The 54179-nt window shown below is 66.1% G+C and carries 59 protein-coding genes and 1 riboswitch (2 of these 60 cut by a window edge); of the genes, 26 read left to right on the top strand and 33 right to left on the bottom strand.

Annotated elements, in window-relative coordinates; all coding sequences use genetic code 11:
• From QX070_RS01110 to QX070_RS01090, 5 genes are all read right to left on the bottom strand, one after another.
• On the bottom strand, positions 1-409 hold the 5' portion of the coding sequence (locus QX070_RS01110) for a cupredoxin family protein (RefSeq protein WP_315734030.1). 50 nt of this gene lie to the left of the window's left edge; the window shows 409 of its 459 coding nt (coding positions 1-409); its start codon is at positions 407-409; its stop codon lies beyond the left edge, outside the window.
• 47 nt (positions 410-456) lie between these two features.
• Positions 457-1791, bottom strand: a complete 1335-nt coding sequence (locus QX070_RS01105; RefSeq protein ID WP_315734028.1) for a copper oxidase — start codon at positions 1789-1791, stop codon at positions 457-459.
• A gap of 13 nt (positions 1792-1804) precedes the next feature.
• On the bottom strand, positions 1805-3217 hold the full coding sequence (locus tag QX070_RS01100; protein ID WP_315734025.1) for a TolC family protein: 1413 nt from the start codon (positions 3215-3217) through the stop codon (positions 1805-1807).
• A gap of 10 nt (positions 3218-3227) precedes the next feature.
• Positions 3228-3518: a hypothetical protein gene (locus QX070_RS01095; protein ID WP_315734023.1), complete on the bottom strand. Its 291-nt coding sequence runs from the start codon at positions 3516-3518 to the stop codon at positions 3228-3230.
• Between the two features lie 72 nt (positions 3519-3590).
• Positions 3591-4034: a hypothetical protein gene (locus tag QX070_RS01090; protein ID WP_315734021.1), complete on the bottom strand. Its 444-nt coding sequence runs from the start codon at positions 4032-4034 to the stop codon at positions 3591-3593.
• A 195-nt stretch (positions 4035-4229) separates the two neighbouring features.
• Between QX070_RS01090 and QX070_RS01085 the strand changes: the two genes are divergently transcribed.
• Positions 4230-5468, top strand: a complete 1239-nt coding sequence (locus QX070_RS01085; protein WP_315734018.1) for an MFS transporter — start codon at positions 4230-4232, stop codon at positions 5466-5468.
• A 310-nt stretch (positions 5469-5778) separates the two neighbouring features.
• Positions 5779-7101: a TAXI family TRAP transporter solute-binding subunit gene (locus QX070_RS01080; RefSeq protein WP_315734016.1), complete on the top strand. Its 1323-nt coding sequence runs from the start codon at positions 5779-5781 to the stop codon at positions 7099-7101.
• A 19-nt stretch (positions 7102-7120) separates the two neighbouring features.
• Here the strand turns inward: QX070_RS01080 and proC are convergent, their stop codons facing one another.
• Positions 7121-7948, bottom strand: a complete 828-nt coding sequence (proC, locus tag QX070_RS01075) for a pyrroline-5-carboxylate reductase (protein WP_315734014.1) — start codon at positions 7946-7948, stop codon at positions 7121-7123.
• Between the two features lie 163 nt (positions 7949-8111).
• Entirely contained in the window at positions 8112-8612 is a 501-nt protein-coding gene (locus QX070_RS01070; RefSeq protein ID WP_315734012.1) for a YbjN domain-containing protein, read from the bottom strand.
• 393 nt (positions 8613-9005) lie between these two features.
• Positions 9006-9202, top strand: a riboswitch (FMN riboswitch).
• 77 nt (positions 9203-9279) lie between these two features.
• Between QX070_RS01070 and QX070_RS01065 the strand changes: the two genes are divergently transcribed.
• The 8 genes from QX070_RS01065 (at position 9280) to QX070_RS01030 (ending at position 19184) form a co-directional block, all read left to right on the top strand.
• The gene (locus QX070_RS01065) at positions 9280-9885 is read left to right on the top strand and encodes a 6,7-dimethyl-8-ribityllumazine synthase (RefSeq protein WP_315734010.1); all 606 of its coding nucleotides are present in this window, start codon (positions 9280-9282) and stop codon (positions 9883-9885) included.
• A gap of 482 nt (positions 9886-10367) precedes the next feature.
• Positions 10368-11576 carry an MHYT domain-containing protein gene (locus QX070_RS01060; RefSeq protein ID WP_315734008.1) on the top strand — a complete coding sequence of 403 codons (1209 nt, stop codon included), beginning with the start codon at positions 10368-10370 and terminating at the stop codon, positions 11574-11576.
• A 328-nt stretch (positions 11577-11904) separates the two neighbouring features.
• Positions 11905-12768: a xanthine dehydrogenase family protein subunit M gene (locus QX070_RS01055; protein WP_315734006.1), complete on the top strand. Its 864-nt coding sequence runs from the start codon at positions 11905-11907 to the stop codon at positions 12766-12768.
• A 222-nt stretch (positions 12769-12990) separates the two neighbouring features.
• Complete coding sequence (locus QX070_RS01050) at positions 12991-13491, top strand: (2Fe-2S)-binding protein (protein ID WP_315734004.1); 501 nt, start codon at positions 12991-12993, stop codon at positions 13489-13491.
• A complete protein-coding gene (locus QX070_RS01045; RefSeq protein ID WP_315734002.1) occupies positions 13488-15911 on the top strand; it encodes an aerobic carbon-monoxide dehydrogenase large subunit in 2424 nt (807 codons plus the stop codon). The genes QX070_RS01050 and QX070_RS01045 overlap by 4 nt, the downstream gene beginning before the upstream one ends.
• A 169-nt stretch (positions 15912-16080) precedes the next feature.
• Positions 16081-16950, top strand: coding sequence for a MoxR family ATPase (locus QX070_RS01040; RefSeq protein WP_315734000.1), 870 nt, complete (start codon positions 16081-16083; stop codon positions 16948-16950).
• Complete coding sequence (locus tag QX070_RS01035) at positions 16947-18152, top strand: VWA domain-containing protein (RefSeq protein WP_315733998.1); 1206 nt, start codon at positions 16947-16949, stop codon at positions 18150-18152. The genes QX070_RS01040 and QX070_RS01035 overlap by 4 nt, the downstream gene beginning before the upstream one ends.
• A gap of 216 nt (positions 18153-18368) precedes the next feature.
• Positions 18369-19184, top strand: a complete 816-nt coding sequence (locus tag QX070_RS01030) for an XdhC/CoxI family protein (RefSeq protein ID WP_315733995.1) — start codon at positions 18369-18371, stop codon at positions 19182-19184.
• A 6-nt stretch (positions 19185-19190) separates the two neighbouring features.
• On the opposite strand, the gene QX070_RS01025 is transcribed toward QX070_RS01030, so the two are convergent.
• The 10 genes from QX070_RS01025 to lgt form a co-directional block, all read right to left on the bottom strand.
• Positions 19191-20285 (bottom strand): HWE histidine kinase domain-containing protein, encoded by a 1095-nt coding sequence (locus QX070_RS01025; RefSeq protein ID WP_315733993.1) that lies wholly within the window; start codon positions 20283-20285, stop codon positions 19191-19193.
• Positions 20286-20558: 273 nt separating this feature from the next.
• A complete protein-coding gene (locus tag QX070_RS01020) occupies positions 20559-21383 on the bottom strand; it encodes a carbohydrate ABC transporter permease (RefSeq protein WP_315733991.1) in 825 nt (274 codons plus the stop codon).
• Complete coding sequence (locus QX070_RS01015; RefSeq protein ID WP_315733989.1) at positions 21380-22315, bottom strand: sugar ABC transporter permease; 936 nt, start codon at positions 22313-22315, stop codon at positions 21380-21382. Before QX070_RS01015 ends, QX070_RS01020 begins: the two co-directional genes overlap by 4 nt.
• Positions 22312-23631 carry a sugar ABC transporter substrate-binding protein gene (locus QX070_RS01010; RefSeq protein WP_315733987.1) on the bottom strand — a complete coding sequence of 440 codons (1320 nt, stop codon included), beginning with the start codon at positions 23629-23631 and terminating at the stop codon, positions 22312-22314. The genes QX070_RS01015 and QX070_RS01010 overlap by 4 nt, the downstream gene beginning before the upstream one ends.
• 124 nt (positions 23632-23755) lie before the next feature.
• Positions 23756-24988, bottom strand: a complete 1233-nt coding sequence (locus tag QX070_RS01005) for a benzoate/H(+) symporter BenE family transporter (protein WP_315733985.1) — start codon at positions 24986-24988, stop codon at positions 23756-23758.
• A 1048-nt stretch (positions 24989-26036) separates the two neighbouring features.
• Entirely contained in the window at positions 26037-26990 is a 954-nt protein-coding gene (locus tag QX070_RS01000; protein ID WP_315735662.1) for a ribose-phosphate pyrophosphokinase, read from the bottom strand.
• 186 nt (positions 26991-27176) lie between these two features.
• Positions 27177-27740 carry a hypothetical protein gene (locus tag QX070_RS00995; protein WP_315733982.1) on the bottom strand — a complete coding sequence of 188 codons (564 nt, stop codon included), beginning with the start codon at positions 27738-27740 and terminating at the stop codon, positions 27177-27179.
• 198 nt (positions 27741-27938) lie between these two features.
• Entirely contained in the window at positions 27939-28685 is a 747-nt protein-coding gene (pgeF, locus tag QX070_RS00990) for a peptidoglycan editing factor PgeF (RefSeq protein WP_409998862.1), read from the bottom strand.
• 20 nt (positions 28686-28705) lie between these two features.
• Complete coding sequence (locus QX070_RS00985) at positions 28706-29833, bottom strand: class I SAM-dependent methyltransferase (RefSeq protein ID WP_315733979.1); 1128 nt, start codon at positions 29831-29833, stop codon at positions 28706-28708.
• Positions 29830-30687, bottom strand: a complete 858-nt coding sequence (gene lgt / locus QX070_RS00980) for a prolipoprotein diacylglyceryl transferase (protein WP_315733978.1) — start codon at positions 30685-30687, stop codon at positions 29830-29832. The genes QX070_RS00985 and lgt overlap by 4 nt, the downstream gene beginning before the upstream one ends.
• Before the next feature lie 257 nt (positions 30688-30944).
• Here lgt and QX070_RS00975 point away from each other — a divergent pair, with 257 nt between their 5' ends.
• From QX070_RS00975 to ychF, 4 genes are all read left to right on the top strand, one after another.
• Positions 30945-31235, top strand: coding sequence for an accessory factor UbiK family protein (locus QX070_RS00975; RefSeq protein ID WP_315714079.1), 291 nt, complete (start codon positions 30945-30947; stop codon positions 31233-31235).
• A gap of 185 nt (positions 31236-31420) precedes the next feature.
• Positions 31421-32110 (top strand): 50S ribosomal protein L25/general stress protein Ctc, encoded by a 690-nt coding sequence (locus QX070_RS00970; RefSeq protein ID WP_315733977.1) that lies wholly within the window; start codon positions 31421-31423, stop codon positions 32108-32110.
• A 72-nt stretch (positions 32111-32182) separates the two neighbouring features.
• Positions 32183-32788: an aminoacyl-tRNA hydrolase gene (pth, locus tag QX070_RS00965; RefSeq protein WP_315733976.1), complete on the top strand. Its 606-nt coding sequence runs from the start codon at positions 32183-32185 to the stop codon at positions 32786-32788.
• A gap of 40 nt (positions 32789-32828) precedes the next feature.
• On the top strand, positions 32829-33926 hold the full coding sequence (ychF, locus tag QX070_RS00960) for a redox-regulated ATPase YchF (protein ID WP_315733974.1): 1098 nt from the start codon (positions 32829-32831) through the stop codon (positions 33924-33926).
• 15 nt (positions 33927-33941) lie between these two features.
• Here ychF and QX070_RS00955 read toward each other — a convergent pair whose 3' ends face one another.
• Positions 33942-34232: a DUF4282 domain-containing protein gene (locus QX070_RS00955; protein ID WP_315714083.1), complete on the bottom strand. Its 291-nt coding sequence runs from the start codon at positions 34230-34232 to the stop codon at positions 33942-33944.
• A gap of 220 nt (positions 34233-34452) precedes the next feature.
• Here QX070_RS00955 and QX070_RS00950 point away from each other — a divergent pair, with 220 nt between their 5' ends.
• The 3 genes from QX070_RS00950 (at position 34453) to QX070_RS00940 (ending at position 35652) form a co-directional block, all read left to right on the top strand.
• Complete coding sequence (locus tag QX070_RS00950; protein WP_315733972.1) at positions 34453-34914, top strand: MaoC family dehydratase; 462 nt, start codon at positions 34453-34455, stop codon at positions 34912-34914.
• Positions 34914-35393: a MaoC family dehydratase gene (locus QX070_RS00945; protein WP_315733971.1), complete on the top strand. Its 480-nt coding sequence runs from the start codon at positions 34914-34916 to the stop codon at positions 35391-35393. The genes QX070_RS00950 and QX070_RS00945 overlap by 1 nt, the downstream gene beginning before the upstream one ends.
• Positions 35394-35502: 109 nt before the next feature.
• Positions 35503-35652, top strand: coding sequence for a hypothetical protein (locus tag QX070_RS00940; protein WP_315714401.1), 150 nt, complete (start codon positions 35503-35505; stop codon positions 35650-35652).
• 59 nt (positions 35653-35711) lie between these two features.
• On the opposite strand, the gene QX070_RS00935 is transcribed toward QX070_RS00940, so the two are convergent.
• From QX070_RS00935 to QX070_RS00910, 6 genes are all read right to left on the bottom strand, one after another.
• On the bottom strand, positions 35712-35849 hold the full coding sequence (locus QX070_RS00935; RefSeq protein ID WP_315733970.1) for a hypothetical protein: 138 nt from the start codon (positions 35847-35849) through the stop codon (positions 35712-35714).
• 157 nt (positions 35850-36006) lie between these two features.
• Positions 36007-36420: a hypothetical protein gene (locus QX070_RS00930; protein WP_315714086.1), complete on the bottom strand. Its 414-nt coding sequence runs from the start codon at positions 36418-36420 to the stop codon at positions 36007-36009.
• A 151-nt stretch (positions 36421-36571) separates the two neighbouring features.
• Complete coding sequence (locus tag QX070_RS00925) at positions 36572-37501, bottom strand: hypothetical protein (RefSeq protein ID WP_315733969.1); 930 nt, start codon at positions 37499-37501, stop codon at positions 36572-36574.
• Positions 37502-37636: 135 nt separating this feature from the next.
• Entirely contained in the window at positions 37637-38077 is a 441-nt protein-coding gene (locus QX070_RS00920; protein ID WP_315733968.1) for a nuclear transport factor 2 family protein, read from the bottom strand.
• A gap of 191 nt (positions 38078-38268) precedes the next feature.
• Positions 38269-38535: a hypothetical protein gene (locus QX070_RS00915; protein ID WP_315714089.1), complete on the bottom strand. Its 267-nt coding sequence runs from the start codon at positions 38533-38535 to the stop codon at positions 38269-38271.
• Between the two features lie 136 nt (positions 38536-38671).
• Positions 38672-39118, bottom strand: a complete 447-nt coding sequence (locus tag QX070_RS00910; protein ID WP_315733967.1) for a nuclear transport factor 2 family protein — start codon at positions 39116-39118, stop codon at positions 38672-38674.
• 304 nt (positions 39119-39422) lie between these two features.
• Here QX070_RS00910 and QX070_RS00905 point away from each other — a divergent pair, with 304 nt between their 5' ends.
• The 4 genes from QX070_RS00905 (at position 39423) to QX070_RS00890 (ending at position 42354) form a co-directional block, all read left to right on the top strand.
• Positions 39423-39647 (top strand): hypothetical protein, encoded by a 225-nt coding sequence (locus QX070_RS00905; protein WP_315735660.1) that lies wholly within the window; start codon positions 39423-39425, stop codon positions 39645-39647.
• A gap of 826 nt (positions 39648-40473) precedes the next feature.
• Entirely contained in the window at positions 40474-40617 is a 144-nt protein-coding gene (locus tag QX070_RS00900) for a hypothetical protein (RefSeq protein ID WP_315733966.1), read from the top strand.
• 58 nt (positions 40618-40675) lie between these two features.
• Positions 40676-41428: a hypothetical protein gene (locus QX070_RS00895; protein WP_315733965.1), complete on the top strand. Its 753-nt coding sequence runs from the start codon at positions 40676-40678 to the stop codon at positions 41426-41428.
• A gap of 14 nt (positions 41429-41442) precedes the next feature.
• Positions 41443-42354, top strand: a complete 912-nt coding sequence (locus tag QX070_RS00890) for an AIPR family protein (protein ID WP_315733964.1) — start codon at positions 41443-41445, stop codon at positions 42352-42354.
• Between the two features lie 37 nt (positions 42355-42391).
• Here QX070_RS00890 and uvrB read toward each other — a convergent pair whose 3' ends face one another.
• The 4 genes from uvrB to QX070_RS00870 all read right to left on the bottom strand — a co-directional run bounded on the left by uvrB (position 42392) and on the right by QX070_RS00870 (position 47534).
• Entirely contained in the window at positions 42392-45757 is a 3366-nt protein-coding gene (gene uvrB, locus QX070_RS00885; protein WP_315733963.1) for an excinuclease ABC subunit UvrB, read from the bottom strand.
• Positions 45758-45945: 188 nt separating this feature from the next.
• Positions 45946-46128 carry a hypothetical protein gene (locus QX070_RS00880; RefSeq protein WP_315733962.1) on the bottom strand — a complete coding sequence of 61 codons (183 nt, stop codon included), beginning with the start codon at positions 46126-46128 and terminating at the stop codon, positions 45946-45948.
• Positions 46129-46331: 203 nt separating this feature from the next.
• On the bottom strand, positions 46332-46544 hold the full coding sequence (locus QX070_RS00875) for a hypothetical protein (RefSeq protein WP_315733961.1): 213 nt from the start codon (positions 46542-46544) through the stop codon (positions 46332-46334).
• A gap of 66 nt (positions 46545-46610) precedes the next feature.
• Positions 46611-47534: a LysR substrate-binding domain-containing protein gene (locus QX070_RS00870; protein ID WP_315733960.1), complete on the bottom strand. Its 924-nt coding sequence runs from the start codon at positions 47532-47534 to the stop codon at positions 46611-46613.
• A gap of 90 nt (positions 47535-47624) precedes the next feature.
• Here QX070_RS00870 and QX070_RS00865 point away from each other — a divergent pair, with 90 nt between their 5' ends.
• The 3 genes from QX070_RS00865 to QX070_RS00855 are packed head-to-tail and all read left to right on the top strand — an operon-like array spanning position 47625 to position 49362.
• Positions 47625-48389 carry a sulfite exporter TauE/SafE family protein gene (locus tag QX070_RS00865; protein WP_315733959.1) on the top strand — a complete coding sequence of 255 codons (765 nt, stop codon included), beginning with the start codon at positions 47625-47627 and terminating at the stop codon, positions 48387-48389.
• Between the two features lie 7 nt (positions 48390-48396).
• Positions 48397-48636, top strand: a complete 240-nt coding sequence (locus QX070_RS00860; protein WP_315733958.1) for a hypothetical protein — start codon at positions 48397-48399, stop codon at positions 48634-48636.
• A 30-nt stretch (positions 48637-48666) separates the two neighbouring features.
• Complete coding sequence (locus QX070_RS00855; RefSeq protein ID WP_315733956.1) at positions 48667-49362, top strand: glutathione S-transferase family protein; 696 nt, start codon at positions 48667-48669, stop codon at positions 49360-49362.
• Here QX070_RS00855 and QX070_RS00850 read toward each other — a convergent pair.
• Complete coding sequence (locus tag QX070_RS00850; protein WP_315733954.1) at positions 49359-50141, bottom strand: crotonase/enoyl-CoA hydratase family protein; 783 nt, start codon at positions 50139-50141, stop codon at positions 49359-49361. The genes QX070_RS00855 and QX070_RS00850 overlap by 4 nt on opposite strands.
• Before the next feature lie 102 nt (positions 50142-50243).
• On the opposite strand from QX070_RS00850, the gene QX070_RS00845 reads away from it, so the two are divergent.
• On the top strand, positions 50244-50873 hold the full coding sequence (locus QX070_RS00845; protein ID WP_315733952.1) for a helix-turn-helix domain-containing protein: 630 nt from the start codon (positions 50244-50246) through the stop codon (positions 50871-50873).
• On the opposite strand, the gene QX070_RS00840 is transcribed toward QX070_RS00845, so the two are convergent.
• From QX070_RS00840 to QX070_RS00825, 4 genes are all read right to left on the bottom strand, one after another.
• Positions 50848-51333: a hypothetical protein gene (locus tag QX070_RS00840; RefSeq protein ID WP_315733949.1), complete on the bottom strand. Its 486-nt coding sequence runs from the start codon at positions 51331-51333 to the stop codon at positions 50848-50850. The two genes, QX070_RS00845 and QX070_RS00840, sit on opposite strands and share 26 nt — an antisense overlap.
• 15 nt (positions 51334-51348) lie before the next feature.
• On the bottom strand, positions 51349-51915 hold the full coding sequence (locus tag QX070_RS00835) for a hypothetical protein (RefSeq protein WP_315733947.1): 567 nt from the start codon (positions 51913-51915) through the stop codon (positions 51349-51351).
• Positions 51916-52191: 276 nt separating this feature from the next.
• A complete protein-coding gene (locus tag QX070_RS00830; RefSeq protein WP_315733945.1) occupies positions 52192-52875 on the bottom strand; it encodes an HAD family phosphatase in 684 nt (227 codons plus the stop codon).
• Positions 52872-53093 carry a cysteine-rich CWC family protein gene (locus QX070_RS00825; protein WP_315735657.1) on the bottom strand — a complete coding sequence of 74 codons (222 nt, stop codon included), beginning with the start codon at positions 53091-53093 and terminating at the stop codon, positions 52872-52874. Before QX070_RS00825 ends, QX070_RS00830 begins: the two co-directional genes overlap by 4 nt.
• Positions 53094-53233: 140 nt before the next feature.
• On the opposite strand from QX070_RS00825, the gene QX070_RS00820 reads away from it, so the two are divergent.
• A protein-coding gene (locus tag QX070_RS00820; RefSeq protein ID WP_315733942.1) for a DUF1800 domain-containing protein crosses the window boundary here: on the top strand, positions 53234-54179 show its 5' portion. 575 nt of this gene lie beyond the right edge of the window; the window shows 946 of its 1521 coding nt (coding positions 1-946); it begins with the start codon at positions 53234-53236; its stop codon lies beyond the right edge, outside the window.

Below are 54179 nucleotides of genomic sequence, written 5' to 3'. Positions count from 1 at the left end.
TCAGGCAGGAATATTCGAACGTGCCGGGCTTGGTGAACCGCCACAGCAGCTCGGCGGTCTTGTTCGGCGCGAGCCGGGCGCCGTTCGGCTCGTCGTGCTCCATATGCGGGTGCTTCTTCATGACCGCGGCGTGCTTCAGGTTCTCGGCCTTGGTGGCGAGCAGGAACTCGTGATCCTCCTTGCCGGCGTTGCGCAGCACGAAGCGGATCTGCTCGCCGCGCTTGACCTCGATGCGCGCCGGCGTGAACTCCATCTCGCTCAGGAGCACCTCGATGGTGCGTGACGGCTGTTTGGGATCGCCCGGCTCGCCGGCGGAATAGCCGCGCGATCCGTGCTGCTCATGGCCACGGGCCGGTGCGACGATCAGAGCGGCCGCCGCCACTGCGCTGATCGCGAATGCAGTCTTCATGGAGATCTCCTGATGGTGGTCGTCGGTTGATGCGGTGCTTGGTGAATTCAGCGCTGGGTGCGGACCTGCGTCGGTGGGCCGTCGCTTCGCCGCACCGGCTCCGGTGCGCTTGCGACCTCATAGGCCACGCTGCCCTGCGGGAACTGATAAGGGCCGGGATCGCGGTAGTCGTCGCGGGCGAGGCCCTCGCGTACCTTCACGGTCGTGAACATGCCGCCCATCTCGATCGGCCCGAACTGACCGCTGCCGGTCATCATCGGCAGGGTGTTGTCGGGCGCCGGCATCTCCATGCTGCCCATCGCCATGCCGGTGTTGCCCATCACCATGCCGTCGGGCGCGAGCTTGCCGACGGCGGCGGCCAGCTCCTTGCGCGGCACGCCGACCAAGTTGCGCATGTCGTGGCCCATCGCATTCATCGTGTGATGCGACTTGTGGCAATGGAACGCCCAGTCGCCGGGATTGTCGGCGGTGAAGTCGAGCACGCGCACCGCGCCAACCGGCACGTCGGTCGTGGTCTCCGGGAATTGCGCCGTTTCGGGAAGCCAGCCGCCATCAGTGCCGATCACCTTGAACTTGTGGCCGTGGAGGTGGATCGGATGGTTGGTCATGGTGAGATTGCCGATGCGGATGCGGACGCGATCGCCGAGCCGCACCGGCAGGGGATCGATGCCGGGAAACACCCGCGCGTTCCAGGTCCACATGTTGAAGTCGGTCATCTCGGTGACCTTCGGCAGGTAGCTGCCGGGCTCGATGCGATAGGTCGACATCACGAACACGAAGTCGCGGTCGACCGGCGGCGGCTGCGGCCCGCGCGGATGCACGACGATCATGCCCATCATGCCCATCGCCATCTGCACCATCTCGTCGGCGTGCGGGTGATACATGAAGGTGCCGGCATGCCTCATCTCGAACTCGTAGACGAAGGTCTTGCCCGGCTTGATGTGCGGCTGCGTCAGGCCGCCGACGCCGTCCATGCCGCAGGGCAGGATGACGCCGTGCCAGTGCACGGTGGTGTATTCCGGCAGCCTGTTGGTGACGAAGATCCTGACCTTGTCGCCCTCGACCGCCTCGATGGTCGGGCCCGGCGACTGACCGTTATAGCCCCACAGATGCGTGGTCATGCCGGGCGCGAACTCGCGGGTGACCGGCTCGGCGACGAGATGGAATTCCTTCCAGTCGCCGTTCATGCGGAACGGCAGCGACCAGCCGTTGAGCGTGACCACGGGCTGATAGTCCGGGCCGGCGCTGGGATGCAGCGGGGGCTGCATCACCGCCTTGTCCATCACAGGCGCTTCGGGAATGGCGGCGGCCTGGACCCGGCCGGAGACGGCGGAGGCGCCGGCCAGCGCCGCGGAGCCGAGCAGTGTGCGGCGTGAAAACATGCGTGCTCTCCTGTCAGTCGTTGCCGGGCGCGACTGCGCTCGCGGTCTGCTGTGCGCTGTCCTCGCTGCTCGCGACTCCGCCATTGACCGCAGCCGACAGCTCGGCCTCGGCGAGGAAGAAGTCTCTGACGGCGTCGATCGCGGCGCGGCGTGACGCCAGGCGCTGCCGCGCCTCGAGCAGCAGCGCGAAGATGTCCACCTGCATGCTGGAATAGCGCAGCTGCATCTCCTCGCTGATGATCCGGCGCAGCGGCAGCACCTCGCGGGCGTAGTGGCCGGCGATGTCGAAGGCCGCGCGGTAGCTGCGATAGGCGTCGCGCGCCTCGGAGCGGACGGTGACGGCGCGCTCGGTGAGGCGGTTGAAGGCGATGTTGTAGGTCTCGGCGGCCTGCCGCACGCGGACCTCGCCGCCGTCGAAGATCGGGATCTGGAACTGCACGTCGTAACCGCGTTCGCGGATGACGCGGCCGTCGGGCTCGACGGTCTTGCGATCGAGGCCGGCGAGATCGAGCAGGGTGACGAAGCGCGTCGCCTCGCTGAGCTGCAGCGATGTGGCGAGCGCCGTGAGCTCGAGGCGGGCGATCTGCAGATCGATGCGATGGCCGACGGCATCGGCCTCGACGAAGGGCTGGCTCAGCGGGCGGCGCGGCAGTGCCGGCAGCCGGTCGGGCAGGCGGAAATTCAGATCGTCGCCCCACAGGCCCATCAGCCGGATCAGCCGCTCGCGGGCGCTTCCTGCGGCACGGCGGGCGGTGGCGAGCTCGGCCGTGGTCTCGGCATAGAACACCTGCTCGCGGGCCTGGTCGAGCCGGTTGAGCGCGCCGGTCTCGCCGAGCTTCGAGGCGAGCTTCGCGGTCGCCTCCGCGGCCGATTGCGCCTCGACCAGCAGGGCCACCAGCTCGGTGGCGGCGACGACGCGCACATGCGCGCGGCGCACCTCCGCGGCGAGCCGCAGCGTCGCCAGCGCGGCCTTCAACTGGGCTTGGCGAAACCGCTCGCGCGCGATCTCCGAGCGCAGCGGCAAGGTGGCGAGCGCCAGGATGTCGCCGGCGACCTGGCGCTCGGCCTCCAGCGCGCCGTCGCCGCTGATGCGCATCAGGGAGAAGGTCGGGTTCGGCGGCAGGCTGGCCTCGACCATGTCCGCCTCGCTGAGCGCGAGCGCGTTGTAGGCCGCCTGCAGGCCCTTGTTGTTGAACAGCGCGACCTGCACGGCGGCATCGGCCGACAAGGGCCGGGCGAGCAGGTGGCGCGTTGCAGCGCGGACGCGTTCGGCGTCGTCATTGCCTCTCACGGAGGCGACCTCCTTGCCGGTGGTGTGGCCGGTGATGTCCGCGACGGCGCTCATGCCGCCGTCCGGCGAGAACGAGGCACAGCCTGCGAGCGCAAGTGCTGCGGCGAGCGCCGCGAGCCTGATGATCCCCTGCATGTGGCGCTCCTTAGCGGCTCGGCTCAGGGCGCGGTGCGCCGGGGTCGGTGCGCTGGCCCCAGGCGGCCGGCGCGGCCGGGCGCAGCGGCGTGTAGGGCCCGACGACCCCCGACATGCGCACGGGCGCAACGTTCGCCGCCGGATCGGCCGGATCAGCCCCGGCCAATGCGATCGTGCGCGGCTGGCAGGCGCCGAGGCTCGCCGCGGCAAGCAGCGTCAATGCGCAAGCGGCAACGGAGAATGGCAGGCTGCGCCGCGCCGGAGATGCGGCAGCGGGCGTCGCCATGTATTGCGACAACATGAGGTATCCTTGGTCTGTCGATGAATCGCGAGCAGCCGCGCGCGACACGCGCACGAAGCCGGCGTCGTTCGCTCAGACCAGGACGATGGGGGGGCGATACAGGCGCGGCGGCGTGCGACCGGGCAGGCCTTCGTCGCGCGGGGTCACGCTGGTGGCGGCGAACGAAGCGGGAAGGGTGACCGCCGGCAGCGCGGCAGCGAGGCCCACCGCACACATCATGGCGCAACAGGGGCCCGGCATCTTGCTGTGATCGTGGTGCGACGGCGCGGGAGCCGGCGCCTGCATCCCAGCGTCTGCAACAGGGTGATCATGATGATGGGCGTGCGCGGTCTCTACCTGCGGCATCGCCGCCAAGATCATCTCGTGATGAGCCGCGTCATGATGAGTAGCCGCAACGGCAACGACGGTCTCGTCGAAGCAGGGCGCCGCCCCATCGCCCAGCGCGAGCGCCACGCCCGGGCTGAGCACGCAGACGAGGTAAGCGAGGACGAGCAGCCGTCCCGCCACCATCAGCATCTTCCGTGTCAGTCCCAACGACATGCGCGCCCAAATCACTCCGATCCGCCGCGCAACCTAATGATAAAGCGCGGCGCCGCCAAGAGGGCCGGACCGTGATCGTGCAGATCCCTCCTGTTGCGCTGCTTCTGCATGCCCAATGCCGCAGCAATGTGGCTTGACCTGATGCGGTGCGGCAACGAGGTTGCGCATATCGTGCACGCACCGAAGCCAAGATTCGAGGAAGCGCCTCACTTCATTCCGGACTCGCGCCAGGCCTGGGCGCGGCTGGCGCTTGCGCTCGTCATCGGTTCCATCGGCGGCGCCGGGATGTGGACCGTCGTCGTCGTTCTGCCGGTCGTGCAGGCCGAGTTCGCCGCCAGCCGCGGCGCGGTGTCGCTGGCCTATACGCTGACGATGTTCGGCTTCGGCCTCGGCGGCGTCATCGTCGGCCGCATCACCGACCGCTTCGGCATCGTCACCGCGATGGCCCTCAGCATCACCTGCACCGCGGCCGCCTATCTGCTCGCCGGCGCGTCGGTGACGCTGTGGCAGTTTCAGGCGGTGTATTTCCTGATCGGGATCGGTTCGTCCGTCACCTTCGCGCCGCTGATGGCCGAGGCATCGCACTGGTTCGTGCGCTATCGCGGCCTCGCCGTCACCATCGTCGCCTCGGGCAACTACGTCGCCGGCACGGTGTGGCCGCCGCTGGTGAACTGGGGCGTGCAGCAGATCGGCTGGCGCGCCAGCCATGTCGCGCTCGGTGTCTTCTGCGCGGTGACGATGAGCGCGCTGCTCCTGGTGCTGCGCGCGCGCATGGACGGTGCCGGCGCGCAGGACCATGCCGGCGCGGCGCCGCCGCAACTGGAGCTGCCGATCTCCACCAACGCGCTGACCGTGCTGCTCAGCATCGCCGCGATCGCCTGCTGCGTGGCGATGGCGATGCCGCAGGTGCACATCGTCGCCTATTGCGGCGACCTCGGCTATGGCGTCGCTGTCGGCGCGCAGATGCTGTCCTTGATGATGGCGCTCGGCATCGTCAGCCGGATCGGCTCCGGCTTTCTCGCCGACCGTGTCGGCGGCATGCGGACGTTGCTGATCGGCTCGCTGGCGCAGGGTTTTGCGCTTCTGTTCTATCTGTTCTTCGATGGCCTGACGTCGCTCTATTTGATCTCGGGCATGTTCGGCCTGTTCCAGGGCGGCATCGTGCCGAGCTATGCGATCATCGTGCGTGAGGCGATGCCGGCACGCGAGGCCGCCACCCGGGTCGGCATCATCATCTTCGCCTCGGTGTTCGGCATGTCGTTCGGCGGCTGGGTCTCGGGCGTCATCTTCGACGCCACGGGGTCCTATTCGGCGGCCTTCGCCAACGGCATCGCGTGGAATGGCCTGAACCTGGCCATCGTCGTAACGCTGCTGATCCTGGCACGACGGCAACACCGGCTGGCGGCCTGAAACAAGAGGCGTTGCATCGGAGCCACAGCCGGAGTCCAATATCCGGTTTATATGCACGTCGTCATACAAAATCCCGGCGCCCGCCGCAAATTCATCGAATCACCTCACCCAACTGTGGAACTCGATCGGAGCCGATCGTGGCCATTTGGCCTCGTGCGTGCTCCGCATCGCGAGGTTGGTTGTCGCGAGGTCTCAGCCGAGGCCGCGGTCGCCCGTCGCATGCCTGACGCAGGCAGGCCTCGAGGTGAATGCTCCGGACCGGTCGAGAACGCTGCGGCGGCATCGCGATGGTGCAGGAGGCCGTTGCGCTATGTCCATCGTCACGAAGGCAGCTTCGCAAGTCGCGCTTGCCGCGCTCGCAGCCGGACTCATGCTGAGTCAGGTGTCTGCGCAGGCGTGGCCGCAGTTGCAACAATCGCCGCAACCTTCACAGCCGCCGCGCCCCGCGGCGACCCGCTCGGTGATCGTGCCGGTGGCGCCGGCTCCGTCCAAGCCCAACGCCGCCATTGCTCCGGCGCCGCCACGTCCCGCCGGCCTGCCGGCGTCGCTGTCGCCCGCGCCCGGCAGCGGGCCGGACGTATGGCGGCTGCCCAACCCGACCGACGTCAACGACGGCACCGTCACCATCATCACCGCGCCGGCCGGCGGCGCCACCTCCGTGTTCGGCTCGGACATGGCGCGCGTGCTCGATGATCAGACCAACGTCCGCGTGCTGCCGGTGCTCGGCAAGGGACCGGTGCGCAACGTCTCCGACATTCTGTTTCTGAAGAGCATCGACATGGGCGCGGTCGCAGCCGACGTGCCCGAATTCTACCGCCTGCAATATGGCATCCCCGACATCACCTCGCAGCTCCGCTACATCGCGCGGCTCTATCACAACGAGATCCATGTCATCGCGCGCTCCTCGATCCGCTCGATCTTCGACCTCAACGGCAAGCGCATCATCGCGCCGACCGATGTCGGCTTCTATTCCGCGCGCGTGATCTTCAACCGGCTCGGCCTGACGGCGTCGTTCGACTACGCGACCGATGATGCCAAATCGATCCAGAAGCTGATCGATGGCGACGCCGACGCCTACATCGTCTCCACCGGCAAGGTGTTCCAGCTCGCCCGCAACATCAGGAACGACAACCGCGCGCTGCACCTGGTGACGATCCCCTACGACCGCCGGCTGCAGGACCTCTATCTGCCGACGACATTGTCCTCGGAGGAATATCCGAACCTGCTCAACCCCGGCGAGACGATCGAGACGGTGGCGATCGGCATGCTGCTCGTCAGCTACAATTGGCCGGAGAATACCGAGCGCTATCGCAAGGTGGCGCGCTTCGTCGAGGCGTTCTTCGCCAACTACGACGAGTTCATGAAGCCGCCCCGGCATCCGAAATGGCGGGAGTCGAGCATCGTCGCCGCCATCCCGAACTGGAAGCGCTTCAAGGCGGCGGACGAGTGGCTGCTGGCGCGCAACATGGTGCCGCGGCCGCAGGTTGCCGACGTGCGCCAGACCCAATTCGAGAGCTTCGTGCGCCAGAGCGGGGGACAGCTGTCCAACGATCCGGCTGAGCGCAGCTCCCTGTTCCGCCAGTTCCTGCAATGGCGCCAGCAGCATGGCGGGCCGCCGACGCCGTCGCGCTGAGCTGCCAGCTCGCGGTTGTCTACTTCGCGAGCTCTTTCGAGCGCGCCGTGGCCGCGGCGACCGCCCTGGTCAGCAGCGGCTGGAAGCCGTCGGCTCCCATCAGCACCGACAGCGCGGCGGCGGTGGTGCCGCCCGGCGAGGTGACGTTCTGGCGCAGCGTGGCGGACGGCAGGTCCGATTGGCGCAGCAATTCGCCGGCGCCCGACACGGTGTGGCGCGCGAGCTTTGTCGCCAGGGACTCGGGCAGGCCGGCGGCGACGCCGGCGCGGGCGAGCTCCTCGGCGAGCAGGAACACATAGGCGGGACCCGAGCCGGACACCGCGGTCACCGCGTCCATCAGCGCCTCGTCGTCGACCCATTCCACCGCGCCGGTGGCGCGCAGCAGCGCGTCCGTCAGCAGCCGCTGCGCGGCGCTGACATTGCCGGCCGGCACGGCCACGGTGATGCCGCGGCCGATCGCGGCGGGCGTGTTCGGCATCGCGCGCACGATCGCGCCGCCGATCGTTTGCTGCAGGCCGGCGATCGTCGTCCCCGCCATGATCGACAGCACCAGCGTCGCGTCGCCGACCCACGGCTTCAAGGCGGGGCCGGCGTCCGGGAACATCTGCGGCTTGACGGCGACGATGACGACCTCGGCCGGCGCAGCCGCCGTCGGATTGAGGCGGACGCCCCTGGCCACCAGCGCCGTGATCTCCGCCGATGGCATCGGCTCGATCACCACCAGGCGCGCAGGATCGAGCCCGCCGGCCAGCCACCCGGTCAGCATCGCGCCGCCCATCTTGCCGGCGCCGGCCAGCACGATGGTGCCGGTGAGCTGATGAAGCAGGTTGTTGTCCGCTGATGTCACGACGCACTCCGCTGTCGTCCCTGCGAAAGCAGGGACCCATAACCACCGGCGGTTCTAGTGGAGCAGGGGCAGAGCGACAAGCGTCGCGCGCCAGACGGACATCACGCGGTATGGGTCCCTGCGTGCGCAGGGACGACACCGCGTGTGAGGAAGCGGCGCCGGCCTACGCCTCGCCTTCCGTATCGAACAGCGCGGCCGCCATGGCCTCCTGGGTCGACTTGCCGGCCCAGACCACGAACTGGAAGGCCGGGAAATAGCGCTCGCAGGCGTGGATGGCGCCGGCCAGCATGCTCTCGCATTGCAGTCCCGACGCGGTGATCCCGCCGGGCAGCACCAGGGCCTGGCGGTGCATCACCATGCCGGTGTGGGTCCAGATGTCGAAATGGCCGAGCCAGAGCTGCTCGTTGATCGCGGCGATCAGCCGCTGCACCTCGGCGCGGCGCGCCTCGGGGATCTTCATGTCGAAGGCGCAGGCCAGATGCAGCGCCTCGATCTCCGCCATCCAGGTGAAAGAGAGCTGATAGTCGGTCCACTGCCCCTTGGAGGCAATCGTGATCTCGTCCTCGCCGGAGCGCTCGAACATCCAATTGTTGTCGGCCGCAATGGTCTCGACCACGCTCAGCGGGTGGTCGGTGGAATCGATAGTGCTTTCGAGCAGGGACATGCCGTCTCGACCTCGTCTTCTTGATCTCGTTGGTACATACGCGGCGACCCGGCCCACGCCCTCTCGGCGCTTCGAGACCCGGCTTGCAGTCCCGGAGGTACCCCGGGCGTGCGAGGACAAACTGATGTGATTTGCGGAATCTGCGCAACGGGGGGGCGAGTCCGTCCACAGCCAAACACCGCTTCGTCCACAACTCCTGTCCGGCCTGTGGAATCATGGCGGAATGAGAACAAAACGGAATCGGATTCGCCGCAACCGCCCCGTCCGAGCCGATTTGGCCGCGGGAACGGCCGCGAGCGGTTGCATGGCCGCCCGTCGTGGACCGCGGGCGTGAGGCCTTGCCGCAGCCGCCGACCGCCTGCATAGTTCGTTCAGGCCGTCCATCCGGGCGGCCGATGTTCTCAGGGCGGGGCGAAATTCCCCACCGGCGGTAAGCGTTTCTCGGTCGAGCGCGCGAGCCCGCGAGCGCCTTCTCGGCAAGGCGCGGTCTGGAGAATTCCGTTCTCCGGAACGCGTCGCGCAGAGAAGGGTCAGCAGATTCGGTGCGACTCCGAAGCCGACGGTCACAGTCCGGATGAAAGAGAACGGGTCCCGGCACCCCGCGCAATCCAGCGTGGGGGCGTCGTTGTTCCGTGTGCCCTGATTCTGGTCTCTGACGAGGACAACCATGAATCAGATGTTGCAAGACGCGCCTACTGATACGCCCACCGACACCATCACCGCAGGAACGTCGCCGCCGGCGGATACGCCGGTCGCGTCACCGCCCGACGAGTCGCCACCGGCGCCGTCGCATCCGCGCTTTAGCAAGCCGCAGCGCGTCGCCTTCGTGCAATCGGCCTGGCATCGCGACGTCGTCGCCGAATGCCGTCTGGCCTTCCTCGACGAGATCGAGGCGCGCCACATCCCGCGCGATCGTGTCGACATCTTCGAGGTGCCAGGCTCGTTCGAGATTCCGCTGCATGCGCAGCTCCTGGCCAAGACGCGGCGCTACACCGCCATCGTCGCGGCCGGCCTCGTTGTCGACGGCGGCATCTACCGCCACGAATTCGTCGCCGACACCGTCATCAAGGCGCTGATGGACGTGCAATTGCGCACCGAGGTGCCGATGTTCTCCGCGGTGCTGACGCCGCAGCAATTCCACGAGACGCAGGCGCATTTCGAGTTCTTCCGCAAGCATTTTGCGACCAAGGGCATCGAGGTGGCGACCGCCTGCGCCGAGACGCTGCTGAGCCTGGAGCGGCTGCGGGGGCAGGTGGCCGCGGGGATCATCTGAGGCGGTGATGTCGTGTGGCTGGCTTCAGGCTAGCCACACACCCGCTATCGAAACGCCGGGATCGAGATCTCACGGCAACGGCAGTGAACTCCCCTCCCCCTTGCGGGGAGGGGTTGGGGGTGGGGGTCTCCGGGCGCCGAACTTCGTCATGTGCATCTTCGGTTTTGCCGAACAAGACGAATGCGATGGCGTGTGTCATCGCCGTCATCCTCTCGAATACGAGTGATCATCATCGAGAGCACGACTCGTGGACCCCCCACCCCCGACCCCTCCCCGCGAGGGGGAGGGGGGCTTACCGTCTCGCGGCTCGAGCTCGAATTCAGCCTCTTGCTCCGCGCCGATCAGTCATCGTGTCGTCCGCCCCACCCTCAGCGACACCACGCCCCCTCACGCTCCCCGCCTTGTGTTGTCATTCTCCTCGCGCCCCCTGTAAAATCATCCCCGGGAGGAGGCTTGCCCGTGGCGACGGGCGGCCGACAAGGATGATCGAAGGATACGATCCTTATCTCGTCGCGCTCTCGGTCGTGATCGCGAGCCTAGGTGGCTATACCGGTTTCAGTCTCACCGCGCGCATCCGCAGCGGTCCGGGAGAGAATGCGCGCGTGCTGCTGTCCGGCGCCGCCGGCATTCTGGCCGTGGGCATCTGGACCATGCACTTCGTGGGCATGATGGCGGCGCCACTGCCGGCCGATGCCGTCTATCTGGTGCTGCCGACCATCATCTCGTTCCTGATCTGCGCGCTCGTGATCGGCATCTCGCTGTTCTTCGTCAGCATCGGCGATCCCTCCCCCCGGCGCGTCGTCCCTTCCGCACTGCTGCTCGGCGCCGGCATCGCCAGCATGCATTATGTCGGCATGCACGGCCTGTCCGGCTCGTTCGGGCTGACGCATGATCCGGCGCTGGTGGCGCTGTCGGTGGCGATTGCAGTCGTCGCCGCCTATGGCGGCCTGCGCATCTTCCTGGCGCGGCAGGACGGGCTACGGCTCGCCATCAGCGCGGTTGCGTTCGGCATCGCCGTGTCCGGCATGCATTACACGGCGATGCTGGGAATGCATGTCGTGCCGATCGGCGAGGGACACCATCACGCCGCACCGGGACTTGCTGCGTCGCCGCAAGCGCTCGCGATCGTCGTCGCCGTGCTGTGCTTCGTCATCGTCGCCGGATTTTTGCTGTCGCTGGTGCCGGACCCGCGCCGTCAATCGCAGCCGATGCCGGCCGTTGCCGAGGCTGCGCCGCAATTGGCCCCGGAGCCGGCCGCGACGGCGGCCGAGCCGGTTGTCGAGGTCGCCGCTCCGAGCCGGGCGACGGCGGCGCCGTTGGGGGGCATCGGCCAGCCGCCGCGCGCGACCGCGGCGCGGCTGCCGCTGGAGGGCGCCAACGGCACCCATTTCATCGATGCCGGGGACGTGCGCAGCGTGCGCGCCGATGCGCACTACACGCGGATCCACGACGGCACCCGCGAGCGGATGTGCCCATGGTCGATCTCCGAGGCTGAGGCGCAGCTCGATCCCGGCCGCTTCATCCGCGTGCACCGCAGCCACATCGTGGCGATCGAGCATGTGATCTACGTCGGTCGCGAAGGCGAGGGCGCGATCATCGAGCTCGATGGCCCCTCGAAGCCGCGCGTGCCGGTGAGCCGCGCCAAGGTCGCCGAGGTCAAGGCGCGGCTCGGGCTGCGGCGGCCGGCCTGAGTTCAGCGTTCGTTTCGCTGTTGCAACAGAGCGCCGCCATTCTCCCCAACGCATGCAGCACCGCTCGCGCGTCTTGCCCGGCCGCTCACGCCGTCACTCGCGCGATTGGGTCGCCCTCGCTGACGCAATTCGTGCGCGACCAGCCGCATTTCGTGTGATTTCGCCGCTCTCCGTGCCGGCTTCGTTGCGCGGCCAGCGATCCCGATCGACGCTCCGCGCCAATCCGCGATGCGTCCGCGTTCGTACTTCGCTCTCGCAGCACGAACGCCCGCCGCAACAACGCGACGGCCTTGCCGATAAGGCAGGCCAGCACAGGAGAGGAAACGTCATGATTCCTGGCCCGTTCGACTATCACCGGCCGGCGAGCGTCAGCGATGCGATCAAGCTGCTCGCCGACCTCGGCGATGACGCGCGACCGCTCGCCGGCGGCCACAGCCTGCTGCCGATGATGAAGCTGCGGCTGGCGACCCCGGCGCATCTGATCGATCTGCACGGCATCGCCGGGCTCAAGGGCATCTGCCGCGATGGCGACCGCATCGTCATCGGCGCGATGACCACGCAGGCCGAGCTGCTGGCGTCTGCCGACATCGGTGAGGCGCTGCCGATCCTGCACGAGACCGCGCTCTTGATCGCCGATCCGCAGGTGCGCTACCGCGGCACGCTCGGCGGCAATGTCGCCAATGGCGACCCCGGCAACGACATGCCGGCCTTGATGCTGGCGCTGGACGCGTCCTATCGGCTCGAAGGGCCGAACGGCGTTCGCGAGATCGCGGCGCGCGAGTTCTACCAGGGCGCTTATTTCACCGCGCTCGAGCCCGGCGAGATCCTGACTGGCATCAGCATCCCGCTTCCGGCTGCGGGGCACGGCTACGCCTACGAGAAGCTGAAGCGCAAGGTCGGCGACTATGCGACGGCCGCAGCCGCCGTGGTGCTGACGATGGCTGGCGGCAAGGTGGCGACGTGCGTGATCGCACTGACCAATCTGCACGAGACGCCGTTGCTGGCGACCGACGCGGCGACTGCAGTGATCGGTACTACGCTCGATGATGCCGCGCTGAAGGCGGCGGCGAGCGCCGCGCGCGCGATCATGCAGCCGGCCTCCGACGCGCGGGGACCTGCCGAGTACCGCACGCATGTCGGCGGCATCATGGTGATGCGCGCGCTGCAGCGCGCTGCGAGGCGGGCGAAGTAACAGAGTTGGTCGACGCTATTGCCACGCAGGCGGTCATCGCCTCGCGGCACGATCTATCTTCTCCCTCCCCTCTTGTGGGGGAGGGGCGGGGAGGGGGGTAGCCCCAAGCGACACTGCCGATGTGGACCCCCACCCCCGACCCCTCCCCGCAAGGGGGAGGGGAGCGCACCCACAACGCGGCCCGAATCGGGCCCAGCCTCGCGATCTTTCAGGGAGCAACGAATGCCCAAAACCCATATCACGATGAAGGTGAACGGCAGCGAGGTCGAAGGCCTCGCCGAGCCGCGCACGCTGCTGGTTCATTTCCTGCGCGAGCAGGCGCAGCTCACCGGCACCCATATCGGCTGCGAGACCAGCCATTGCGGCGCCTGCACCATCGACATCGACGGCATGAGCGTGAAGAGCTGCACCATGCTCGCGGTGCAGGCCAATGGCTGCGAGATCACCACGATCGAGGGCATGGCCAACGCGGACGGCACGCTGTCGCCGCTGCAGGAAGGCTTCCGCATGATGCACGGCCTGCAATGCGGCTTTTGCACGCCCGGCATGATTTTGCGCGCGCACCGGCTGCTGCAGGAGAATCCGTCGCCGACGGAGGCGGAGATCCGCGCCGGCATCTCCGGCAACATCTGCCGCTGCACCGGCTATCAGAACATCGTCAAGGCGATCCAATACGCCGCCGCCAAGATCAACGGCGTTGAATTCCAGGAGGCCGCGGAATGAACGACATGACTCCCACGCGGGAACAACGCGAAGCCGCGCTCGAAGGCATGGGCTGCCGGCGCAAGCGCGTCGAGGACATCCGCTTTACCCAGGGCAAGGGCAACTACGTCGACGACGTCAAGCTGCCGCGCATGCTGCACGGCGACTTCGTGCGCTCGCCGCATGCCCATGCGCGGGTGAAGGCGATCCACACCGAGGAGGCGCTGAAGGTGCCCGGCGTGCTCGCGGTCATCACTGCCGAGACCTTGAAGACCGTCAACCTCGCCTGGATGCCGACCCTCGCTGGCGACGTGCAGATGGTGCTCGCCGACGGCAAGGTTCTGTTCCAGAACCAGGAGGTCGCCTTTGTCGTGGCCACCGACCGCTACGCCGCCGATGACGGCGTCAACAAGGTCGTGGTCGAGTACGAGCCGCTGCCGGTGCTGGTCGATCCGTTCAAGGCGATGGATTCAGATGCGCCGGTGCTGCGCGAGGACCTCGTCGGCAAGACCTCGGGCGCGCACGGCCCGCGCAAGCACCACAACCACATCTTCGAGTGGAGCGTCGGCGACAAGGAGCTCACCGACGCCGCGTTCAAGAAGGCCGACGTCACGATCAAGGAGATGATCTCCTATCACCGCACCCATCCATCGCCGCTGGAGACCTGCCAGTGCGTCTGCTCGTTCGACAAGATCAAGGGCGAGCTGACGATCTGGGGTACCTTCCAGGCGCCGCATGTCATCCGAACCGTGGTGTCGCTGATCGCGAAACTGCCGGAACAGAAGATCCACGTCATCGCGCCGGATATCGGCGGCGGCTTCGGCAACAAGGTCGGCGCCTATCCTGGCTACATCTGCGCCGCGGTGGCCTCCATCGTCACCGGCAAGCCGGTCAAATGGGTCGAGGACCGCATCGAGAACCTGACCGCGACCGCGTTCGCGCGCGACTACCACATGACCACCGAGATCGCGGCGACCAAGGATGGCAAGGTCACCGGCCTGCGCGTCCACGTGCTGGCCGACCATGGCGGCTTCGATGCCTGCGCCGACCCGTCGAAATGGCCGGCCGGCTTCTTCAACATCGTCACCGGCTCCTATGACTTCCCGGTCGCGCATTGCGTCGTCGACGGCGTCTACACCAACAAGGCGCCGGGCGGCGTCGCCTATCGCTGCTCGTTCCGCGTCACCGAGGCGGCCTATTGCATCGAGCGCGCGATGGACATTCTGGCGCAGAAACTCGGCATGGATCCGGCCGAGCTGCGCCTGAAGAACTTCGTCAGGCCGGAGCAGTTTCCTTATCACTCGGCGCTCGGTTGGGAATATGACTCCGGCGACTACCACACCGCCATGCGCAAGATGATGGAGGCCGTGGACTACGCGGCCTTGCGCAAGGAGCAGGCGGACAAGCGCGCTGCCTTCCAGCGCGGCGAGACCCGCGAGATCATGGGCATCGGCGTGTCCTTCTTCACCGAGATCGTCGGTGCCGGACCGTCGAAGAACTGCGACATCCTGGGGATCGCGATGTTCGATTCCTGCGAGATCCGGCTGCATCCGACCGGCGCCGGCATCGCGCGGATGGGCACCAAGAGCCAGGGCCAGGGGCACGAGACCACCTGGGCCCAGATCATCGCCAGCGAGATCGGCATTCCCGCCGACAACATCATGGTCGAGGAGGGCAACACCGACACGGCGCCCTATGGTCTCGGCACCTACGGCTCGCGCTCGACGCCCGTCGCAGGGGCAGCCATCGCCATGGCCGCACGCAAGATCAAGGCCAAGGCGCAGATGATCGCGGCCTACAAGCTCGAGGTGCACGAGGACGATCTCGAATGGGACATCGACGGCTTCCGCGTCAAGGGCCTGCCGGAGAAGGTGATGTCGATGAAGGACATTTGCTGGGCGGCCTACAACTCCGTGCCGCCGGGCATGGAGCCGGGGCTGGAGGCGGTGAGCTACTACGATCCGCCCAACATGACCTATCCGTTCGGCGCCTATCTCTGCGTGATGGACATCGACGTCGACACCGGCGTGTACAAGGTCCGGCGCTTCTATGCGCTCGATGATTGCGGCACCCGCATCAATCCGATGATCATCGAGGGCCAGATTCATGGCGGCCTCACCGAAGCCTTCGCGATCGCGATGGGCCAGGAGATCCGCTACGATTCCGAGGGCAATGTCGTGACCGGCTCGTTCATGGACTTCTTCATGCCGACCGCGGTCGAGACGCCGCATTGGGAGACCGACTTCACGGTGACGCCCTCGCCGCATCACCCGATCGGCGCCAAGGGCGTCGGCGAAAGCCCCAATGTCGGCGGCGTGCCGGCGTTCTCCAACGCGGTCAATGACGCGTTCTCGTTCTTAGGCTCGACGCACATCCAGATGCCGCATGACTATTGGCGCAACTGGCAGGCAGCGAAGAACCTGGGCGTATTGGGGTCGTAATATTGAAGGCGTTGGCGTTCGCCGCGCGCGCGCGTTCCCTCCCCCCTTGTGGGGGAGGGCTAGGGAGGGGGGTACCCCACGGGCAGTGTGCGTGGAGACCCCCACCCCCAACCCCTCCCCACAAGGGGGAGGGGAGTTCACCTCCGATGACGCAGCAGTCGAACTTGACATGAAAACCCGCGACGACATCGCGCAATCGCTCTCCGCCTGCGGCTACATCGCCGATGGCGAGCTTGCGACTGCGATCGCGCTGATGCATCTGCTCAAGCGGCCGCTGCTGCTGGAAGGCGAGGCCGGGGTCGGCAAGACCGAGGTCGCCAAGGCGCTCGCCTGCGTGCACGGCACCGAGCTGATCCGGCTGCAATGCTATGAGGGTCTTGACCAGAGCTCCGCGCTGTACGAGTGGAACTACCAGCGCCAGCTGCTTGCGATCGAGGCGCATCGCGGCCAGCCGGATACCATCGAGGACCAGATCTTCTCCGAGAAGTATCTGCTGGAGCGGCCACTGCTTGCGGCGATCCGCCGCGCCACGCCGCCGGTGCTGCTGATCGACGAGATCGACCGCGCCGACGACGAATTCGAGGCGTTCCTGCTGGAGCTCCTGTCGGACTTCCAGATATCGATTCCCGAGCTCGGCACCATCAAAGCCATCAGCATCCCGCACGTGGTGCTGACCTCGAACGGCACCCGCGAGCTGTCGGACGCGCTGCGCCGGCGCTGCCTCTATCACTATGTGGACTATCCCGATGTCGATCGCGAGGCCCGCATCATCCTGGCGCGGATCGATGGCGCGTCGGCGTCGCTTGCGCTGCAGATCGCGCGCCTGGTCGAGGGCCTGCGAAAAGAAGAGCTGCGCAAGGTGCCGGGTGTGGCCGAGACGCTGGACTGGGCAGCCGCGCTGGTCGGGCTCGATGTGCGCGACCTCGAGGACCAGCCGGAGGTGGTGCATGACACCTTGATGTGTCTGCTCAAGACGCATGAGGACCGCTGCCGCATCACCCGCGAGGTCGCCGCGCGATTGTTGGGGAAGGTCGCATGAGCTGCTGTGGCGCCACGCCTGATCATGAGGACATGGATGCGGTGGCGCGGCTGGTCGCGGGACGCCTCAGCGCATTTCTCAAGACGCTGCGCGACAACGGCTTTGCGGTCGGCCTGTCGGAGGGGCAGGATGCGGCAGCCGTGATGACCGCAGGCTATACCGACAGGCCCGGCCTGTTGCGCTCCGCCTTCAAGCACCTGTTTTCGGCGCGCAAGAGCGAGTGGGATCGCTTCGACGGCCTGTTCGACGCGTTCTGGCTCGGCAAGCGCGTGCGCTCGCGCGTTCTGACGGCAGGGTCGCCGCAATCGGCGAACAGCCCGTCCCTGAAGAGTCTGCAGGATGCGAATGCTGCTCGGCAGGGGCATCACGGCCCGACCGATCAGATTCCCTCTGACGAAACCCCACGCGAGGCGGCCGGCGAGGGCGTCCGCGAAGGTGCCTCGCGCGTGGAGTCCATCAGCGATACCGACTTCCGCAAGCTCGCAGATCCCGACCAGGTCGCGCTGGCGCATGAGGCGGCGGCGCGGCTCGCCCAGGCCATGCAGACGCGCCTGACCCGCCGCGATCAGCTCCGGCGCAAGGGCGAGCGGCTCGACCTGCGCCGCACCATCCACCGCAACATCAGCCATGGCGGCGTGCCGATCGCGCTGGTGCATCGCCGCCGCAAGCCCAAGCCGCTCCGGCTGGTGGTGCTGCTCGACGCCTCCGGCTCGATGAGCCCCTATACGTCGGTGTTTGTTCGCTTCATCCACGGCGTGCTCGACGCCTTCCGCGAGGCCGAAGCGTTCCTGTTTCACACCCGGCTGGCTCACGTCTCAGATGCGATGAAGGAGAGGGATGCCGCGCGGGCGCTGGATCGGCTGTCGATGATGGCGCAGGGCGCCGGCGGCGGCACCAGGATCGGCGAAAGCCTAGCGACCTTCAACCGCTGGCACGCGCCGCGCGTCATCCATTCGCGCACCTGCGTGATGATCGTCTCCGACGGCTACGACACCGGTGATCCAGCCTTGCTCGGCCGCGAGATGGCGCAACTGCGACGCCGTTGCCGCCGTATCGTCTGGCTCAATCCGATGCTCGGCTGGCACGGCTACGCGCCGGAAGCCCGCGGCATCAAGGCGGCGCTGCCGCATGTCGATCTCTACGCGCCCGCGCATACGCTGGGCTCGCTCGCGGCGCTCGAGCCTTATTTGGCGAGGTTGTGAGATGACGAGGGTGAGCCGCTCTGAAGTGTTGTTGACGCAGACTGCCTCGGCATCGGCGGTCGGCTCCCTCCCCCCTTGTGGGGGAGGGCTGGGGAGGGGGGCACCCCGAGTTCGGTGCAAGACGCCCCCCTCCCTAACCCTCCCCCACGAGGGGGGAGGGAACAGACCTTCAGTGCTGCTGCAGACTGCCTCGAACGTGCGCCAGAGGAGGCACCCATGACCACCTCCTCCGAACTGCTCGATCTCGCCGCCCAATTGAAAGCTGCCGACGAAAGCTTCGTGCTCGCCACCGTCGTGCGCACGGTGTCGGTGACCGCGGCAAAGGCCGGTGCCAAGGCGATCATCCGACCGGATGGCGCCATCGTTGCGGGCTGGATCGGCGGCGGCTGCGCCCGTGGCGCGGTGCTGAAAGCCGCGCGCGAGGCGCTCGCCGACGGTGTCCCGCGCATGGTCTCGGTGCAGCCGGACGACCTGCTCGCTGAGCTCGGCGTCAAGCCGGGCGAGATGAAAGAGGGCGTGCGCTTCGCCGCCAACATGTGTCCGAGCAAGGGCACGATGGACATCTTCGTCGAGCCGGTGCTGCCGTATCCCGCGCTGGTGATCTTAGGCGCGAGCCCGGTGGCGCTGTCGCTCGCCGCGCAGGCGCGGCCGCTCGGCTATCACGTGACGCTGGCGGCGCCGGCGTCCGATCTCGTCACGACACCAGAGGCCGATGTGCTGATCGATGGCTTCGCGCTGGATCAACCGGCCGGGAGCAGCCGCTTCGTCGTGGTGTCGACGCAAGGCAAGGGCGACGAGGCGGCCTTGCGCACCGCACTCGCCTGCGATGCGGCCTACCACGCCTTCGTCGGCAGCCGCCGCAAGATGGACAGCCTGCGCGACAAGCTGATCAAGGACGGCATCGACGCCGCGCTGCTCGACAAGGTCAAGGCCCCGGCGGGCCTCGATCTCGGCGCCATCACGCCGGAGGAGATCGCGATGTCGATTCTGGCCGAGATCACTCAGGTGCGGCGGCGCGGCCAGCGCGGCTGAATTCCGTCACGGCGCGAGCGGCAGGTCGAACGAGACCCTGAGCCCGTCCGGCGCGAAGTCGCGCGTGACCTCGCCCTTCAGCGCGGCGCCGAGAATGCGCTCGAACAGCAGCGAACCGAAGCCGTTGCGTGCGGGCGGGGAGACATCCGGCCCGCCGTTCTCCTGCCAGAACAGCTTGAGCCGTCCGTCGGCATGGGTCCAGCCCAGCGTCACCCGCCCCGCATCGTTCGACAGCGCGCCGTATTTCACCGCGTTGGTGACGAGCTCGTGCAGGCCCATCGACAGATACAGCGCGATGCCCGGCGCGAGCTGCAGGGCGGGGCCGTCGACGGCGATCCGGTCGGACTGCAACGGCGCCAGCTCGGCGCACACCAGCTCATTGAGCGCGATCGCTTCGCGGCCGCGATCCAGCGCCAGCGCGTGGCTGCGCGTCAGCGCCGCGATACGGCCGCGCAGCACCTCGCCGAACTCGGCCAGCGCCGAATCGGCGCGGATGCTCAGCGCGATGACGCTGTCGACCAGCGCCAGCGTGTTCTTGACGCGGTGATTGAGCTCGTGGACCAGCACGCGATGGTGCTGCTCGACCGTGCGCCGCCGCGCATTCTCGGTGCGCAGTGCGATTTCGTCCATCACGATCTCGCTGAGCTCGGTGAGCTGGGCGATGTCGTCGTCGCTCCACGGCCGCGGCTCGTGATCGATGGCGCAGAGCGCGCCGATCACCTCGCCGCTCGGCAGCCGCAGGGGAACGCCGAGATAGGCGATCACGCCGAGAACCGGCACCGCGAGATTGTCCTTCACCAGCGGATGCTCGTTGGCGTCGCTGATCACCAGCGGCTGCGCCGAGGTCACGACGTGCTGGCAGAAGGAGTGGCTGAGCGGCGTCTCGCGCAGCGACGCCCATGGCTCGCACAGGCCGACCGAGCTCTTGAAGAACTGCCGGTCGCGATCGACCAGCGCGATGATCGCCGCTGGGGCCTGCAACAGCCGCGTGGTCAGGCGCGTGACGCGGTCGAAGCCCGGCTCCGGCGGCGAGTCGAGCAGCTCGGTCTGCAACAGGGAAGTCAATCGGTCTGGCGCGGAGGCGTCGCGATCGGACGTCATGCAGCTTTCGTCGGTCGGGCGTTCAGCCGGTGACAGGTTGCAAGACGGACCGGACGGAGCGCAAATCCGGAGCCGGTCGATCGTGCGGCGCAGTGGTATTCGGCTGGAACGAAGCCGGCGCAGAGACGAGATGAAGCCATCAACGCGGCCATCGCCGCGCTTCAGGGCGGGGCGAATCCCGGTTCCACGCAGGTAACCAAGTGGTAGACTATGGCCTGACCAAGGCAAGTTCGGCATTCCGCCGCAGGTTCTCTTTGGTATGCATTATACCCGTCAGCCCCCCTTGACCGCACCCGCCGTCAGGCCGGCCACGATCTGCCGCTGTGCGAACACGGTCAGCAGCAGCACCGGCAGGGTCACGATCAGCGCCGCCGCCGCGAGCGGCCCCCACGAGAGCTGATCGAACGAGATCATGTTGTAGACCGCGACCGGCAAGGTGCGGGTCTCGCGTCCGGCCAGCACGATGCCGAACACGAAATTATTCCAGGAGAAGATCACCGCGAGGATGAAGGCGACCGCGAGGCCGGGCTTCGCCACCGGCAATGCCACGTGGCGGAAAACCTGCCAGCGCGTTGCGCCGTCGATGCGCGCGGCTTCCTCGAGCTCGATCGGCGTGGTCTCGAAATAGCCGATCATGATCCAGATCACGATCGGCACGGTGACGACGAGATGGATGATGATCTGCGGCCACAGCGTGCCGAGCAGGCCGAGCCACTGAAACAAGAGGAACAGCGGGATGAGGTATGACAGGCCGGGCGTGATGCGCGCGATCAGGATCACGATCGCCGATTTATGCGCGGCCATCCGTGCGATGCCGTAGCCGGCGGGCACGCCGACCAGCATGGCGAGAAAAGTCGCGCCGCCGGTCACCAGCAGGCTGTTCTTGAAATAGGTGAAGAAGCGGTTGGACGACAGCACGTCGGCATAGTTCTTCCAGGCGAAATGCTCCGGCCAGAACACCGGCGGATACGCGGCGTTGTCGACCTCGAACTTCACCGACAGCGAGATCATCCAGAGGAAGAACAGGATCGCCGGGGAGACGATGAGGAAGACGCCGAGCGCGAGGCCGAGCCGGCCGAGGATGGTCTGCGCGCTCATGCGTCGCTCCCCAGCGCATTCCACTGTGCGCGCCGGCGCAGCACCAGCAAGAGCGCAGTCAGCGCGATGATCAGCGCGAAGAACACCACCGCGATCGCCGAGGCATAGCCGAGGTCGTAATAGACGAAGGCGACGCTGTAGAGATAGAGGTTGATGGTCTCCGACGCCGAGCCCGGCCCGCCCTGGGTGATCGCGAAGATGATGTCGAAGCTCTTGATGGCGTCGATGGCGCGGATCATCGCGGCGATGAACAGGAACGGCATGATCAGCGGCAAGGTGATGTAGCGGAACATCTGCCAGGTCGAGGCACCGTCGATCTGCGCGCTCTCATAGGGCTCGGTCGGCAGCGAGGCGATGCCGCCGAGCACGATCAGCATGACCAGCGGCGTCCACTGCCAGGTCTCGACCAGCACCAGCGAGGGGATCACCGTGCCCGGATGAAACACCCAGAGCTGTGGCGGCAGGCCCACCAGCGACAAAAGATAGTTCAGGATGCCGAGCTGCGGGTGGAACATCATCGTCCACACCAGCGCGATCGCCACCGGCGTCGCCATCATCGGCATGATGAACAGCGCGCGCAGCAGCCCCCGGCCCGGGAAGCGCGCATGGAAGATCACCGCCGCGAAGGTGCCGAGCACCAGCGGCAGCAGCACCGATAGAGCCGTGTAGGACAGCGTGTGCCCGACCGACTCGACGAAGCGCGGGTCGGCCGGCAGCCGCAGGTAGTTCGACAGCCCGACGAAGGTCGTGGGTGAGCCGACCTTCCACTCCTGGAAGCTCATCCAGATCGTGAACAGCCAGGGAAAGATGATCACCGCGAGCACGGTGACCAGCGCCGGCACCACGAACGGCCAGTACGACGGCGGCCGCAACGCACGTTCCGGCGCAGCGGCGTCCGCTGCCGCGCCGGCCTGTTCGACGATCGTGCTCACGCTTTCTCGCTGCGCTCCAGGATCGGGCGGAACTGCTCGTGCGCCTTCTTCAGCTCGGTCGCGGGATCGGCGCCCGACAGGGTGGCGGTCAACGCAGCGCCGACGAGGTCGCGGAATTCGGCGACCGGGATGATCACGGGCAGGCCGAGCTTAGAGATCTTGCCGGAGTCGATCGCCGACTGCAGCCACTCCTTCGGCATCTTCACGCCGCCCTGGACTCCGGGATCGTTGAGCACCGAGTTGCGGAACGGTACGCCGCCGCCGGCTTGCACCAGGCGGGCGCCTTGCGGCTTCGACACAAGCCACTGGCACAGCAGCCAGGCGGCTTCCTTGTTCTTGCTCGCAGCCGCAATGCCGATGCCGTCGCCATAGGTCGCCGAGTACTGTCCCTTCGGTCCGGCGGGCACCACGGTGTAGCCGACCTTGCCGACCACGCGCGAGGCATTGGCGTCCTCCAGCGGCGGCGCCCAGCCGACGCCGTCGATCCACATCGCCGAGCGGCCTTGCGTGAACGAGGCCATCGACTCCATCCAGTTGAAGCCGGCCACGCCGGGCGGCGCGCAGGTGGTCAGCAGCTTCTGATACAGCTTGGTGGCCTCGATCGCTTCGGGGCCGTCGGTCAGGATGTTGCCCTTGGCGTCGAGGAACTCGCCGCCGTAGTTGAGAAAGAAGTTCGTCCACAGGGTCATGTTGGCGTTGCGCAGGCCGCGGCCGACGAAGCCGAACGTGCCGTCCTTGGCATCGGTCAGCTTCTGCGCCGCCGTGACCATCTCGTCGAGCGTCTTCGGCACTTCGACGCCCTTCTTCGCGAACAGCTCCTTGTTGTAGTAGAGGATGAAGTAGTCCACCGACCATGGCAGCGAGAACATCCGGCCCTTGTCGTTGCTGGCGTAAGTCAGCCCGGCGGCGGAGAAATCGCTCTGCACGAGGTCCGGCGCCGTGAGGTTCGGATCCTTCATGAAGTCGGTGATGTCGGCGAGCCAGCCGGCCTTCTCGAACTGCCGCTTCTGCACGTGATAGCTGAGATGGACGACGTCGAAGCTCGGCTTGCCCGACGACAGTTCGATCACGACCTTCTGTCGCTGCTGCTGCTCCGGGATCTGCTCGGATTCCACCTCGATGCCGGTCAGCGCGGTGAATTCCTTGATGTTCTTCTGCAGATTGTCGCCGCGCGGCCCCTTGGCGAGGATCACCTCGAGCTTGGTACCGGCATATTTCTTCCACTGCGGCTCAGACCAGGCCGGCTGGCCGGTGAGCGCCAGCGCGCCTGCTGCTGCCGTGCCCGCAAGCATGTTGCGGCGCGTGATCGCGGTCATCATATCCTCCCAGAAGACTTCTTGTTTGGTCGTGAAGTGTAGCGCGATCCAGCGGCGCTGCAACAGCATGGTGCCCGTTCGGCTGGGAATGCGACGACAGCGCGTGGTGCGATGCGGCAATCCGTTATGCGCCCGATGCGGCTGTGAAATCCGCCCGCTCCAGCAGCCACGACAGTGCAAAGCCAGCGACGAGCCCCCAGAACGCGGCGCCGATGTTGAGCAGTGGCACGTCGGCGACGGTGACCAGGAAGGCGATCAGGGCGCCGAGGGAGAAGTTCGTTCTGAACGCGGTCACGAACGCCGTTTGCAGCACGCGCAGCATGGCGAGGCCCGCCAGCGCGGTGATCAATGATTTCGGCGCGATCAGCAGCAGCGTGGTGAAGGTCGGCGCCAGCAGGCCGAAGCCGAGCGCAAGCACGCCCACGACCATCGCCGCGGAATAGTGACGTTTGCGCTCGCCGCCGGAGACGACGATGGCGTTGGTCGGTCCGGTCAGGCAGGTCGACACGCCGCCCACGACAGCCGCGAGCGCCGAGCCGATGCCGCAGGCCACGGTCACCACATTGACCGGGGGCGTGTGGCCGGCGGCGGTCAGCACCGCAAAGCCTTGGCCGTTCTGCACCACCAGCACGGTGACCGCGAGCGGCACGATCAGCTCGATCATGGCCGCCAGCGACCAGGACGGCGTCTGGATCACGGGCCGGATCAGCGCGATCTGCAGCGACGCGCTCTGGTCGTATTTGCCGAACAGGATGGCTGCGAGCGTGCCAATGACGAGCGCGCCGATGATCGGCGGGCAGCGCCGGCCCAGCGCAGGGAGCGCGGTCAACAGCAGCCAGAGCACGACCATCGGCCCGGCGATGGCAAAGTCGGCGAACACGGCGCGGACGAGATCCAGCCCGAAGCGCAGGAACACGCCGGCGACCATGCCCATCACGATCGGCATCGGCACCAATTGCATCGCGCGCTTGACCCAGCCGCTAAGCCCGAGGATCAGCATCAGCAGCGCCGTGCCGTAGAACGCGCCGACCACCTGCGGGAAGGTCAGATGCGTCAGCGACTGGCCGACCAGCACGGTGCCCGGAATGGTCCAGAACAGCACCAGCGGCTCGCGATAGAGCCACGACAGCAGCAGCGTGATTGCCCCGTTGATGAAGAACACGCCGAAGATCCACGACGCGATCTCGCCTTGCGACAGCCCGCCATTGGCGCCGACCGACAGGATGATGGCGACCGGTCCGGTGATCGCGAACAGCCAGCCGATGAAGCCGTGTGACACATAGAGTGGGCCCAAATCGCTGGTGATCTGCCCCGCTGCCGGCGGCGGGCCTGCGGGACGTTCGATGGCGCTGAACATGGGAAGGCGGCTCGGGCGGGGTTCTTGTTGTTGTCGTTGGTGTCGTGGGGGATGTTGGCCGAAGCGGACGGGGCGTGCAAGGCGGGGGGCTGATTGGCGGATGACGCTGCGCTAATCCGCCGAATGCATCCTCGCCGTCGGCTGCTGGTTGGCTCCAATGCTGCCCGTCGACCAAAATCAGCTCGTCTCCCTGAATCCTGTCCAGCCCTTCGGATAAAAATAAATCGCTTGTCGAGTTCGCCAAATCAGCATTATGGTCCCGCTCGTTCCGTTGCGTCGGAGGGGACGTATCGCGGTCGTCATGGACGTCGGCAGCGGAATGCGATGGGCGGGTCGGGTTGCAGCGCGTTTTCGCGCCGACGAACAACTCGGCACGCACGGTCAAGTCGCGCGGTCCTGATACCCCGATGCTGGTATCCCGCGTCATGCGCTTAAAGCGCATGGGGCGCACGGTGGCCAAAAGCCGGTGCACCGGGGAGAACGCGAAGCAGCCGTTAAAGCCATCGCGCAGGGAGGGCCGGGTGTGTTCGGCCAGACCTGTGGTACCTGCCGCCTGCTTTTTTTTCAGCAGGCGGGCCACGGGCGCGGCCAGCGCCCGGCCTTCCCTGCGCCCTTCATCTCGTGAGGGCGGCACGATGAGCAAAGCTCGGACGCAAAATGCGTCGCGAGATCGCGGAGCTGTATCTCCAGATGTCGGCAGACAATGTTGCCATGAAAGACACCGCGGGCGTCGTTGCGAGCGCAGCGAAGCAATCCAGGATCTCTCCGTTGAGGCACCCTGGATTGCTTCGTCGCTGCGCTCCTCGCAATGACGGCGTACGGGGCAAGCTGTCCACCCTCCCCTGGAGGGGGAGGGTCGCCTCACGACGAGCGAAGCGAGACGTGAGGCGGGGTGGGGTGATCTCTCCACTTGCACCAGAGCCTGCGGAGAGATCACCCCACCCCGCTCGCCCGCTTCGCGTGCGATCGACCCTCCCCCTCCAGAGGAGGGTGGCCAAATCGAGTTCTAGCGCGAGAAGGATGAGGCGACGTTCGCAGACAACCGAGGTCAGTCGAACAGGCTCGACACCGATTCTTCCGCCGCCGTGCGGCCGATCGCCTCGGCGATCAGCGGCGCGATCGCCAGCGTGCGGATGTTGGGCGCGTTGCGGACCGCTTCGGTCGGCATGATGGAGTCGGTGATGACGAGCTCCTTCAGGCGCGACGAGGTGATGCGGGTCGCGGCACCGCCGGAGAGCACGCCATGCGTGATGTAGGCGTAGACGTCCTTGGCGCCGTATTTGAGCAGCGCGTCGGCCGCGTTCACCAGGGTGCCGCCGGAATCGACGATGTCGTCGATCAGGATGCAGGTGTGCCCGGAGACGTCGCCGATCACGTTCATGACCTCGGACTCGCCGGGACGCTCGCGGCGCTTGTCGACGATGGCGAGCGGCGTGTTGATGCGCTTGGCCAAGCCGCGGGCGCGCGCCACGCCGCCGACGTCCGGCGAGACGACCATGAGGCTGGAGAGATCGAAGCGATCCTTGATGTCGCGCACCATCAGCGGCGAGGCAAAAAGGTTATCGGTGGGGATGTCGAAGAAACCCTGGATCTGGCCGGCGTGCAGATCGAGCGTCATGACGCGGTCGACGCCCGCATGGGTGATCAGATTGGCGACGAGCTTGGCCGAGATCGGCGTGCGCGAGTTCGATTTGCGATCCTGCCGCGCATAGCCGAAATAGGGCACCACGGCGGTGATGCGGCGCGCGGAGGCGCGGCGCAGCGCATCGGTGATGATCAGGAGCTCCATCAGCAGGTCGTTCGCCGGATAGGACGTCGATTGAATGATGAAGACGTCGGAGCCGCGGACGTTCTCCTGGATCTCGACGAAGATCTCCATGTCGGCGAAGCGCCGGACCACCGCTTTCGTCAGCGGCAGCCCAAGTTCAGCGGCGATGCCGGCGGCGAGGGCCGGATTGGAGTTGCCGGCGACGAGTTTGATGGAGCCGTTCTTGGCCGACATCGTGAATTCTCCTCGCGTCTCGCTGGAGACCTTGTTCAGCATATCGGGCTATCCATGGAACCGGCAGTTTTGCACGGGCGAGGTGATATCAAGGACACTGCGCGCATGGCAACCCGCCGCAGGCGTTTTTCCCGGTCAAACAGGTGTTTTTCCCGGTCAAGAACGGCGCAAATTGCGCCTCTTTGCCTAATGGTCGGTGTAGCCGAGGGCCGCGACGCTGGTGCCGTCGGATCTGGGCGATGCGGGCTCGGCCGCGGCGACCGCGGGGCCGCGGGCGGCCGGCGCCGCCGGTGGCGCGCTGTCGGCCGGCGCGGTGCCGTTCAGCATGTTCGAAAGTCCGCTGAAGCCAGCCTGCGCGATTTTCCGAAGCACCATGTCGTCGACATTGTTCCACGGATCGCGGCCGCCGCGTCCGACCGGCTCTTCGCCCGACAGCCGCAGCGCGCGCTGCTGATTGCGATCGTAGACGTCGAACACCCAGGCGATCACGCCCTTGCCGCTGACGACCTGGGCGGAGAGATAGGTGCGGACACGATACGCTGCAGGGGCCTCGCGCGACACGATGGCGAGGCTGCGCAGCTTGGACTCGCTGTCGAGCACGCTGACCATGCGATCGAAGATTTGCGGCGGCGGGCCGTCGATCTGCTCGAAGGCGATCGTGGCGCTATCGGATGCAGGCGCCATCGCATAGGCGTTGGACGGACCACCGCTGCTGGTCGCGCAGCCGCCGAGCGTTGCGGCGGACGTCATCAGCAAAACGGCAACGCAGGCGTGCTGCGCAGCGCGGCTGATCCGTCGAAGTGGTGTCGGCGCTCCCCTCATCGTCGGGAGCGATATCGTTAAAATCGATTAACGTCTAGGTCGCGGCTGCCACAGATCGGGACAGAGTGCACTCAGTTGTACAGAAAGGGTTAAGCAATCCACATGCGGCCACAATGGCGCCCAGCTTCAGCCTTCGAGCATGATGGCGTGGACGTGCCGGCCATAGTCCGGCTCGTTGCGATGGACCGAGCGGCGGTAACTGAAGAAGCGCTCGTCGACATAGGTGTCGAGGCCGAGATCGTCGATCAGCAGCACGCCGGCGTTTTCCAGCCGCATCCGGATGAAGCCGGCGAGGTCGAACATCGCGTGGCCGTCGCGAACCGACGGCAGGAAGAAGCGCGCGTGCTCGGCGTCGTCGTCGAGGAAGCGCGTGACGAACTCGGCGCCGACCTCGTAGCTCGGCTGGCGGATCAGGGGGCCGATCGCGGCAATGATCCGGCCGCGCTCTGCGCCGAGCTCCTCCATCGCCTGCAGCGTGCCTTCGAGCACGCCGGTGAGCGCACCTTTCCAGCCGGCATGGGCCGCGCCGATGACGCGCTCATGCGGGTCGACGAACAGGATCGGCCCGCAATCGGCCGTGGTAACGCCGATCGCGAGATTCGGCGTCGTGGTCACCAGCGCATCGGCCTTAGGCCTGACGGGGCCGTCCCAGGGCCCGGTCGCAACCACGACGTCGGGCGAATGAATCTGGTGCAGGCTGAGGAACTGGTCGGGCGCGACGCCGAGATGGACGGCCATGCGGCGGCGGTTTTCGCGGACGTTCTCCGGCACGTCATTCGATCCAAGCCCGCCATTGAGCCCGGCATAGATGCCGTCGGAGACGCCGCCCTCGCGGGTGAAGAACGCGTGGCGCAGGCCAGGAATCGCGGACATCACATCCGATGATACCAGCATCATGCGCCTCCCGTCGTCTCGTTGGTGTGTTCGTCGCTGATGCCCGCCAGCACCGGAATGGCCGGATCGGAGATGCCGACCACCTTGAACAGCGACCCCATTCCGCCGCGGCCGCCGCCGGTCAGGCGCTTCAGCCCGCTCGCGATGTCCTCCGAGACTTCCGGCGACGCCTTCTGCATGAGGGTCAGCGCGCGGGTTTCGATGCCGAGCCGCTGCAGGAACTCGCCCTGCGTGACCGGGCCGTGAACGCGCGCGCCGACGGCTTCCGCGGCCCGCGCCAGCGCGTCGAAATCGACATGGGCGGTGATGTCGGCAAGCCCCGGTGTCTTGAGGGGATCAGCGAAGCTATGACGGGCGATGGCCTGGAAGGTGTCGCCGACGTCGCTGCGCACATGGCCGTAATCAATGATGACGGCGGCGCCGCGCTGGTCGCGGATGCGCCTGGCGATGGCCATCATCTCGGTGTTCGGCCGCCATTCGAAGATCGCGCCGGCCGGGGCGGCGCGCACCAGAGGCGGCAGCAGCAGCTCGAAGCCGGGCGTCGGATCGGCGGCCGCGCCGTAGACGAAGTTCTCCTCCTCGTCGAGCTCGACCACGCGCTCGTGCCAGCCGGTTTCGCGCTTCACCATCTGGTGAATCGGCAGCACGTCGAAATACTCGTTGGCGAAGATGACGCTGGGGCCCTCCGGCACCTCGTCGAAGCTCTCGTGCCAGGTGACGTTGCGCAGGCCGGTCAGCGTCGCCTTCTGCTTTTCACGCAGCACCGGATTGACCTCGACCATGTGAACCGAGATCGTCTGGTACAGCGGCGGCAGCACGCGCAGCGCCCGCAGCGCATCCGACATCATGGTGCCGCGGCCGGGCCCGAGCTCGATCAGCCGGAACTGCTGCGGCGAGCCGGCCGCCTTCCAGATCGAGGCCGCCCACAGCCCGAGCAGCTCGCCGAACATCTGGCTCACTTCGGGGGCGGTGGTGAAGTCGCCCTCGCGTCCGAGCGGATCGCGCGAGATGTAGTAGCCGTGCTCCGGATGCATCAGGCACAGCTCCATGTAGCGCCAGACCGGCATCGGGCCGGACGCCTTGATCAGCCGCTTGATCTCGGTGTGGAGCGGAGACGTTTCGATCACGGATTGGCCTGCAGCGGGGGAGTGGCTTGACGACTCTCGGGCCTGCGCAGCGCCCGTGCCACGAGAACGGCGCCGACGATCAGCATCGGCACCGACAGCAGCATGCCCATGGTCAGGCCGCGCCAGAGGAAGCCGAGTTGCTCGTCCGGCTCGCGGAACAGCTCGCTGACGATGCGCGCCGTGCCATAGAGGCCGATGAAGCTGCCGAGGATCATGCCGGGCCGCCTCAGCGCGCCGATCCGGATCATGATCGCCAGGACGATGAACAGCAGGATGCCTTCGAGGCCGGCTTCGTAGAGTTGGCTCGGATGGCGCGGCAGGTGGGTCGGATCGCGCGGGAAGATCATCGCCCAGGGCAGGCTGGGATCGGCCGTGCGGCCCCACAACTCGCTGTTGATGAAATTGGCGATGCGGCCAAGCAGCAGCCCGATCGGAGCGACGGCGGTGGTGAGGTCGCCGAGCGACAGGATCGGCAGGCCGTTGCGGCGGCTGAACCAGATCACGGCGATGACGCAGCCCATGAAGCCGCCATGGAACGACATGCCGCCCTTCCACAGCTGGAAGATCTCCAGCGGATGGTCGATGAAGAATGGCAGGTTGTAGAACAGCACGTAGCCGGTGCGGCCGCCGAGAATGATGCCGATCGTGACCCAGAGAATGAAATCGTCGAGCTGTGGCAGCGAGATCGGCGCCGGGCCTCCCCACAGCCGGTCCTTCTTCAGCAGCGAGCGAGCGTAGAGCCAGCCGAGCACGATGCCGCAGATATAGGCCAGCGCGTACCAGCGGATCGCGAACGGGCCGATGGCGATCGCAACCGGATCGAACACGGGGAAGTCGATGAGGAGAGGCGTCATTCACTGGCTTTCGTGGACACGGCGTCCCGCTTCTGGAAGCCCCCGGGCGATGCGGGCTTCGAACGGGCCCCGCCACATGAACAGGCGCGGCGCGATGTGATCTCAGGGCTGCTCATACCAGCGCCGCGGGCCGGCGCAACAAGTACGATGACAAGGAAACCAAGGCATGACAAGACGGGCCCATCTTGCGGGCGGCGACAGGGATCGCCATTCTGTCTTCCACAATCGTGCTCGTCGCGGGACGCGGAGTTTCTCACATGACCCAGACCAACAACCGGTTTTTCGACGAACTCGGCCGCCTGATGAACGATGCCGCCGGTGCCGCCCAGGGCATGAAGCGGGAGGTCGATTCCGTCATCCGCAACCAGGCGGAAAAGATCCTGAACGACCTGGACATCGTGAAGCGCGAGGAGTTCGAGGCGGTCAAGGACATGGCCCGGCTCGCCCGCGAGGAGAACGAGGCGCTGAAGGCCCGGATCGCGGCGCTGGAAGCCAAGCTGGGCGGCGCGGCCGGCACGCCGCCGGGTGCCGGCAGCGCGGACGGCTGACGCCGCGGCCGGGTCGCCCTGGGACGGGAGGGGCAGGCGGCCCCTTCATTTCCTTGTCATTTCCCAGGTTTGCCGCTAGAACGCCGCCACGTCCGCGGCCCCCGCACCCCTGGAGGCTTGCCGAAGGACGTCCAGCAACGGGCCGCATCGCGGCCTTTAACTTTTTAAAACAAGGACTTAACACGATGGCGACCGTCAGAGAACTGAAGGCGACCGCCCGTCCGTCAGTCGGCAAGGGGGCCGCACGGGCAGAGCGTCGCGCCGGGAGAGTGCCCGGAGTGATTTATGGAGACAACCAGCCCCCGCTGCCGATCTCGGTGGAAGACCGCGAGCTGCGCCAGCGCATCCTTGCGGGCCGGTTTCTGACCACGATCTTCGACGTCACCCTCGACGGCAAGAAGCACCGGGTGATCCCGCGCGACTTCCATCTCGATCCGGTCAAGGACTTCCCGATCCACGTCGACTTCATGCGGCTCGGCCAGGGCGCGACCATCCGCGTCAGCGTGCCCTTGCATGTGGTGGGTTCGGAAGCCGCGCCGGGCGTCAAGCGCGGCGGCACGGTCAACATCGTGACCCACACGCTCGACCTCGAGTGCCTGGCGGAGAACATCCCGCAGTTCATCGAGGCCGATGTCAGCGCGCTCGAGATCAACCACTCGCTGCACATCTCCGACGTCAAGCTGCCGACCGGCGTGAAGACGCTGTCGCGCGACGACGCCACCCTCGTGACCATCGTGCCGCCGTCCGGCTATGGCGAGGAGCAGAAGGCTGCTGCTGGGGCCGCCGCGGCACCCGCTGCCGCTGCTCCGGCTGCCGCTGCGAAGGCTCCCGCGGCCGCTGCCAAGGCGCCGGCTGGCGGCGACAAGAAGAAGTAAGCCGTTCCGCTTGCGGGAAGCACGGGCGGGTCCCGTGCTTCCCGAAGCGACGGCGGGTGCGGATGCCGCGTCATGCTGCTGTTTGTCGGCCTCGGCAATCCCGGCGCGAAATATGCGCGCAACCGGCACAATATCGGCTTCATGGCCGTGGACGAGATCGCGCGGCGTCACCGCTTTTCGCCGTGGCGACGCAGGTTTCAGGGCGAGACCTCGGAAGGCACGCTGGACTCCGAGCGCGTCATCCTGTTGAAGCCCTCGACCTATATGAACGAATCCGGCCGCGCCGTGCAGGAGGCGACCAGCTTCTTCAAGCTCGGCGTCGGCGACGTCACGGTGTTTCAGGACGAGCTGGAATTGCCGCCGGGCAAGCTGCGCGTGAAGGTCGGCGGCGGCATTGCCGGCCATAACGGGCTGCGCTCGATCTCGGCGCATCTCGGCAACGACTATCGCCGCGTCCGGCTCGGCATCGGCCATCCCGGCGTCAAGGAATTGGTGCACGGCCACGTGCTGTCGGACTTCGCCAAATCCGACATGCCCTGGGTCGAGGCGCTGTGCGAGGCGGTCGCCGACAATGCAGGTTTGTTGACGGGCCGGCGCGACTCCACCTTCGCCAACAAGGTGCATCTGGCGCTGCAGGCCAAAGGTTTTCTGGACAAGGGCGACGCTGGCGCCGTGTGAGGCGCTTCGGGCCGTCGTCTAAAAGGATGCGGGACGGGTCATGGGATTCAAATGCGGAATCGTCGGGTTGCCCAATGTCGGCAAGTCGACGCTGTTCAACGCGCTGACGGAGACGGCGGCGGCGCAGGCCGCGAACTATCCGTTCTGCACCATCGAGCCGAATGTCGGCGAGGTCGCCGTGCCCGATCCGCGGCTGGAGAAGCTCGCGGCCATCGCCAAGTCGGGACAGATCATCCCGACGCGGCTGACCTTCGTCGATATCGCCGGCCTGGTGCGCGGCGCCTCCAAGGGTGAAGGCCTCGGCAACCAGTTCCTCGCCAACATCCGCGAGGTCGACGCGATCGCGCATGTCGTGCGCTGCTTCGAGGATTCCGACATCACCCATGTCGAGGGCAAGATCGCGCCGCTCGCCGATATCGAGACCATCGAGACCGAGCTGATGCTGGCCGATCTCGACAGCCTCGAGAAGCGGGTCGACAACCTGTCCAAGAAGGCCAAGGGCGGCGACAAGGATGCCAAGGAGCAGTACGAGCTCGTCACCCGTGCTCTGGTGCTGCTGCGCGACGGCAAACCGGCGCGGCTGTTGGAGCGTAAGCCTGAAGAGGAGCGCGCCTTCGGCATGCTCGGCCTGCTGACATCCAAGCCCGTGCTCTATGTCTGCAATGTCGAGGAAAGCTCTGCCAAGGACGGCAATAGTTTCTCCCAGGCGGTGTTCGAGCGGGCCAAGGAAGAGGGTGCGGTCGCCGTCGTGATCTCAGCCAAGATCGAGTCTGAGATCGCGACGCTGTCGCGCGAGGAGCGCGTCGACTTCCTGGAGACCTTGGGGCTCGAAGAGGCTGGCCTCGATCGGCTCATCCGCGCCGGCTATCAGCTGCTCGACCTGATCACCTATTTTACCGTAGGGCCGAAAGAGGCGCGGGCCTGGACCATTCACCGTGGCACCAAGGCGCCAGCGGCTGCCGGCGTCATCCACACCGATTTCGAGAAGGGCTTCATCCGCGCCGAGACCATCGCCTTTGCCGACTACGTCGCGCTTGGCGGCGAGGCGGGCGCGCGCGAGGGTGGCAAGCTGCGGCTCGAAGGCAAGGAGTATGTCGTCGCCGACGGCGACGTGATGCACTTCCGCTTCAACAACTGAGAGCCTGTGGGGCGGCTACATCCGCCCCTGCTCGCGGATCGCGCCGAGGTGCTCGTTGATACGGAAGACGATCAGCACGAACTCGGCGATGATGCGCGAGAACACCATGCCGACGATGATTCCGGCGAGCGAGGACAACAGCATCAGGAAACCGCCGAATGGGCTGATTGCCATTTCGGAGAGGCCCGTGAAAATGCCGCGAATTCCCGACAGGATGATCAGCGCAATCACGAGCCAATAGAACGTCTTGATGATGGTGGGCGTGATGAAGCGGTCCCACTGGAACAAATCGCGAAATTCCAACATCCTGATCCCCCGGCCACGTCCGAATCGAAGTCGAATCCGTCTTTAAGTCCTGCTCGACTCTCGCGCCAGACGACATGCGCGGCGGCCGAGTTGGTCCCAGTGTGTGGCGCCTTCTGGCACTCTCGTGCGACTGGACCGGGCGTCAGCCATGCGAGCGGCCCGGTTGTGATTGCTGCAAAGTGCGGCCACAATCGGGCTTCTTTCAGCCATTCCCAGCCTCATGACCCTCACCTTCGAAGATTTTCCGCAAGGCCCGTTCGGCAGCTTTGGCCCGCGACACGTCACCCGCGACGAGATCATCGCCTTCGCCTCTGAGTTTGATCCGCAGCCGATGCATTTGGACGAAGAAGCCGCCTCGCAGTCGATGCTCAGGGGCCTGTCCGGCTCGGGCTGGCACCTCTGCTCGCTGATGATGCGCATGATGTTCGACGGCTTCATCGGCCGCACCGCCTCGCTCGGTTCACCGGGCGTCAACGAGGTCCGGTGGCTCTCGCCCCTGCGTCCCGACGATGAGCTGATGCTCGATGTGGAGGTTCTGGAAGCGCGGGTGTCGCGGAGCCGTTCGTCGACCGGGATCGTCACCTTCAAATGCAGCGTGCGCAACAAGGCGGGCATGAGGCTTTGCGAGATGGTTTCGCCGATCATCGTCGAGCGCCGTGAGAGCCGCGGGCAGGTGGGCTGATGCGCTTTTTCGAAGATCTTCAGGTCGGCCAGCGCCGAGAGCTCGGCTCCTACACGTTCACAGCCGAAGAGATTAAGCGCTTTGCCGTTCAATTCGATCCGCAACGCTTTCACCTCGACGAGGAAGAGGGCCGCCGATCGCTGTTCGGCGGGCTCGCGGCATCGGGATGGCACATCGGCTCCGTCTGCATGAAGCTGATCGTCGCGGATAATCAGCGCCTCCTGGAGATCGCGCGCTCGCGCGGCGAGCCGATCGTCCTCGGAGGTCCTTCTCCCGGTTTTCGGGATCTGCGCTGGCACAAGCCGGTGCTTGCGGGTGATACGATCAGCTTTTCCAGTGAGATTGATTCGCTTCGCGCGTCGGCGTCGCGCCCGGAGTGGGGCATCCTGCAGGCGCGCAATACCGGCATCAATCAGCACGGCGATCTGGTGTTCTCGGTGCTGGCATCGGCCTTTGTCCCTCGACGGAACGAGGGTTGAGGCGAAAAGGTCACGCTTCGTAGGATTGTCGGCGCGGAACGAACTTCGCGCTAACGCATTCTGAACTCCGACTCTATAAGACAGCCAATCAGGGATCAGGATGTGGGGGATGAGTATGGCAGATCGCGGTGGTCTGAAACTCCTCGGCTTTATCTTTGCCAGCGTGACGCTCGCGGTGATGCTCGCGACGGGAATGGTCGTGAAGGGCTATGCCGACGGCTCGTATTCGCTGGAGACGTCAGCGACGATCAACGAGTGACGGATTAACTACTCGTTAACCAGAACGGACCACGCAGTTCTGTTGTTTGTAGAGGCGGTCTAGCGGCTCCAGATGAGCACCATGACCGCCATCGCCACCACCAGCAAACCGACGAAGCGGACCATGATGGTCCCGATCCGCTGAGGCTCAGGCCTCAGAGGAATCGGATCGGTGTTTTCCGGCCGGATCGTTTCCATGAAAGTGACACCCTCTTGACGCAACCTGCCCGCCACGAGATGGGCGGGAGTTGGTCGCGGGAGGGCCGGGTCACGTTCAAGGGCGAGGCGCTGCAAAGACGAAAACCGCCGCGCGATGGCTCGCACGGCGGTCCTCTTCAAGGTCCGGAAAGAACGCTCAGCTGCTGCGCAGGCCGTCGGCGGCGCGCTTCCACTGCGTCACGTTCTCGGCGATCGCCCGGGTCGACTTCATCGCCGCCTGGCTGAGCTGCGCATAGCTCGCGATCTCGCGCTGCACCCGCTGTCCCTCGGCGTGCAGCAGCTCGCGCAGGCTCTCGAGCTCCCCGATCAGGTTCTCGATCTCCGACAGGGAGGTGCCGGCGACGCGCTGGATCAGCGTGGTGACGCTGTTCACCGCCGCATCGGCGTCGATCGAAGCCTCGGCCGTGGCGGCCGCATTGGGACGGCGCAGATAGGCGATATCATTACGGACGAAATCACGAATGCCGGCCTCGACTTCGGAGACCGCCGCCAGATCCGTATCCAGCTCGGCTTCAGTTCCATCGATCTTGTCCGGACGAATGACATTCATCGGCTATTTCCTCATTTCGCGTTCAAGCGAGCGCGGTGTCCCCGCACGACGAACTTCTCAAAGCCTATCAGTGCGGCCAAATTGGGCCGCACCGCGGCGAAGTCGCGGCGATGGTTCGACCATTCGTGGCGGCCTGCCGCAATGGTGAACGTCACCAGCTCCGCTTGAAGCCGGCTGAAATGCTCTTGCTGGTGCCGCCCTGCGCGGTCTCGCTGACCGAGCCGGATACGCTCAGGCCATCCGACAGCTTCTGCTCGGCACCGACCTTGCGCAGCCATTTGTCGTCGCTCGACGACAGGGTCTGGCCGGCGGTGACGCTGGTGCCGGTGTCGCCGATCGAGAGCCTGGCGGATTGCTCGGTGTCGAAGCTGCGGCTGGTCTTCGGCGCCGCGCCGGGAATCGGCACCATGCCCTGCTGGGTGACGTTGTAACCGTTCTGCAGGGTCAGATTGTAGTGATCGATCGGCACCGCCTTGGTGATGGTGGTGCCGAGCCGGCTCTGGTCCGAGCCGGGGTCGACGCGGGCCTCGATGGCGGTCTTGTCCCAGATCGACCCGGCGCCAGGCGCGGTGACGGCCGCCCAGGCCGAGCCGCCCGATTGCGGAGCATTGCCGCCGTTCTCGGCCTTCTCCGCCAGCAATTCCGACATCGTGGTCGGCTGCCGCGCGACCGTCATGTCGGCGCCGACGCGGGCGTCCCAGAACGGCGACACCGACTGCTTGACCGACACGCCCGAGGCGAGGCTGCCCTTGTTCTGGTTCGACCAGTCGAGCGCGGCGGCCTTCTCTGCGGTTGCCTTGCGCCTCGCCGCGGCGGTGGCTCCGGGACGGTCGAGGAAGGTGGTGTCGTCGATCGCGAGCTGGCTCCAGTCGAGCTTTTCGACGTCGATGCCCTTCATCGGGTCGGCCGCTGCGGCCTGGTCCTCGGACTTGTCATCGTCCTCTGGCTCCGGCGCGATCTGCTGCCAGGGCACGATCTGCAGCGGTTGCGGCGCCTGCATCAGCGTCTGGGCCTGCGCGGCGGACGCAAGAAGGCCGAAGCCGGCCGTAAAAACCGCCAGCGCGCAACCATACGATGTCATGAGAGCAACCCCCGCCGCCCGAACCTGTGTGCCGGAATATGGTGGAATCTTGGCGCAAAATTATGGCTGCGCCAGTCACGATCTGTTGGGTTGTCGGTGAGTCTGACCACAATCCAACACGCGGGGGCGGCGGGCTCAGGCGAAGCTGCCGATGCGCGGCAGGTCGATGGAGCGGCCGAGCGTCTGCTCGACCAGATCGAACGTATCGATCAGGATCCGCAGCCGGGCGAGCTTTCCGGCGCGGAATTGCATGAATTGCGCGAGCCGCGCGGTGATCGGCTTGTCGGAATCCTGCGCCGTCATCGCGCAGCGGACCATCGTCGCCGCGCTGGTCTCGTCCAGCATCAAGGTCTCGCGCTCCAGCCGCCGGATGCTCACATTGTCGGCGATCTGCCTGACGGCGTCGAGCACCGCCGCGCGGCCGTGCCGCGCGCCGAGGAAGGGAAACATGTCGATCGGGCCGTAGATGGCCCAGTCGATGTCGTCGTCGAGAAGCTCGGCGAAATCGTCGAAACGGCGGTCGTTGATCGCGCCATGCAATGCGCGCGACAGACGCCAGAGGCTGTGCTCCGTCATCGGCTCGGGATCCTGAACTGGCTTGCGAGGGGGCGCGCCGGCCCGAAGGCGACGCCGCAATGGACGTCACGCCGGGGCGCCGAATCTATCTCTCTTACGCCTCACATAAATCAACCACCTGCGCGCGCAACGGTTCTTTTTGCATCGCACAAATGCACGCCAGTGCCGGCAGCGGGGCGCCAGGACCCCCGTCAACGCCCTTCGTGCTGCATCCGCTGCTGCGCGATCGCGACCTCGTGGTCGCGGAAGGCGGCCATGCCGAACAGGGTGGCGCCGGCGAGACCGCCGATCAGGGCGCCGAGGGGCATGAAGGTGAAGAACACCAGCATGCCCGCATAGCCTTCGAATTCGCTGGTGTTGAACAGCTCGATCCAGGCCAGTCCAAGCCCTACTCCGATCGTCGCGCCGCCGACGACGCCCATCACCAGTCCGGCCATCGCCAGGAATGCTATTCTCATGTCACCGATGCCCCGTATACCACCGCTGATGGGGTGCGGAGCCCGGGCCACAAGGTTCAAGGCAACGGCGCCGCCGGTGGTGACGTTTCCGTGATCGGCCGGTCAGGGCTGGCCTCCCCAACCGCCGTGCCGGGCCTCAGGGCCGGGCGGCGCCCGCGATCAGCAGCCGGCTGAGATCGCATTCGAGCACCTGCTGCACCAGGTCGTAGGTGTCCATGATCTCGCGGATGCGGGCGACGCGGCCGTCGCGCAGCGTGTAGAAGGCCGCGAGGTCGTATTGCACGATGCGGTCGTTGTCGCGCTTGCGCAGGAAGATGCGCAGATCCACGGCGACCTGGTCGCCTTCGCAGATCATGGTCTTGATCTCGTGCCGGACCTCGGCATAGCGGCTGCGTGCCGTCTCCCACATCTGCCGCACCTCGGCCTTGCCCCGGCGGCCACCGAGATGGGGGAAGATGTCGATCGGCGCCGAGGCGAAGTGCTCGAGATCGTCGGTGCAATGCGCCAGCACGCTGTCGAAATCGCCGGCGGCATGGGCCTCGAGCAGCTTGCGCACGCGCTGCTTGTTGATGTGCTCGATCATCCTGTCTCCACTGACGGGAACGCCCGCGTCGGCGATGGCGTTCTGGAGATGCCGGCCCGCGGCCGTCAACCACTTGTGTAACCGTCTGCCGGCGCAATGCGCCGGTACGGTGAACGGAAGCTTGGCGCGGGATCGCGTCATGATCATGTCTCGGGCCATCTCTCACCCCATGGGTCATCCCCGCGCGCGAAAGGTTCGCGCAAGGCGTCATGTCGGTTGTGAGGCGGGAACGGCTCCGCCGCGTCGCCGTTACCCCGCACCATTCTTGCGGAGCTCGATCACGAAGATGTCGATCACCAAGACCATGCTTGCCGCCTCCGTCGCAGCGCTGGCGCTGCTGTCGACGCAGGCCGCCGAAGCCAAGGGGTGCATCAAGGGCGCCATCGTCGGCGGCGTGGCCGGCCACTATGCCGGTCATCACGGCGTGCTCGGCGCCGCCGCCGGCTGCCTCTATGGCCGTCACCGTGCCAAGGAGCAGGAGCGTCAACAGCAGCAGCAGGGCCAGGTGAACGGGCAGGGCCGGACGTAGTTGATCCGTGCGTCCATCGTGCTTGGCGTGCCTTCACCTCAAGCTGGCGGCGATGGCCCGGCGTGACCGGGCGTTCGGTCCGTGCCGGAGGTGCCGGCTACAAGGGAGCGACTCTTGTTCGCGTCGTGGCTTTTTCCGTTACGCCAGCGAGGATGATGCGCATCGGCCTCAACAAACCCTGTTGTCGTCCCGGCGAACGCCGGGACCCATACCCCCAAGGGAGCGGTTTGAGGCACGCTTGCTATTGGCTTCTTGTCCCTCACGACCGCCGCTGCGTATGGACCCCAGGTCGCCGCGCCGCGCTGTCGCGTCGCAGCTTGCCCGCGACGGCAGTGGAGAGAACAACGGATTTACGATTCAAACAGCTAAGGATTGCTCCGGGACATGACGGCGCGGTCTCGCGGCATGTGATGCCCGAGTGATACGATCCGCGTGGCCCTCGTGAGTGCAGAGGGCGCAGGGAATGCCGGGTGAAGGCCTCACCCATGGCCCGCCTGCGAAAAAAATGCAGGCGGCAGGTACCACAGGCAAAGCCGATTCAACCGGCATTCCCTGCGCGACGGTCTTCACGCTTATACGCAGTCTCCCTGGTGCGCCGGGCTTGTTGGCCACCATCCCCAGCGCAATGCGCTCGCATTGCGCCAGGTTGATACCAGCATCGGGGTATCAGGACGCTGCGACTTCACGTCCGCAAGCGCTCGTTCGTCCGCATCCTCGTTGAAGAGAATGCTGCGATCTCTCGCGGCTATCGCATCCCCACCTCGCGTGTCGTGACGATCGCGCGCAACGCCCCTCTGCGGTGAGGCGGGATGCGGGGGAGATAATCATGAATTCCGATAAAGCGCAAGATATTTTCTTTTTTCAGAAGCAGCATGCGCCTTCCCATTGCGTCGTCCGGCCGGCTGTCGAGGCTGCTAGAGAATGGAGGTACGAAGAAGCCAGTCGCGGTTTAGGCGAATATCTATTTTGATTCATCGCGTGCAATGTAATATTAATGCTTTCTTTGGTTGTATGCAGTGGAGCCTCCCATGACTGGAAATCGTCAGTTGCTCCTGACGCGTCTCGCAGATCGATTGCATGGCCTCTTTGATGGTCTCGTCAATCTGAGCGATGTTAGCGGTAAGCAGGAAAAGGAAGTCGAGAGTTTTTTCCTTACCCGCGCCTTGGCCGCACTCTCGCTAATGGACGATGCTGACTTGAGGCCAGATGAAGCCGCTCAATGTGTAACCGACGGTGGTTCTGATGATGGGATCGATGGCTTATATGTCGATGAGAAGAAGAAGGTCATCTATTTCGTTCAGAGCAAATGGAGGTCAGGCACGAAAGGCGTTGAACTTTCAGATTTCACGAGATTTAGAGACGGTGTGAAGAATGTTCTGGAACTCAGGTGGACTGCTGATAACGCCAACTTGCACCCCTTCAGCAAAAAGGTTGAAGGTGCGCTGAAAGATATCGAAACCACGCTTGTAATGGTGCTTGCTCATACAAGTGATAACAATATAGCCAAGAACATCAACAACAAGATTGCTGAATTTCTGCAGGAGCAGAACAAGATCCAAAAGGATTTTCTTGAATTTCGGGAAATTGATTTTTCCAAGATCACCCACATCGCTAGGTCAAAGATCAGGGCGTCTGATATCGACGTGTCAATCTTGCTTAGGAATTGGGGCGTCTCGTTGATCCCTACGAGGCGGTTTATGGCGCAGTATCTGGATCAGATCTCGCAAAATGGTACGAGGAGAATGGTACGAAGCTGTTCGCGGAGAATCTCCGATACGTAATTGAGAAGTCAGATGTGAATGAGGGTATAGCTGAGACTGCTGAAAAGGAGCCTGCAAATTTTTGGTATTTCAACAACGGCGTAACAGCGATTTGCGACGCATTTGCTAAGAAGCCGTTCGGTGGTAACCAGACAGACAGCGGCGTCTTTGACGTTCAAAAAATAAGCGTCATAAACGGCGCTCAGACAATTGGGTCACTCGCAAAGGCTAAGGCGTCTGGAGTTAGCATCGACAACGTGTTTGTGCACATTCGAATTATATCATTGCAGGGTACGCCAGAAGGGTTTGCGTCCGGAGTAACTCGATCCAACAATACTCAAAACGATCTAAATGCTGCTGATTTCGTTGCATTCGATCCAAATCAAGAGCGGCTTAGGCGAGAGGCTATTCAGTTGGGAATAACCTACGCGTTTCGACGCGGTGAACCGGATCCTCCGATCAGTTCCGGATTCAATATACGAGCTGCAACTATTGCCGCCGCTTGCGCTTCTGGCGATCTCAAATTGGCGGTTTCCGCCAAGCGTTACATCAGTGGCCTTTGGGATGATATTAAGAAGGAGCCCTACACAAAGCTGTTCAATGACAGTACGACGGCGGCATATCTTTGGAATATAGTCCGCCTGATGACGGCAGTGGATGCAAAGCTGGCAGAAGAGGCCGAGAGCCTCGAGGGTAGAGAAAGATTGATTGCGGTTCATGGAAATAGATTCATTCTTTTCTGCGTGTTCACGCAACTCGATCTCGAGAAGCTAAGGCAGTCCAGTATCGATCTGGACCCGATCAAAGCACATTGTCAAAAACTAGCGCTCGACAAGCTCAAGGCAATAATCCCAGCCATAAACAAGAAGTTTCCCGATGCTTACCCTGGCAACGTCTTCAAGAATCAGGATCGGCAAATAGAGTTATTAGCTGCGATCTCGCCCTGACCCCTCGGCCAGTTCTGCAAGGCCGGCTTTTGAGTGCTCACCGCTTCTTCCACCCACCTCGCTTGCCCGGCGCGCCACCCGTCGACCGCGGCGCCGGGCCGAATTCGGGGCCGGACTCGCGGGAGTTGGTGGGCTGGATGATCTTGCTGCTGCTGCCGAATGGCTTTGGCGGCAGCTTGGCGTTGGGGCGGTAGGGCAGGGATTCCGGGCCGTGCATCTCGTCGAGATGCGGCTTGTGGACTTTGGAGCCGGTGCGCGAGCCGCCGCTCATGATATCGTCGAGGGACGGCACGAGCGGGTCGCGGGGCTTCACCCCACCCCGGCCGCCCTTGGCGGCCGACCCTCCCCCTCCAGGGGAGGGTGAAGAGGAGCCGCCAGCGCGTGTCGCAGCGCCGCGGCCCTTCATCGCCGTGGTCGGGAGGTTGGCGGCGTCGCCGTATTTCTTGGCGCCGGCGTAGGCGCCGGCCTTGCCTTGCACGGTGCGCTGCTTGGCGGTGGGGTCGTCGACGACGGCAAGCTCGGTGGCGCGCAGGCGCTTGACCTCGTCGCGCAGGCGGGCGGCTTCCTCGAAGTTCAAATCGGCGGCGGCTTCGCGCATGCGGGTTTCGAGGTCGGCCAGCACGGCCTCGAAATTGTGGCCGATCGAGATGACGTCGTCGGTGGTGGTGCCGCCGCCGGTCTCGATCAGCACGTGGTCGCGCTCGTAGACCGAGTTGAGGATGTCGCCGATCGACTTCTTGACGCTCTCCGGCGTGATGCCGTGGGCCGTGTTGTACTCGACCTGCTTCTCGCGGCGGCGGTTGGTCTCGGCGATGGCGCGCTCCATCGAGCCGGTCATCTGATCGGCGTAGAGGATCACCTTGCCGTCGACGTTGCGCGCGGCGCGGCCGATGGTCTGGATCAGCGAGGTCTCGCTGCGCAGGAAACCTTCCTTGTCGGCGTCGAGGATGGCGACCAGCGCGCATTCGGGAATGTCGAGGCCCTCGCGCAGCAGGTTGATGCCGACCAGCGCGTCGAACGCGCCGAGGCGCAAGTCCCGGATGATCTCGATGCGCTCGATGGTGTCGATGTCCGAATGCATGTAGCGGACGCGGATGCCCTGCTCGTGCAGATATTCGGTGAGATCCTCGGCCATGCGCTTGGTCAGCACCGTGATCAGCGAGCGATAGCCCGCCTGCGCGGTGGCGCGGACCTCGCCGAGGAGATCGTCGACCTGGGTGCGGGCGGGGCGGATGTTGACCGGCGGATCGATCAGGCCGGTCGGGCGGATGACCTGCTCGACGAACACGCCGCCGGCCTCGTTCAGCTCCCAGCCGCCGGGGGTCGCCGACACCGCGACCGTCTGCGGCCGCATCATGTCCCACTCCTCGAAGCGCAGCGGGCGGTTGTCCATGCAGGAGGGCAGGCGGAAGCCGTATTCGGCCAGGGTCGCCTTGCGGCGGAAGTCGCCGCGGAACATGCCGCCGATCTGCGGCACCGTGACGTGGCTCTCGTCGGCGAACACCAGCGCATTGTCGGGGACGTATTCGAACAGCGTCGGCGGCGGCTCGCCGGGCAGCCGGCCGGTGAGATAGCGCGAGTAGTTCTCGATGCCGGCGCAACTGCCGGTCGCCTCCATCATCTCGATGTCGAAGGTGGTGCGCTGCTCCAGCCGCTGCGCCTCGAGCAGGCGGCCCTGCGCGTGCAACTGGTCGAGCCGGATCTTCAGCTCTGACTTGATCGACTTCATCGCCTGCACGAGGGTCGGGCGCGGCGTCACATAGTGCGAGTTGGCGTAGACCTTGATGAACTCCAGCTCGTCCTGCTTGTGGCCGGTGAGCGGATCGAACTCCTCGATATTCTCCACGGTGTCGCCGAACAGGTTCACGCGCCAGGCACGGTCTTCATAGTGCGCCGGGAAGATGTCGATGACGTCGCCCCGCACGCGAAAGGTGCCGCGGGTGAAATCGTGCTGGGTGCGCTTGTACTGCAAAGCGACGAGGTCGGCGATGAGCTGGCGCTGGTCGATGCGCTCGCCCTTCTTCAGCGCGAAGGTCATCGCGGTGTAGGTCTCGACCGAGCCGATACCGTAGATGCAGGACACCGAGGCGACGATGATGACGTCGTCGCGCTCGAGCAGCGCGCGCGTCGCCGCGTGGCGCATGCGGTCGATCTGCTCGTTGATCGAGGAATCCTTCTCGATATAGGTGTCGGTGCGCGGGACGTAGGCCTCGGGCTGGTAGTAGTCGTAGTATGAGACGAAGTACTCGACCGCGTTGTCGGGGAAGAAGCTCTTGAACTCGCCATAGAGCTGCGCGGCGAGCGTCTTGTTCGGCGCCAGGATGATCGCCGGGCGCTGCGTCGCCTCGATCACCTTCGCCATGGTGTAGGTCTTGCCGGAGCCGGTGACGCCGAGCAGCACCTGGGTGCGGTCGTTGCGCGCGATGCCCTCGACCAGCTCCTTGATCGCCTGCGGCTGGTCGCCCTTCGGCTCATAGGCCGACTTGATCTCGAAGCGGACGCCGCCTTCCGACTTCTCCGGACGGGGCGGACGGTGTGGCGTCCACACCTTGAGCGAGCCGTCGTCCTTGCGGAACTCGGGACGGCCCTCGCGGATCAGCGACTCCAGCGCTTCCGCCGTGGCCTTGACGCCGAGCGCCTCCATCTTGTTGCGCGGCGGGCGGGCGAGCGCCTCCTCGTCGTCCTCGGCCGTGGGCAGGCCAAGCTGCCGCGCCAGCTCGGGATCGAGCGTCGGGATGGTGGCGGCGGTGCCGTAATTGGCTTGCGGCGCTTCGGAAAGGCCTGACTCGCCAGCGTTGTCAAAGGGCGCGTCCGCTTGCGCTGCGGCGCTCCCTCCCCCCTTGTGGGGGAGGGGTGGGGAGGGGGGTACTCCGGCACGAGCCGCGTCTGAGTCGTCGGCCCACGCGGGAGGGGACTCAGGTCGCGCCGCCACGCTCTTCTCCACTCCCCCTTGCGGGGAGGCGGCGGGGGTGGATTCACGGGCAGTGTTGCTTGGGGCACCCCCCTCCCCAGCCCTCCCCCACAAGGGGGGAGGGAGCGCAGCGTCCTGCTGGGCTGAAGCTTGTGACGTGTCACGGACGGACGAACGCCCACCCACCGGCTGCGGATTCGGCCGCAGCGGCATGGACCGCGCCGAGGCGTCGCCCGTCGCAACCTCAGCGCTCTTGCCGCGCGTCGACGCCCGCGCGCGGTGCGCGGCGGCCTCGCCGCCGCTGCGGCGGTCCCAGGAATTGTCCGGCGGAGGCTTCAGTCCCGTTGAGGAACCGATGCCGCTCTCGCCCCGGTTGATGGCGGGATTGAGCAGCTCGGCGAGCGCGGGCGCGATCGGCTGCACGTCGGGCCGGTGCGCTTTCGATTTCGGAGTTCGGCCAGGCTTCTTGGGGGTGTCGGGGGTCTTCGCCATGGCCCGAATATGGGACGGATGACGCCGACTTGAAAGAGTGATCGGGCGCCGCGCACCAGCCTTGCTGACAGCATGGTGGCAGCAGGACGGCCCGAGATGCGCCTGCACGCGGAAGGCCACACGAGATCAGCGAGCGACTCGCGAGCCGTGGCGCGCGCGATGGCGCTCCAGCGACGCCCCGCTGCGGTTCAATGCCGGGTCGGCTGCTCGACGATGTCGAGATGCACGCCGTGGCAGGCGACGCATTGCAGGGCCCAGTACTCGGAACCGCCACGGCCGTTGATGACGCTCAGGACGCTCAGCTCGGCATCGCAGTCCGGGCATCGCGTACGCACCGAATAAGCGAGGTGTTTGACGGCAGGCTCAGCCATGAATTGCAGTCCGCATTACGAATACACTCGGCATTTCGAATTGGCGTTTGGATTGTTGGCTTGGAACCGTCTGGCCGCGCGGATGGACTCTCGGGGACTTCACTCTCGAAGATTGTTCCACGTCGCGCTATCCGTCTTTTCCCGGGGGGCGGTCGATATCCTCCGTTGCATGCTCGAAGCGACGGCCTATCAGTTGGCCGTCGTCAGTCCCACCGCTTGCGGAAGCGGTCGATGTGGCTCTTGGCATCGGCGATCGCCATGTCTGCATCGGACCAGGCAAAGCCGACTTCGAGAGACGGGAACGAAACACCATTGATCACCACCGGGGTCATGTCCGCGCGGCGGATCCGCGCGTGCCACAAGCCGCGTCCTGCTTCGAACGGCTCGATGGCGAAGTCTTCGTACAAGTACGTCATTGCGCAGTCCTGGATGTTCCAAACTGCAACAACAGCATGAGTTTGTCCGGGCATTTGTGAACAGGTTCACACGTCAGCGTCTTTTTTGAGCGCGTCCCTGCGCTGAGAATTCCGGGTCGCGGGTTGCGACGCTGCGCGCATGATCCAGCGCCGGAACGCGGCGAAATCACGTTGGCCGGCCTGGAAGTGGCGGTAGACAAGATACCAGCGCTCGCCTTTTGGGACGGTCAGTGCGAACGGTGCAACCAGCCGTCCTGCCGCGAGGTCATCGTCGATATAGGGACGGATGCCCATCGCGACGCCGAGCCCGTCGATCGCGGCCTGCAGCGCATGCCCGTAATACTGGAACTCGGTGCCGCGCGCGCTGACGCGGGTGACGCCCGCGGCCTTCAGCCACAGCGCCCAGTCCTCGGCCGCATGCGACACTCGCAGCAGGCTCGGGCCCTTGAGGTCGGCCGGTTTCTTCAAGGTTGCGGCCAGCCGCGGCGTGCACACCGGCACGAGATCGGCGGCGAACAGCGGCTCGGCGACGAGACCCGGCCAGGCGCCGTGGCCGAGCTTGATGCCGCAGCTCCAGTCGTCGCCGAACGGCACCGCCGCCCCGCCGGTGGTGATGCGGACCTCGATGTCCGGCTGCTCGGTGCTGAAATCGGCGAGCCGCGGGATCAGCCATTTCATCGCGAAGGTCGGACCGACGCCGAGCGTCAGCACGCGCATCGACGACGGCGCCATGATCTGCGCGGTCAGGCTCGACAGCGCATCGAAGATCGGCGTCAGCCCGCTCTGATAGGCGCGGCCCGGCGCGGTCAGCGCCAGGCGGTTGGCCTTGCGCTCGAACAGCACCACGCCGAGCCGCTGCTCGAGCAGGTTGACCATGCGGCTGATCGCGGCCGCGGAGACGTTGAGCTCGCCGCCGGCCGCGGCGAAGCTGCCGGTGCGCGCAGCCGCCTCGAATGCCTTGATGCCGTTGAGGAACAGCAGCCGTCTCATCGAGCCCTCAGGAAAACTGATGGAGGGCAAGATAACTCGGTTTGTGCGGCCGTCGCCAGTACGACAATCTGCATGGCGAGGAGATCAGCCATGACACCAGCCCTGATTGCAGCGCTCGGATTGCTGATGGTGGCGACGGCGTTCCTGTCGGGCCTGTTCGGCATGGCGGGCGGGCTGATCCTGATCGGCGTGCTCTTGGCGATCATGCCGCTGCCGGCGGCGATGGTGCTGCACGCGGCGACGCAGATGGCGTCCAACGGCTGGCGCGCCGTGCTGTGGCGCCGGCACATCCGCTGGCGGCCGGTCGCGGTGTATCTCGTCGGTTGCGCGCTGGCGCTCGGCCTGTGGTCCCTGGTGCGCTACGTGCCTGACAAGCCGGTCGCGCTCCTGCTGCTCGGCGTCACGCCGTTCATGGCGCGGCTGATGCCGGCCGGCCTCAGGCCCGATCCGGACAGCGTCTGGCAGGGCGCGATCTACGGCACGATCTGCATGGGGCTGATGCTGATGACCGGGGTGTCCGGGCCGCTGCTCGACACGTTCTTTCTCGGCGCGCGGTTCGACCGCCGCGCGATCGTCGCCACCAAGGCGACGTGTCAGGTCGCGAGCCACCTCACCAAGCTGATCTATTTCGGCGGCATCATCGATCAGGCCGCGGGCCTCGATCCCGTGCTCGCGCTCGTCGCCGTCGGAGCGTCGATGCTCGGCACGAGCCTGGCGCGGCGGCTGCTGGAGGCGATGAGCGAGCAGCAGTTCCGCACCTGGGCCAACCGCATCATCACGGCGGTGGCGAGCTACTACATCCTCTATGGCGGCTGGCTGCTGCTGGCCGCGCAGAGCTCGGCGGCGGCAGAGTGAGGCGAGCATGGCCGTATCGGCAGACCCCCTGGTGCTGGACTTCGTCGAATGGATCGCGCGCGCGCCGCGCAGCCATGCCGAGGTGGTGGCGACGTGGCGAACGAGCTGCCCGCGGCTGACGGTGTGGGAGGATGCCGCCGATCTGGGCTATGTCACGCGCCAGGCGATCGCGGGCGTCGGCCTCTTCATCATCGTCACCGACGCCGGCGCGCGGCTGTTGCGCGACAACGGCCGCGTCGCGCGCTAGAACGGTCCGGACTTGGAGGAAAGACCGGGAATGGCAGTGAAGCTGTATGAACTCGTCGGGACCGATGCGGGCCGCCCGTTCAGCTCCTATTGCTGGCGCACGCGGATGGCGCTGGCGCACAAGGGGCTGAGCGCAGAATCGATTCCGTGGCGCTTCACCGAGAAGAGCGCGATCGCGCCGCATGGATCGGAGAAGGTGCCGGTCATGCTCGACGGCGACCGCGCGGTGGCCGATTCGTGGACGATCGCCAACTACCTCGAGGACACCTATCCGGACCGGCCGTCGCTGTTCGGCGGCGCCGGCGGCCGCGCGATGGCGCGCTTCCTCAATGCCTGGGGTGATATCGCCATCGTCGGCGGCATCTTCCCGCTGATCATCGCCGACATTCCGAAGAACCTCGCCGCCGAGGATGCCGACTATTTCCGCGCGTCGCGCGAGGCGCGGTTCGGCAAGAGCCTCGAAGAGGTCATGGCCTCGCGCGACCAGGCGGTCATCGGCTTCCGCAGGTCGCTGGAGCCGCTGCGCCAGACCTTGAAGACGCAGGCCTTCATCGGCGGCGATACGCCCGACTATGCCGACTACATCGTGTTCGGCGGCTTCCAATGGGCGCGCGTGGTGAGCCCGTTCAAGCTGCTGGAGGAGAGCGACAGCGTCCATGCCTGGCGCGAGCGGCTGCTCGATGCGTTCGACGGGCTGGCGCGCAAGTCGCCGGGCCACCCGGTCTAGAAACGCGGCGGCCGGCGCTCGCGCCAGGCCGCGAGCCCATCGGTGAGATCGCGGCTGCCGACCAGGCTCGCGAACTGCTCGCTCTCGACCTGCAGCCCTTCGCCGACGGCCATGTTGAGCCCGCGCGTCGCGGCGGTGATGATGCCGGCGATGGTGTCCGCCCCGTGGCGGATGATGCGCTGCGCCAGCGCGCGCGCCGCCGGCAACAGCTCGTCGTGCGGCACGACGGCGTTGACGAGGCCGATCTCCAGCGCGTGCTGCGCCGGGAAAGAATCGCCGGTCAGCAGCAGCTCGAGTCCGCGCTTGCGGCCGACCAGCCGCGGCAGCCGCTGCGTGCCGCCGAAGGTCGGCGGCATGCCGAGCCTGATCTCGGGCTTGGCGAAGCTGGCGCGCTCGCTCGCCACCGCAAGATGCACGGCCTCGGTGATCTCGCAGCCGCCGCCGAAGGCGAGCCCGTTCACGGCGGCGATGACCGGCTTGCGGAACGCCTCCAGCCGCGCCGTCATCGCCTGGCCGCGCCGGACGAAGTCGCGCAGCGCCGCGGCGCGCCCCTGGCGGACGCTTGCGGTGAATTCGTCGATGTCGGCGCCGGCCGAGAAGGCGCGTTGTCCCGCGCCGGTGAGGATCACGGCCCTGACGCCGGCATCGGTCTCGATGCGGTCGAGCGCGGCCATCAATCGATCGATCAGCGCGTAGCTGAGCGCGTTCAGTCGCTCCGGCCGGTTCAGCGTGATCGTGGCGATGCGGTCGGAGATGTCGAGCAGGAGGAGGTCGGTCATGGCGTCTCGCAGGCTGGCGGTTGGAGCAAGCGAAGACTAGGCGCCGCGGCAGCCGAGGTATATTAACTGGTCAGTATACATTGACCGAGACCGAGCGCCGCCATGCCCCGATCCTCCGATCCCACGCCCGCCCGCATCATCGCCGCCGCGAGCAGGCTGTTCTATGCCGAGGGCATCCGCGCCGTCAGCGTCGACGCGGTGGCGGAGAAGGCCGGCGTGACCAAGAAGACGCTGTACTATCATTTCCGCAGCAAGGACGATCTGGTCGCGGCCTATCTCACCGCGCGCGACCAGCCGAACCTGGAGCTGTTCAAGCGCTGGTTCGACGAGACCGAGGGCGCGCTGCCCGACAAGATCGCCGGGATCTTCAATCAGCTTGCGCGCGCCGCGCGGCATCCGAAATGGCGCGGCTGCGGCTTCCTGCGCACCACCGCGGAGCTCGCCAATCTGCCCGGCCATCCCGCGATCAGGATCGGCGCCGCCCACAAGAAGAAGTTCGAGGCCTGGCTGCTGGCGGTCTTCGAAGAGCAGGGAATTGCCGAAGCGGGCGAGCTCGCGCGGCAGATGCTGCTGCTGCTCGACGGCGCGTTCGCGGTCGTGCTGCTGCATCGGGACGCCAGCTACATGGAGACCGCGGGCGCGGCGGCACGGACGCTGGTCGCGGCGGCGCTGCCAAAGGGGAGGCGATACGCTCCCCGCAGGACCGTCAGCCGGTGCAGCCGCGTCCCCTGACCCGCTCGCCGCGAACGATCGTCGCGACCATCTGGCTCGCCATGCCGTCGAAATCGGACGGCTTGATGTAGCCGGCGGCGTAGGCTTCCTGGGTCAGGCGTTCGATCCGGCGATCCTCGGCGGTCGTCCAGACGCCGGCGATGTAGGCGGCGCCCGCCGGACCATAGGTCTCGGGATAGCGCTCGTTCTGGTTCTGCCGATGATAGTAGTAGTGGTTGAGGCCGCTGATGAAGCTGTCGCGCTTGGCGCCGCAGCGGTCGCTCCACGCCAGATCGAGCGCCTTCAGCGCGTCCTGGCGCTGCGAGCGCCGGGCGTCCTCGGTGTATTTCTCGTGGTCCTGAAACTCCGCGCCCGTGACGGGCGGAAACGCAACCGCCGCACTCGGCGCGTCGGTCAGGAACAGGCGTCCGCCAACCTGCCAGACGAGGATGGCTGCGATGATGAAGATGAGCCGGTTCATGGCAGCGCTCGTTTGCTATCGCCGGTCCCGTTGCGCCTGCCGGATACGGCACACCGACGATTCGTCGGACCAGAGACCGGGTCCGGCGAACATTGGGACGTCCTCGCGCACATCGGCCGGAAAGTCCGCCTTGGTGATCCCCTTCTCGTCGAAGGCTTCGAACAAGGCCTCCTTCACGCGCTGATCGAGCGGCGTGCCGACGCTGTCGGCCGCCTCCTGGAGCGATTTGTCCGTGCAGATTTTTGCACCCCAGAACTGCCGCTTGCAATCCAGCTTGGCGACATAGGCGCGAGTATAGGCCGTCAGTGCGTCCACCAGGTTCTGCTTCATGGTCTTGTCGCATGGCGACAGCTTGTAGGCCGTCGCGGCCTGCAGCGCGTCCATGCGCAACGCGTCGAGCTTGGGATTCTTGTCGCTCTGCGAGGTATGCTCCGCGAGCCACGCCTTGCGCTCGAACTCTTTTGCCTCCGGGCCGCCGAAGGTCTTGTCCACCAGGGGAGATAGAGGTGTCACAACGGCCCCGCTCTCGCGCAAGGGCGCAGCGAGATTTGCCGCGGTTTCAATCGAAGCCGTCCGAGCCATGCCCCGCCACGGTCCATACGGAAGCGGAAAGCCTCTCACCGCCCAACTCACACCTGCGAACGCAACCAAAAATGCCGCACCTGCGGCGCCAATAAATCGCAACATGAAAGAAGCCCATCCGCCAACGCCTGTACGGTAGTGCGTGCGGGTTAATGCATCCGATAGGGCCGCCGGCGGCGCGCAACGACGTGAACCGATCGTGACCGTCTTCTGCCGCCTTTGAAGACAATGGCTGATGAATTAGCGGCATGGCCGGACGAGCCTGCCGACGTGACGTCATGTCTTGACGGGCAACACCGAACGGCGCGCGAGCAGCGCGATGGCGGCATCGAGATCCGGCAGCACGGCCGCCGCATTCGCCCGTGAATGATCGTTCGGCGGCACGATGTCCGGCACCATCAAGGTGATCGCGCCTGCGGCGTGCGCCGAGGCGACGCCGGGATTGGAATCCTCGATTGCGACGCAGGCCGGCGCGCGCGTCCGTAGCCGTTCCGCGGCGAGCAGATAGAGGTCCGGATGCGGTTTGGCGCGGGTCACGTCGTCGCGCGTCAGGACCGCATCGAAGCGGTGGTCGATGCGGGCGAGGCGGAGATGCTCCGCGGCCGTGCTGCGCGAGGACGAGGTGACGACGGCCTTGGGCAGGCCGACCGCGTCGATCGCGTCGAGCAGCGCGACGACGCCGCGCTTCAGCGGCATGCCTGCCTGCAGGATCTCGATCGTCTTGGCCGCGAACAGGCGGTTGACTTCGACCAGCGGAAAATCGTCGCCGAAATGGTCGCGCAGGGTCTGCTCGTTGTCGGGTCCGGGAATGCCGATCATCGCATGGCAGAGCTCGACGACGCCGTCGCTGTAGCCGAGCGCATTCAGCGCCGCGATCGCAGCTTCGAGATAGACCTTCTCGGTGTCGAGCAACGTTCCGTCCATGTCGAGCAGGACCGCTTCGACGTGCCAGCGCGTCACGATCCCGCCTCCGGTTCGCCGGCCAGCCTCTTGAGGCAGTTGACGCACAGGCAGTCCTTGAACCGGCTTTGTCCGTTGTTGGGCAGCGGCAGGCGCACGGCCTCTTCGAAGCACCAGCAGGAGCCGCCGGGATCGCAGCTGAACTCCGCGCCGCACGACTCGCAGGTGAGTTGCCGCGCGGTCATGTCCGCTAAACGATTTGTCACGTTCGGAGCCACGTCCGACCAGCCCCTTTTCATGTCCGGTTCATCTGCCGGGGCAAGTATAGTGCGTGACAATCTGCCGCGCCATCGCAGTCTGCGGTCGCGGCAACACCGCGTTTCGGGAGCTCCCGCGATGACAGGCTCGAGGATGTGGCATGGCGCGTGATGCTCGAGCGGCTCTTGTTGCATTGAATCGCTTCGGCTTCGGCGCGCGTGGCGGCGCCTCGGGCGATCTCGTCAATGCGGCGTCGGACCCGCGCGGCTTCGTCAAGGCCGAGCTCGGGCGTCCCAATGGAGCGCTCTTGGAAGCGCCGGGTCTGCAGCCGACGCCCGCACTCGCCGATGCTGTCTTCGCCTATCAGGACGAGGTCAAGCGGGCCCGCGAGGCCGCGAAGTCGGAGGCTGCGCCGCAGGAGCAGTCCAGCCCCACGCGCGGCCTGTCCACGAACGGCGCGGACAAAGCCACGGCCGCAACGCCATCGGCGGCCCCAGCAGCCGGCGCCGACCCTGCACCCGCGATGCAGGGAACGCCGGCAAAGCCCGCGCAGGCTCAGCAGCCGCCCAACGTCGTCCAGAAGACGTTCCGTGCCGAGGCGCTGGCGCGGCTGCAGCGCGCCGTGCTCGCCGATTGCGGCTTCACCGAGCGGCTGGTGGCGTTCTGGTCGAACCATTTCTGCATCTCCGCAGGCAAGGGCGAGTTGGCGCGGATGTGGGCCGGTGCGTTCGAGCGCGAGGCGATCCGGCCGCACGTGCTCGGACGCTTCGCCGACATGCTGAAGGCGGTCGAGCAGCATCCGGCGATGCTGTTCTTCCTCGACAACCAGGAATCGCTCGGACCGGACTCGCGCGCCGGCCAGAACCGCAAGCGCGGCCTCAACGAGAACCTCGCCCGCGAGATCATGGAGCTGCACACGCTGGGTGTCGGCGGCGGCTACACCCAGGAGGACGTGACCTCGCTGGCGCGCATCATCACCGGCTGGAGCTTTGCCGGACGCAACAGCCGCAACGCGGCGCCCGGCAGCTTCGTGTTCAATGCCAATGCGCACCAGCCGGGGCCGCAGACCCTGCTCGGCAAGGTCTATCAGGATGACGGTCTCGCGC

The organism is Bradyrhizobium sp. SZCCHNR1093 (assembly GCF_032381175.1).
In the GTDB taxonomy this organism is placed as follows: Bacteria; Pseudomonadota; Alphaproteobacteria; order Rhizobiales; family Xanthobacteraceae; genus Bradyrhizobium.
The sequence above is the reverse complement of the archived record's forward strand: the minus strand, read 5'-3'. Positions and strand labels throughout refer to the sequence as shown.

Excerpts from the sequence above, each read along its gene's own strand:
- QX070_RS01105 (WP_315734028.1), bottom strand. The coding sequence starts at position 1,791 with ATGTTTTCACGCCGCACACTGCTCGGCTCCGCGGCGCTGGCCGGCGCC.
- QX070_RS01100 (WP_315734025.1), bottom strand. The coding sequence starts at position 3,217 with ATGCAGGGGATCATCAGGCTCGCGGCGCTCGCCGCAGCACTTGCGCTC.
- QX070_RS01095 (WP_315734023.1), bottom strand. The coding sequence starts at position 3,518 with ATGTTGTCGCAATACATGGCGACGCCCGCTGCCGCATCTCCGGCGCGG.
- QX070_RS01090 (WP_315734021.1), bottom strand. The coding sequence starts at position 4,034 with ATGCTGATGGTGGCGGGACGGCTGCTCGTCCTCGCTTACCTCGTCTGC.
- QX070_RS01080 (WP_315734016.1), top strand. The coding sequence starts at position 5,779 with ATGTCCATCGTCACGAAGGCAGCTTCGCAAGTCGCGCTTGCCGCGCTC.
- QX070_RS01070 (WP_315734012.1), bottom strand. The coding sequence starts at position 8,612 with ATGTCCCTGCTCGAAAGCACTATCGATTCCACCGACCACCCGCTGAGC.
- QX070_RS01065 (WP_315734010.1), top strand. The coding sequence starts at position 9,280 with ATGAATCAGATGTTGCAAGACGCGCCTACTGATACGCCCACCGACACC.
- QX070_RS01060 (WP_315734008.1), top strand. The coding sequence starts at position 10,368 with ATGATCGAAGGATACGATCCTTATCTCGTCGCGCTCTCGGTCGTGATC.
- QX070_RS01055 (WP_315734006.1), top strand. The coding sequence starts at position 11,905 with ATGATTCCTGGCCCGTTCGACTATCACCGGCCGGCGAGCGTCAGCGAT.
- QX070_RS01050 (WP_315734004.1), top strand. The coding sequence starts at position 12,991 with ATGCCCAAAACCCATATCACGATGAAGGTGAACGGCAGCGAGGTCGAA.
- QX070_RS01045 (WP_315734002.1), top strand. The coding sequence starts at position 13,488 with ATGAACGACATGACTCCCACGCGGGAACAACGCGAAGCCGCGCTCGAA.
- QX070_RS01040 (WP_315734000.1), top strand. The coding sequence starts at position 16,081 with ATGAAAACCCGCGACGACATCGCGCAATCGCTCTCCGCCTGCGGCTAC.
- QX070_RS01035 (WP_315733998.1), top strand. The coding sequence starts at position 16,947 with ATGAGCTGCTGTGGCGCCACGCCTGATCATGAGGACATGGATGCGGTG.
- QX070_RS01030 (WP_315733995.1), top strand. The coding sequence starts at position 18,369 with ATGACCACCTCCTCCGAACTGCTCGATCTCGCCGCCCAATTGAAAGCT.
- QX070_RS01025 (WP_315733993.1), bottom strand. The coding sequence starts at position 20,285 with ATGACGTCCGATCGCGACGCCTCCGCGCCAGACCGATTGACTTCCCTG.
- QX070_RS01020 (WP_315733991.1), bottom strand. The coding sequence starts at position 21,383 with ATGAGCGCGCAGACCATCCTCGGCCGGCTCGGCCTCGCGCTCGGCGTC.
- QX070_RS01010 (WP_315733987.1), bottom strand. The coding sequence starts at position 23,631 with ATGACCGCGATCACGCGCCGCAACATGCTTGCGGGCACGGCAGCAGCA.
- QX070_RS01005 (WP_315733985.1), bottom strand. The coding sequence starts at position 24,988 with ATGTTCAGCGCCATCGAACGTCCCGCAGGCCCGCCGCCGGCAGCGGGG.
- QX070_RS01000 (WP_315735662.1), bottom strand. The coding sequence starts at position 26,990 with ATGTCGGCCAAGAACGGCTCCATCAAACTCGTCGCCGGCAACTCCAAT.
- QX070_RS00995 (WP_315733982.1), bottom strand. The coding sequence starts at position 27,740 with ATGACGTCCGCCGCAACGCTCGGCGGCTGCGCGACCAGCAGCGGTGGT.
- pgeF (WP_409998862.1), bottom strand. The coding sequence starts at position 28,685 with ATGTCCGCGATTCCTGGCCTGCGCCACGCGTTCTTCACCCGCGAGGGC.
- lgt (WP_315733978.1), bottom strand. The coding sequence starts at position 30,687 with ATGACGCCTCTCCTCATCGACTTCCCCGTGTTCGATCCGGTTGCGATC.
- QX070_RS00975 (WP_315714079.1), top strand. The coding sequence starts at position 30,945 with ATGACCCAGACCAACAACCGGTTTTTCGACGAACTCGGCCGCCTGATG.
- QX070_RS00970 (WP_315733977.1), top strand. The coding sequence starts at position 31,421 with ATGGCGACCGTCAGAGAACTGAAGGCGACCGCCCGTCCGTCAGTCGGC.
- pth (WP_315733976.1), top strand. The coding sequence starts at position 32,183 with ATGCTGCTGTTTGTCGGCCTCGGCAATCCCGGCGCGAAATATGCGCGC.
- ychF (WP_315733974.1), top strand. The coding sequence starts at position 32,829 with ATGGGATTCAAATGCGGAATCGTCGGGTTGCCCAATGTCGGCAAGTCG.
- QX070_RS00955 (WP_315714083.1), bottom strand. The coding sequence starts at position 34,232 with ATGTTGGAATTTCGCGATTTGTTCCAGTGGGACCGCTTCATCACGCCC.
- QX070_RS00950 (WP_315733972.1), top strand. The coding sequence starts at position 34,453 with ATGACCCTCACCTTCGAAGATTTTCCGCAAGGCCCGTTCGGCAGCTTT.
- QX070_RS00945 (WP_315733971.1), top strand. The coding sequence starts at position 34,914 with ATGCGCTTTTTCGAAGATCTTCAGGTCGGCCAGCGCCGAGAGCTCGGC.
- QX070_RS00940 (WP_315714401.1), top strand. The coding sequence starts at position 35,503 with ATGAGTATGGCAGATCGCGGTGGTCTGAAACTCCTCGGCTTTATCTTT.
- QX070_RS00935 (WP_315733970.1), bottom strand. The coding sequence starts at position 35,849 with ATGGAAACGATCCGGCCGGAAAACACCGATCCGATTCCTCTGAGGCCT.
- QX070_RS00930 (WP_315714086.1), bottom strand. The coding sequence starts at position 36,420 with ATGAATGTCATTCGTCCGGACAAGATCGATGGAACTGAAGCCGAGCTG.
- QX070_RS00925 (WP_315733969.1), bottom strand. The coding sequence starts at position 37,501 with ATGACATCGTATGGTTGCGCGCTGGCGGTTTTTACGGCCGGCTTCGGC.
- QX070_RS00920 (WP_315733968.1), bottom strand. The coding sequence starts at position 38,077 with ATGACGGAGCACAGCCTCTGGCGTCTGTCGCGCGCATTGCATGGCGCG.
- QX070_RS00915 (WP_315714089.1), bottom strand. The coding sequence starts at position 38,535 with ATGAGAATAGCATTCCTGGCGATGGCCGGACTGGTGATGGGCGTCGTC.
- QX070_RS00910 (WP_315733967.1), bottom strand. The coding sequence starts at position 39,118 with ATGATCGAGCACATCAACAAGCAGCGCGTGCGCAAGCTGCTCGAGGCC.
- QX070_RS00905 (WP_315735660.1), top strand. The coding sequence starts at position 39,423 with ATGCTTGCCGCCTCCGTCGCAGCGCTGGCGCTGCTGTCGACGCAGGCC.
- QX070_RS00900 (WP_315733966.1), top strand. The coding sequence starts at position 40,474 with ATGAATTCCGATAAAGCGCAAGATATTTTCTTTTTTCAGAAGCAGCAT.
- QX070_RS00895 (WP_315733965.1), top strand. The coding sequence starts at position 40,676 with ATGACTGGAAATCGTCAGTTGCTCCTGACGCGTCTCGCAGATCGATTG.
- uvrB (WP_315733963.1), bottom strand. The coding sequence starts at position 45,757 with ATGGCGAAGACCCCCGACACCCCCAAGAAGCCTGGCCGAACTCCGAAA.
- QX070_RS00880 (WP_315733962.1), bottom strand. The coding sequence starts at position 46,128 with ATGGCTGAGCCTGCCGTCAAACACCTCGCTTATTCGGTGCGTACGCGA.
- QX070_RS00875 (WP_315733961.1), bottom strand. The coding sequence starts at position 46,544 with ATGACGTACTTGTACGAAGACTTCGCCATCGAGCCGTTCGAAGCAGGA.
- QX070_RS00870 (WP_315733960.1), bottom strand. The coding sequence starts at position 47,534 with ATGAGACGGCTGCTGTTCCTCAACGGCATCAAGGCATTCGAGGCGGCT.
- QX070_RS00865 (WP_315733959.1), top strand. The coding sequence starts at position 47,625 with ATGACACCAGCCCTGATTGCAGCGCTCGGATTGCTGATGGTGGCGACG.
- QX070_RS00860 (WP_315733958.1), top strand. The coding sequence starts at position 48,397 with ATGGCCGTATCGGCAGACCCCCTGGTGCTGGACTTCGTCGAATGGATC.
- QX070_RS00855 (WP_315733956.1), top strand. The coding sequence starts at position 48,667 with ATGGCAGTGAAGCTGTATGAACTCGTCGGGACCGATGCGGGCCGCCCG.
- QX070_RS00850 (WP_315733954.1), bottom strand. The coding sequence starts at position 50,141 with ATGACCGACCTCCTCCTGCTCGACATCTCCGACCGCATCGCCACGATC.
- QX070_RS00845 (WP_315733952.1), top strand. The coding sequence starts at position 50,244 with ATGCCCCGATCCTCCGATCCCACGCCCGCCCGCATCATCGCCGCCGCG.
- QX070_RS00840 (WP_315733949.1), bottom strand. The coding sequence starts at position 51,333 with ATGAACCGGCTCATCTTCATCATCGCAGCCATCCTCGTCTGGCAGGTT.
- QX070_RS00835 (WP_315733947.1), bottom strand. The coding sequence starts at position 51,915 with ATGGCTCGGACGGCTTCGATTGAAACCGCGGCAAATCTCGCTGCGCCC.